We start from the raw sequence: 54,948 nt of genomic DNA, 5'->3' as shown, positions 1-54,948 counted from the left end.
AGCTTGGCCTTGGCCGCGTGCAGCCCTTGCCAGCGCAGCTTTGCCGATCACCGTGGCCCGCTGAATTCCGCCGCAGGCGATGATCACCGCGTCGCGGCGCCGATGAACTGGCACTCAGGGCACTGCCCTCTGCCCCGTGACGGAGGATCAAGCACTTGCATCCACGCAGACGGCAATGTGAAGGTTTTTTGCCAAAATGCTTGCCGTAGGCGGCCGACCTCCGTAATATGCGCGTCCTTGGCAGCGACCTCGCTGCAATGAACTACGTGGCCGAGTAGCTCAGTTGGTAGAGCAGGGGATTGAAAATCCCCGTGTCGGCGGTTCGATTCCGTCCTCGGCCACCACGTTCGACAGCCTGCAGAAATGCGGGTCTTTTTTCGGGAATCGCAGTTGATCGTGATTGCCACACAGTTTGGCCGAGTAGCTCAGTTGGTAGAGCAGGGGATTGAAAATCCCCGTGTCGGCGGTTCGATTCCGTCTTCGGCCACCATCTTTCGAGACCTGCAGAAATGCGGGTCTTTTTTTTGTCCGTGCTTCGCGCACTGCACAAGTTGCGGATGCGGCGCCTGCGCACACGCCCGGTTGACGAAACATTTACACCGGCATGCGCGGCGGCACCTACGCTCCAGACTCCTGCCTGGAGCCTAACGATGCATCTGCGCCCTGCCCTGCTCGCCTGCCTGCTGCTGGCCGCCTTCCCGGTGATCGCCACTGAACCTGTGCGCGCGGTCGAGCGCCTGGACATCGATCGCTACGCCGGCCAGTGGCACGAGATTGCGCATCTTCCGGTTTCGTTCCAGAAGCAATGCGTGGGCGATATCACCGCCAACTACGGGCTGCGCCGCGATGGCCGCATCAGCGTCACCAATACCTGCCGCAACGGCGACGGAGAACGTGTGGTTGCTGAAGGCGTAGCACGCCCGGTCGCCGGCCATCCCGGCCAGTTGCAGGTGCGCTTCGTGCCGGACTGGCTGAGCTGGGTGCCGCTGGTCTGGGCCGACTACTGGGTCCTGGCCCTGGACCCGGACTATCAGTGGGCGTTGGTCGGTGAACCGGACCGCAAGTACCTGTGGATTCTCTCGCGCCTGCCGGAAATGGATCGCGCCCGGTTCGAACAGCTGAAAGAAAAAGCCGAAGCCATGGGCTACGACCTCGGCCCACTGCGCCTGATGGCCCCGATTCGCGATACACCCGCCGACTGAACCTCCCCGCATCCGGCGCACCACGCGCGCGCCATCCGGCGCCGCGCACGCCCGGCCGCCATCTTCACGCGCTACCCTCTGCGACGGGTCGCCACAGGCGATCCAAACGACCATACGCCGTAGTATGCTTATCCAACGCACCCCTTCAGAGGAACTGCGCCCATGCTCCACCGTTTCCGTATCGCCTTGATCGTCCTGTGCACCCTCGCCCTTGTTGCCTGCAACAACGGCATCGTCAAGCGTGTTTCGGAACCGGCGGCCAGCCTCCAGCAGCTGACCGTGCGCGCCGACGGCAACTGGACCGTGGCCCTGCGCCTGCAGAACTACAGCTCCATGCCCATGACCTTCGATGACGTCGCGCTGGCACTGACCGTCGGCGACAGCGACGCCGGCACCCTGCAGGCCAAGCCGGGCATCTCCATTGGCGGCACCTCAGCCGATGTCATCAATGTTGACCTCGTGCCCAGCTCGGCCGCACGCCTGGTGGTGGCCGACGCGCTGGCCAGCAACCGCACCCTGGCTTACGGCCTGAAGGGAACGGTGGCGGCCACGCCGCAGGAAAAGAAGCAGCGCAGCTTCGATATCAGCAGCCGCAGCACCCTCAACCAGGCGCCCGGCCTGCCGGGCGTGCTGCGCTGATTTCCACCTTCCGTCGCGGCGCCTGGCGCCACTCTCCCTGCCCTGATCAAACCGAGACGTACCGATGAGCAGCTACACCGCCCCGCTTTCCGACCTCCGTTTCGCCCTGCACGATGTGCTCAAGGTCGAACCCCTGTTCGCCCGCCTGGGCTTCACCGACGCCACCGCCGACGTGGTCGATGCCGTGCTGGAGGAAGCCGGCCGCTTCAGCGCCACCGTGCTGGCCCCGCTCAACAGCGTCGGCGACGAGATCGGCTGCGTGCTCGACCAGGCCACCGGTGAAGTGACCACCCCGCCCGGCTTCAAGCAGGCCTACGACCAGTTCGTCGATGGCGGCTGGACCGGCCTGACCGCCTCGCCGGAACTGGGTGGGCAGGGCCTGCCGCACACCCTGGGCGTGCCGCTCAACGAAATGATCAACGCCGCCAACCTGGCGTGGGGCAACTTCCCGCTGCTCTCGCACGGCGCCATCGAAGCGCTGAAGCAGCACGGCGAAGCCTGGCAGCACGAGGCCTTCCTCAAGCCGCTGATCGAAGGCCGCTGGACCGGCACCATGTGCCTGACCGAACCGCACTGCGGCACCGACCTGGGCCTGCTGAAGACCAAGGCCGAGCCGAATGCCGATGGCAGCTACGCGATCACCGGCACCAAGATCTTCATCACCGCCGGCGAGCACGACCTGACCGGCAACATCGTGCACCTGGTGCTGGCCAAGCTGCCCGACGCCCCTCCGGGCGCCAAGGGCATCTCGCTGTTCGTCACCCCCAAGTTCAAGGTCGACCGCGAAGGTAACGTCGGCGAGCGCAACGCACTGCGCTGCGGCTCGATCGAGCACAAGATGGGCATCAAGGGGTCGGTCACCTGCGTGATGAACTTCGATGGCGCACAGGGCTACCTGGTCGGCCAGCCGCACAAGGGCCTGCAGGCGATGTTCACCATGATGAACACCGCGCGCCTGGGCGTTGGCCTGCAGGGCATCGGCCTGTCCGAGCGCGCCTACCAGAACGCACTGAAGTACAGCCGTGAGCGCCTGCAGTCGCGCGCCCTGAGTGGCGCCAGGTTCCCGGACAAGCCGGCCGACCCGATCCTGGTCCACCCGGATGTGCGACGCATGCTGCTGACGGTGAAGTCGCTGGTCGAAGGCAGCCGCCTGCTGGCGCTGCACGCTGCCACCCTGATCGACATTGCCCACCATGCCGGCGATGCCGCCGAGCGCGAGCGCGCCGACACCCTGGTGAGCTTCCTCACGCCCATCTCGAAGGCCTGCCAGACCGAATGGGGCATCGAGAACACCTACAACGCCCTGCAGTGCTTCGGTGGCCACGGCTACATCCGCGAACACGGCATGGAACAGCTGGCCCGCGATGCGCGCATCACCACGCTGTATGAAGGCACCACCGGCATCCAGGCGCTGGACCTGATCGGCCGCAAGACCGCCTCCAGCCAGGGCGCCGGCCTGAAGCTGATGCTGGCCGAGATCGAAGCCTTCGCCAAGGAACACGAGGGCAACGAAGCGCTGGCCGAGTTCATTGGCCCGCTGCGCGCCAAGGCCGCCGAATGGGGCAAGCTGACCCTGGACGTGCTGCAGCGCGCGGCCGCCAACCCGGACGAACTGGGTGCGGCCAGCTACGACTACCTGTTCTATTCGGGATACGTGGTGCTGGCCTACTGGTGGGCCCGCAGCGTCGCCGCCGCCGATGCCAGCGCGCACGGCGCCGCCTTCGCCCAGGGCAAGCGCGAGACCGCGCGGTTCTACTTCGCCCGCGTGCTGCCGCGCACGCTCAGCCATGCCGCCGCCATCCAGGCCGGCGCCGCCCCGCTGATGGCGATGGACGACGAGCGCTTCGGCGCCTGAGCCGGGCTGCCGCCCGGCACCCGCGGTAGTGCCGGCCGCGGGCCGGCAACCGCAAAGCAACAGCTGGATCCCGGTGGATGGCGGGGCGGTGTGGGCTGGCAGGACACGCCGTAAACCCCGCTCCGCGGTCCGGCCCAGCCGCTGGCGGCTGGGCGTTCGGGCGCTTGCGAAGCAGTGCTTCGCAAGCAAAGCGCCCTCACCCCTGGGGGCTCGATGGCGCCTTGCTCGTGTGCGCTGTCCTGCGCACACGGCAAGACCGGGGTTGGGGCGTCCTGCCCAACCCGCCCGAGGCATGCCTCGGGCCCATGGCGCCAACGGTCCTGCCAACCCACACCGCCCCGCCTCTGACAGTTCCCCGCGATCTGCGTAAATCCACGCCCCGCGTGGATGAAAACCACCGAAATCCATCTGGAGAAAAGCCCCCCTTTGTTAAGGGGGGCGCGCCGATGGCGCAGGGGATAGGAGAAATGCGTGGGCATCCCAACCCGCCATCGGCGGGCTGGGATGCGGAATGCGCGGACCTGAATCTTGCGATTTGGGTTTCGCCCACAGGGCGATACCCAAATCGCAATGATTCAGGTATAAGCTGTTCTCCCGATGGAGACAGACACTACACGCTTGGGTCTGATCGAAGCCGGAGCTCCGCTTTCTGCTCCGGGCGCCGAAGCATCGCCCAACGCCACGACGCTGCATCGCCCCGGTTCGGTCCGGCTGCTCTCGCTTGATGCCCACGGACGCGTACTGGACTGGATCACCTGGCAGGACGCAGCCTGCCTCTACGCCCGCGAAGCGGTTGCCTGGACGCTGGGCGATCCCTGCCTGCACATCCACGGCGGTACCAACCGCTTCAGCGGCCTGCAGAGCGGCATGGACCTGCACCCGATCATTGCCGCCCGCGGCCACGCCCGCTCCCGCGCGATCGATCCGACACCGAACCTGACCAACCCGGCCCTGTTCGCCCGCGACGCCCATCTGTGCATGTACTGCGGCCAGCAGTTCAACCGCCCCACGCTCACCCGCGACCACGTCGTGCCGCTGTCCAAGGGCGGCCTGGATTGCTGGGAAAACGTGGTCACCGCCTGCTTCCACTGCAATTCGCGCAAGAGCGACCGCACCCCGCAGCAGGCCGGCATGCCCCTGCTGGCAGTCCCCTACCGGCCCAGCTGGATCGAGCACCTGATCCTGTCCAACCGCAACATCCTGGCCGACCAGATGGCCTTCCTGAAGGCGCAATTGCCCAAGCGGTCGAAACTGAGCACCTGAACGCCCGAAAATGCAACCCTCACCGTCCTGTCACGGGCGGCGGCGTTTGCTTGCCCCACCCCCGTTTGAGGGCGAAAATGGGCGTTCAGAAAAAGTGCGAACATGATGATCGACTCTGCCCGCTATCCCCGCCTCGCGCGCATCCAGACTCCGGATGACCTTCGCACGTTCGACGAATCCGAATTGAGGGCGGTCGCCGACGAACTGCGCGCCTACCTCATCGAATCGGTGGGCAAGAGCGGCGGCCACTTCGCCGCCGGCCTGGGCGTGATCGAGCTCACCGTGGCCCTGCACTACCTCTACCAGACTCCGGTCGATCAGCTGGTCTGGGACGTGGGTCACCAGACCTACCCGCACAAGATCCTGACTGGCCGCCGCGACGAGATCCATACCGTCAAGCAGAAGGACGGCGTCGCGCCGTTCCCGAAGCGCGAGGAAAGCGAGTACGACACCTTCGGCGTCGGCCACTCCTCGACCTCGATCTCGGCGGCACTGGGCATGGCCATCGCCCGCCAGTCCGAAGGCGACGACCGCAAGATCGTGGCCGTGATCGGTGACGGCGCGATGACCGCCGGCATGGCGTTCGAAGCGCTGATGCATGCCGGCGGCATGGAGCCGGAACCGAACCTGCTGGTGATCCTCAACGACAACAACATGTCGATCTCCGAGGCGGTCGGCGGCCTGACCAAGATGCTCGGCCGTGCTACCGGCAGCCGCACGCTCAATGCGCTGCGCGAAGGCGGCAAGAAGATCCTCGGTGACAAGAAGAACAACCCGGCGCGCTTCGTGAAGCGCTGGGAAGAACACTGGAAGGGCATGTTCGTGCCGTCCACGATGTTCGAGGAAATGGGTTTCCACTACACCGGCCCGATCGACGGCCACGACATGCCCGCCCTGCTGTCCACGCTGAAGACGCTGCGCGCCTCCAAGGGCCCGAAGCTGCTGCACGTGATGACGACAAAGGGCAAGGGCTACGAGCCGGCTGAAGGCGATCAGATCGGCTACCACGCGGTGGGTCCGTTCGATCCGGACAAGGGCCTGGTGGCCAAGGCCGGTGCCAAGAAGCCGACCTACACCGATGTGTTCAGCGACTGGCTGTGCGATGCCGCCGCCGCCGAACCGCGCCTGTACGGCATCACCCCCGCGATGCGCGAAGGCTCCGGCCTGGTGCGTTTCAGCAAGGAATACCCGCAGCGCTACTTCGACGTGGCCATTGCCGAACAGCACGCGGTCACCCTCGCCGCCGGCATGGCGACCCAGGGGGGCAAGCCGGTGGTGGCGATCTACTCGACCTTCCTGCAGCGCGCGTACGACCAGTTGGTGCATGACGTGGCCATCCAGGACCTGGATGTGCTGTTCGCGATCGACCGCGCCGGCGTGGTCGGCCCGGACGGCGCGACCCATGCCGGCAACCTCGACCTGAGCTTCCTGCGTTGCGTGCCGAACATGGTGGTGATGGCCCCCTCCAACGAAGCAGAATGCCGGCAGATGCTCAGCACCGGCCTGCAGCACCCCGGCCCGGCAGCCGTGCGTTATCCGCGTGGCACCGGCACCGGCGTGGCTGCCGGCACCGACCTGTCCACCCTGCCGATCGGCAAGGGCGAGCTGCGCCTGCAGGGCAGCCGCATCGCCCTGCTGGCCTTCGGCAGCACGGTGGCCGCCGCCGAGCAGGTCGGCCGCGAACTGGGCCTGAGCGTGGTCAACATGCGTTTCATCAAGCCGCTGGACCGCGAGCTGTTGCTGGCTGTGGCCGCCCAGCACGAGGGCCTGGTGACGATCGAAGACAACGTGGTGGCCGGTGGCGCCGGCTCCGGCGTCGGTGAGCTGCTCAACGCCGAAGGCGTGCTGCGCCCCATCCTGCACCTGGGCCTGCCCGACAGCTACCAGCACCACGCCAGCCGTGAAGACCTGCTGGCCGAAGCCGGTATCGATGCTGCGGGCATCCGCGCGGCGGTACTCAAGCGCTGGCCGCAGCTGGCCGCCGGCACACCGCCGCTCAGCGCGGCCGGCTGAGGCCGATTGCCAATCCGTGGATCCACGCATGGCGTGGATCTACTGCGGAACAGAGGCGCAGACCCACGCCAGATGCAAAGTAGATCGACGCCATGCGTGGATAGCGGGGTCCCAGAACCGGATCTGGCCGGAAGCCCCAACCCTCAGCCGTAGCTGACCGCTTCCACGAAGGCGCCGCTGGCTTCCACCCGCACCGCAGCGCGCTGCCCGGTGTCGACGAAGTGGAGACGTGCAAGGGTCTCGGCGAAATCATAGGCTCTGGCACCGTCGCGGAACTCGATCGGTTCGGGCCGGTCCGGGTGCAGCACGCGCCATTGGCGTTGCTCGCATTGCAGGCGGATCAACATGCAGCTCACTCCTTGAGGCAGCGTATCGACGGTGGCGGGATGGGCGTGCCGGTTACGGCAGACTTCATCGCGACGGATCAGGGGCACACAGGGGTGCCCTGATTCGCAGAAGATACGACGTTCAAAATGTGAGCTGTATCAGATTATTCTGATTTTCGAGGGGTGCGCTCAATTCACCTGGAACTGCGCCCGGCAGCCGTCGCTGACCCAGATGCCACGGCGGTCCCAGCCCCAGGTCTGGCCTTCGATGCAGGCACTGCGTGAATCCTGGCGGACCAGGCGCACGCCACGGCGGATGCGGGCATCGCAGTATTCCTGGCGGTGACCGTTGGAATGGCAGGTGATCACCTCGCCCCCGCCCCAGCCATTGCCACCATTGCCCCAGCCGTTGCCATGGCCACCACCCCAGCCACCGCCGCGGCGGTACTCGCCGACGAACTCGGCACGGCAGCCCTGGGTGACCCAGACGCCGTAGCGCGATTGCCCCCAGGTCTCGCCTTCCACGCACGGCGAGCCAGACAACTGGCGGATCATCCGGGCACGGCCTTCCAGGCGGCATTCATTGCTGCGGTTCTTGATCGATTCGCAGCGTACGATGCCGCCGCCGTCGCGACCGCCATAGCGATCGTCGTCATAACCGTAGCCATAGCTCTGCGCCTGCGCGCCGCCTGCGGCGGCCAACATCGGCAGCAGCGTGCAGGCCAACGTGCGCCAGGTGAGTGCCTTGCCCATCGGAATCTCCACATGAATACGATGGCGCAAGCATCCGGGATTCGCGGCCCGGCGGACAGGGGGCGCCCCCAAGGCGGTTCTTTCCCCATTCAAACAGCTCAACCGTGGCTGACTGCACCTCGGCCAGGTGGTGTCAACGTCCGAAGTGGAGTGCGTCCACGGAATTGCCAAGCGCCTCGACCCGTACCGTGCTGCACTGGCCGGTGCGGCGGTGGTGCTCCTGGGCCCGCGCTGCGGCGACATCGAAGGCCTCGGCGCCCCGTGCATAACGGGTTGCGTCATGCGCCTGCGGGTCCAGTACGGACCAGTGCCGGGCATTGCATTGAACGGTAATGACCATTGGAGACTCCTGCGGAATGGGTCAAGCCGGCGACGGAAGGCCCTGAGCACCGGTACCCCAGCAGGCTAGCGATCGCCTCCGGGATGGCCCATCAGATTTGTACGAAAATGCCGCGCCGCGCTGTCAGGCTCCCCGCCATCACATCCCTGAGGCCGTTTAGTGAGTCCCCTTTCGTGACCCTTGTCACGGAGTTGGCGGAGCTTCACACTACCGTCACCAACAGGGGCCCCTTCCACATGCGCACCTTCTTCTCGCAGCAGCGTTGGACGCTGCTGAAGTTCTACTTCGTGGCCAGCTACCTCGTGCTGATCGAGGAACTGATCCGCGCCGCCATGCACTGAGCGCTTGCTGCAGGGCTATTTGCGGCAGACACTGTCGCTTTAGGCACGGAGCCCGCCCGATGAAAGCGCTTCTTCTGATTCCAGCCCTGCTGGTGCTGTCCGCCTGTGCCAACCAGCATCAGGCCGCTGCGCGTGCCGATACGGCGGCCACTTCGCCTGCCACGCCGAAGGTCGGTGGCGACCGCGATGCCCACGGTTGCATCGGTTCGGCCGGCTACCAGTGGTGCGAGCACAGCCAGCGTTGCGAACGTCCGTGGGAACTGGCGCAGGCACAGGGTCTGGCCAACACCGCCGAAGCCATCGATGCCTACTGCGCGAAGCCGGCCAGCCCGGCGCGCAAGTGAGTCGCGCCGCCCATGGCTGAGCTGAGTCCGCTACCCACCCTGGCCCCGGGCCGCTACCGCCACTTCAAGGGCGGCGAGTACGAAGTGCTCGACATCGTCCGCAGCAGTGAGACCCTGCAGCCGATGGTGCTGTACCGCGCGCTGTATGGCGAAGGTGGCCTGTGGGTACGCCCGTACGCCATGTTCGTCGAGCAGGTGCCGGGCGAGCACGGACCGCAACCGCGTTTCGCCCGCATCGACGCATGATGGCTCCGCTGCCGGCCTTGGCCGGCAGCGCGCGGCAACGCGGTGGGCCTGCGCTACAGTCGTACCGTCCAGTCGGTTTCTTCCCGCCACGCCGGTATCCGCTCCTGTTCGCGCTGCAAGGCAGCCGACCGCGTGCGCCAATCACTGCTGCGGGCCACCATCGAAGTAGCCTGCCGTAATGGCTTGGCTGCTGGTGGATGAAGCCACCGGCGCGCTGATCGGCGATTTCGAAGCGCGGGCAACCCGATGGAACCAGCGCTGCCTGCGCTTGACGTCCTGGAAGCGTGCGATGCTGGCCGAATCCTGGCGACGCCAACGGTACGCGGCGCGCTGCACGCTGCCAATGGCTTCTGGGCCACGGCCTACCCGCTGGACGCGCAGGAACGTGCCAGCGCATTGACCATGGCCGAACAGGCGCTGAAACTGAGCGCAATGAGCTGGAGCGGTCAATGAATTCCTATCTCTACCTTGCCGCTGCCATCGTGCTGGAAGTGATTGCCACATCACTGCTGAAGGCGTCCGACGGCATGAGCCGGCTGGCGCCGACACTGGGCGCACTGGTCGGCTATGGACTGTGCTTCTACCTGTTGTCGATGACCATGAAGTCGATCCCGACCGGCATCGCCTACGCGATCTGGTCCGGCGTCGGCATCGTGCTGATCTCGCTGATCGGGCTGGTGGTGTTCAAGCAGCGCCTGGATGCACCCGCGCTGATCGGCATCGGCCTGATCTGCGCCGGTGTACTCGTGATCAACCTGTTTTCGCGCAGCAGCGCGCACTGAGCACGCTGCTGCGCGATCAACGCTAGCTGACCTTCTTGGCCACGGTCATGCCGAGCAGGAACAGCACCACGGCGATGATGATGCCGGCCCAGAACAGGAACTTGGCGATGCCGACCGAGGCACCGGCGATGCCACCGAAGCCGAGCACGCCTGCGATCACACCGATGATGGCGAAGATGATGGCCCACTTGATCATGTCAAACCTTTCCCTGCGGGGACTGCGTACTGGATGATCAGGCTAGGCCGTCACCGATGCGGCAGTCGTGAACAGGCCGCGTGCGCGGCGTGAATCAGCGCGGACGAAAGCGCAGCAGCGCGACGGCAAACGCCAGGAACACGCTACCGACCAACCGCTCGAACCAGCGTCGCGCAAAGGGTTCGGCCAGCCAGCGGCGCAGGCCATGGCCACCGGCTGCATACATCACGTACCAGAACAGTTCGCAAGCGGCGAAGGTGGCCACCAGCACGCTGTACTGAAACGCCTGGCCACGTGACGGGTCAACGAACTGCGGCAGGAACGCCGCCGCGAACAGCAGCAGCTTGGGATTGCTCAGGCCCACCAGAAGGCCACCACGGAACACGGTCCAGGCACCAAGCGTCGGCATCATCGGCAGTGCGGCATCCACCGTCACCGTAGGCGCGGGACGGCAGCTGTCGCGCCATGCCTTCAGGCCCAGCCAGGCCAGGTAGGCCACGCCCAGATAGCGCAGCACTTCGAACAGCATCGGCGAGGAATGAAGCAATGCGCTCAGGCCAGCAGCGGACGCGGCCAGCACCAGCAGCATCGCCAGCAGGCAGCCGGCCATCGCCGGTACACTGCCGCGGAAGCCGAGTCCGACGCTGCGGCCGAGGATATGCAGCATGTTCGGCCCCGGCGTGCCACACAGAACGAACACCGTGGCGAGGAACCACCACCAGGTATGCAGGGCCATGGCGCACATCCACTTCAGAAGACCGTACCAGCATAGAGTGCGTCTGCAACGCGCGGCACATACAGCACAGCGTGGATGTGGTGGTTACAGAGGCAGGCTCAGGCCGCGTGCGCGTCGCGCCGTACCAGTACCTGGTCGATCAGGCCCCATTCGCATGCCTGCTCGGCACTCATGAAACGATCGCGGTCCAGGGTCTGCTCGACCTCCTCGACACTGCGTCCGCAATGCTGCGCATACAGCCGGGTGATGCGCTGCTTGGTGCGCTGCATTTCCTCGGCGTGGATGAAGATGTCCGAAGCCTGGCCCTGTACCCCGCCCAGCGGCTGGTGCACGTGCAGGCTGGCATTGGCCAACGCCGCGCGGTGACCCGGCTCGCCGGCCATCAGCAGGAACGACCCCATCGACCGCGCGGTGCCCATGCACAGCGTATGCACCGGAGCAGAGATGTATTGCATCGTGTCGTACATCGCCAAGCCGCTGGAAATGACTCCGCCTGGCGAGTTGATGTACAGATGGATCGGCTTCTCCGGGTTTTCCGATTCCAGGAACAGCAGTTGCGCGCAGACCAGCGCCGATACGGTGTCATCGACTTCGCCGTTGAGAAAGATGATGCGCTCGCGCAGCAGCCGCGAGTAGATGTCATAGGAACGCTCGCCGCGCTCGCTGCGTTCCACCACCATCGGTACCAGCTGCATCCTGTCCCGCATGTGCCTGCTCCTTGTCCGGTGGGATTGAGGCGTCGCCTCACGCCGCGCGCATCATGGTGCGATGATCGTCGTTGGCGGCCAACGGCCGCAGCGCGCGCAGGTCGGTGAGCCGATGCACGATGGTCAGCACCGTTCCCCCGCCGTCATCCGCGCGCAGCCGGAAACACACCTGGCTGTGCAGATGCGGGGGATGCGCATCGCGCAGGTGGAACCCCAGCTCCCGCCCCTCCTCGCGCAGGCAAGGCTGCGGATCGGCAAGATCGGCCGCAGGCAACCAGCGCTCACGCAGCGCCGGGTCCAACAGTGCGCGCCAGACCCGTTCCGGTGGCGCTGGCAGCCACTGCTCCATCACCAACGCAGGAGCCGCTTCGTTCAGAACGTCGTCCATCAATCCATCTCCTTCAGCAGATCCTGCAAGGCATCCATACGCGCGGGCCAGTAGGCCCGGTAGCGCTGCAACCAGCGTCCGATGTGAGCCAGCCCGCGCGGATCGACCTCGTAGTAGACGAAGCGGCCTTGGCGCTGTTCGCTCACCAGCCCGGCATCGCGCAGCACCGCCAGGTGCTGGGACATCGCAGACTGGCTGATCGCCATGCCCTCGCGCAGCGCGCTGGCATGCTGCCCGCCCTCGGCCAGCTTTTCGAAGATGTGGCGGCGGGTGGGATCGGCCAGCGCTTTGAAGAGGGCGTTCTCGATCATGGTCAATACATTAGCAATCACTAATGTGTAGTGCAACTCCCGCATCGGCTGTGCTGCAATGACGGCTCCCCGGCATGGAGCTGTGCATGAAGACCCTTGGCCTGATCGGCGGCATGAGCTGGGAAAGCTCGGCGCAGTATTACCGGCTCATCAACGAGGACGTGCGGCAGCGCCTCGGTGGCGCACATTCGGCGCAGCTGCTGCTGTGGTCGGTGGACTTCGCCCCGATCAAGCAGCTGCAGAACGACGGCGACTGGGATGCACTGGGCGACCACATGGTTGAGGCCGCACGGCGCCTGCAGGCCGGTGGTGCCGAACTGCTGCTGGTCTGCACCAACACCATGCACCAACTGGCCGACCGCATCGAGGCGGCCTGCCCACTGCCACTGCTGCATATCGCCGACCCCACCGCCCAGGCCATCGTGCAGGCAGGCGCGCGAAAGGTGGGCCTGCTCGGCACCGCCTTCACCATGGAGCAGGACTTCTACCGCGGCCGGCTGCAGGATCGCTTCGGATTGGAGGTCCTGGTTCCCGAAGCCGATGATCGTCGCAGCGTGCACGACATCATCTACCAGGAACTGATCGCCGGCGTGGTCAGCGAACACTCACGACAGGTCTACGCCGGCGTGATCGAGAGACTGGTCGCGCGCGGCGCCGAGGCCATCATCCTCGGCTGTACCGAGATCATGCTGCTGGTACGGCCGGAGGACAGCACAGTGCCGCTGTTCGATACCACTGCACTGCATGCGCGGGCCGCCGTGGACGCGGCGCTGGCGTGAATCAATGCGCGCCGGAACGCGGAATCAGTCCGCGCCCTGCACTTCCAGCGCGGTGATCAGCCATTCGACCACCGCCTGGGAATCGCACAGGAAGAAGATGGCATCGCCGGAGCGCGCTTCGGTAAGCAGGCGATAGACCGTGATCGCCACCGCCGACTGGTTGGCGATGAACACTTCCGGGCTGCGCGGCCCTTCGCTGTGGCCGGCAACCGCGTGCAGCGCCTTGCGTGCGGCCACGGTCGCAACCGGGTCCGCGCTGCGGGTCAGTTCCGGCCCGCGCAGGCCCCAGGCAGTGAACACGTGCTTGCCCTTGAACGTGGTGTCCAGGACCCGCACCTCGGCGCTGCCTGCGTCGGCCGAGCGATGAATGACGGTACTGCTGATCAACGCAACCCCCTGTGGTCGTCGTGGTCCGCGCATCCTCCCGCACAGGCCGCCCGCACACCAGTGACGGCAGCCACAGGCTGCGCCGACAGGCGTGGAAGACATGTAAGAAGGTGTAAACCGATGCGATCGGATGTGCAGCGATGATACGGGATGTAAGCCTCTGCATGGGCCCGTGCGCACTACTAAATCCTTACTGAGCCACTTCCGGAACGATGCGTTCCGACGGCCCCGTGCTGGGTCATTCTTGCCGCCCGAATCCCCCGCTCGAGGCTCCCCATGACCCTTCGCCCGCTGCTGCCGATCACCGGTGCCGTCCTTGCCCTGCTGCTGGCCGCCACCGCCATGGCCGCCCAGGACCACGACACTGATCACATTCCAGCGCTGCGCTGCGAATCCCAGTTCAACAAGACCGAGCAATGCCCCATTGAGGGCCCGATGCGCCTGGCCAGGCAACTGTCGGTCACCCGCTGCGTGGAGAACCAGAACTGGGGCCAGAGCCGCCGCACGTTATGGGTGACCGACGGCTGCCGCGCCGAGTTCGTCGCCGACGGATACGGGCGCTGGCCGGGACGTGGCCGTGGCCGTGATCGCGACAACGAGGGTGAACGCCTGGTCTGCGAGTCCTACGAGAACAAGGACAAGGAGTGCCGCATCCGCGTCCGCCACGAGGTGCGGCTGGTCAAGCAGAAATCGGTGACGACCTGCATCGAGGACCGCAACTGGGGCTGGGACCGTCGCGGCGTGTGGGTCAGCGACGGCTGCCGTGCCGAGTTCCGGGTGTATTGACTGCCTGCCACGCGCTGGCTGCAACGCGTAGGCGTGCGTGCAAGGCGGAGTCGATAGACTATGGCCTGCATGGCAGGGAGCACGACATGGAACGATGGTATCTGGCGACGCTGCTGGCGTTGATCCTGCATCAGATCGACGCTGCGTTCTGGCAGGAATGGACCATGTTCCATGTGCCCGGCGGCATCCAGGGCTTCCTGCTGTTCAACCTGTTCGCAGTCGGCGCCGTGCTTTGGGGATATCGCCATACCCTGCTGGGCACCTCCACGGCGCGCGGCTATGCACTGGTTTGTGGTGCGCTCGGCATTGGCACGGCGCTGATCCACCTGGTGTTTGCCCTGCTCGGTCGCAATGAATTCCACCTGCCGCTGTCGATCATCGTCCTGCTCGCCTGTTTTGTATCGGGTGGCGGCCTGTTGCTGCAGCTCCGCCCGCGATAAGCCGGACGTCCCGTTCTCCGTGTCTGCGTAACGGCAGCCCCCAGGACGCGGATGCCTTGATCGCGCTCGACAGCGTGGCAGCCATTGATCCAGAGCGGATCATGCAGATTGGCAACTGCCTGGCACACGGCGGCCTGCAGGTCGCCGAGCAGGACGGCAGGGTCGTTGGCTACCTGGTCATGCATCACCACTTCTTCGGCGAGGCCTTCGTCGAGATGCTGATGGTATCGCGCGAACGGCGCGGCCAAGGCATCGGCACCGCACTGCTGCGGCACGCGATTGCACGGCGCGGTCGCGGCAAGCTGTTCACCTCGACCCATGCCTCCAACATCGGCATGCAGCGACTGCTCGTTGCGTCGGGCTTCATAGACAGCGGCATCGTGCACGGATTGGATGACGGCGACCCGGAGCTGATCTACCGCTTCGCTGAAGACTGATCATCGGCATCAGCAGCGCGTACAAAAAAGCCCACGCATTGCTGCGCAGGCTTCTTGATTCATCACAGTGGTCGGGACGGCCGGATTCGAACCGACGACCCTCTGCCCCCCAGGCAGATGCGCTACCAGGCTGCGCTACGCCCCGACTGATGCTGCGATGTGCCCGCCAGTGCGGCGGGCCGTGAAGTATAGCGGATTACGATGGAAATGGGATCAGCGGCGCAACAACTGCAGCACTTCTTCCAGCTCCATGCGCACCTGCTTGATGATCTGGTTGCTCAGCGCCGATTCCTCGCGGGCATCGGGGCCGTCCAGACGCAGGCGTGCACCACCGATGGTGTAGCCCTGTTCGTACAGCAGGCTGCGGATCTGCCGGACCATCAGCACGTCGTGGCGCTGGTAGTAGCGGCGGTTGCCTCGGCGCTTGGCCGGCTCAAGGCTGGGAAACTCGGTTTCCCAGTAGCGCAGGACGTGCGGCTTGACGTCGCACAGCTCGCTGACTTCACCGATGGTGAAGTAGCGCTTGGCCGGAATCGGCGGTAGTTCGCGGTTACTGCCCGGATCCAGCATAAGCTTCCACCCTCTCCTTGAGCTTCTGGCCCGGACGGAAGGTGACCACCGTACGGGCGGAAATCGGAATTTCCTCGCCGGTCTTGGGGTTGCGACCCGGGCGCTGGTTCTTGCGCCGCAGATCGAAATTACCGAAGCCCGACAGCTTCACCTGACGTCCCTGTTCCAATGCTTCACGCAGCACATCGAAAAACGCGTCGACGAATTCCTTGGCTTCCCGCTTGTTCAGACCGACTTCGTCGAACAGCTTTTCCGCCATCTCCGCCTTGGTCAATGCCATTGCCTGCTACCCCCGAGTGCTGCCCGCTCAGCCGCGGATCCGGGCGTGGTGTTCACGCTCGATGGCAGTGACCGCCTCGGCCACCACCGCTTCCACGTCGCGGTCCGTCAGAGTGCGCGACTTGTCCTGCAAAATCAAGCCCATAGCGAGACTCTTGAATCCCGGCTCGACGCCCTGGCCGACATAGCGGTCGAACAGGTTGAGGTCGCGCAGCAACGGGCCGGCGGCCTGGCGGACGGTCGCCGCCAGATCGGCCCAGGCCACCTGTTCAGGCACCAGGAATGCCAAGTCGCGGCGCACCGCCGGGAAGCGCGACAGTTCGCCGGCACGCGGCAGGCGGCGGGCGGTCAGCGGTTCCAGGTCCAGTTCGAAGGCGTAGACGTCGGCTTCGATGTCCATCGCCCTGGCCAGGCGCGGGTGAACCTGGCCGATCCAGCCGATCGCCACGCCATCGCGCAACACCTCGGCCGAACGCGCCGGGTGGCCGTAGTAGGCGCGGGTGGACGCACGGAACTCCAGCTGCGCGCCACTGGCGGCCGCCAGCGATTCCAGGTCACCCTTCAGGTCATGGAAATCGACCTTGCGGGTCGGCAGGCCCCACTGCACCGCCTGCGCATCACCGCAGACCGCAGCGGCCACGCGCGGGGTTTCCAGCGGTGCCGGCTGGCTTTCGCCAAGCGACGCATCTCCGGCCTGCCGGGCGAACACCCGACCCAGCTCGAACAGGCGCACGCGGCCGAGCTGGCGAGCGGCATTGCGGCCTAGGGTGGCAACCAGGCCCGGCAGCAGCGACGGGCGCATCACCGCCAGTTCGGCCGACAGCGGGTTGGCCAGCGGCACCAGAGCGTCGCGCAGGTGCCACTGGGCCAGCAGTGCGTCGTCGACGAAGGCGAAATTGACGGTTTCCTGCAGGTCGCGAGCGATCAGCTGGCGGCGCACGCTCAGCGCGTCCAGCTGGGTCTCGCTCGGCATCGCCACGCGCGAGGCACCGCCCGGCAGCGTGGTCGGGATCTGCTCGTAACCGTGGATGCGGGCCAGTTCTTCGATCAGGTCCTCTTCGATGGCGATATCGAAGCGGCGGCTCGGCGCGGTGACCTGCCAGCCGTCGGCGGTGGCGGCCACGTCCATGCCCAGCGCACGCAGGATGCGCTCGACTTCGGCATCGTCAATGGTGATGCCAAGCACGCGGGTGATGCGCGTGCGGCGCAGCACGATCGTGGCCGGCTGCGGCAGATCGGCCTCGCGCACAGCTTCGGTGACCGGCGCCGGGGTACCGCCGGCCAGGTCCAGCACCAGGCGGGTGGCGTACTCGATCGCGGTACGCGGCAGTGCCGGATCGACACCGCGCTCGAAGCGGTGGCCGGCATCGGTGTGCAGGCCCAGCTTGCGGCCACGGCCCATGATCGCGGCCGGCGCGAAGTGCGCGGCCTCCAGGAACACGGCGGTGGTCGCGTCGGTGACACGGGTGTCGAAGCCGCCCATCAGGCCGGCCAGGCCGACCGCACGATCGGCGTCGGTGACCACCAGGAAGCTGTCGTCCAGCGCGGCATCGCGGCCGTCCAGCAGCTTCAGCGTCTCGCCCGCGCGCGAACGGCGCACGGCAATGCTGCCCTGCAGGGTGGCCAGGTCGTAGGCATGCATCGGCTGGCCCAGTTCCAGCATCACGTACTGGGTGATGTCGACCAGCAGCGAGACCGGACGCACGCCACTGCGGCGCAGGCGCTCGGCCATCCACAGTGGGGTCTTGGCGGCAGCGTTGACGCCCTCGATCACACGGCCCAGATAACGCGGCGCTTCGGCGCCAGCGTCGAGCTGGATGGCCAGCTCACGGCTGCCGGCAGCCGGAATGGCGTCGGCGGCGAAATCCAGCACTTCACTGCGGGTAGCGGCGGCGACGTCGTAGGCGATGCCGCGCAGGCTGAAGCAGTCGGCGCGGTTCGGGGTCAGCTTGATTTCGATACTGGCGTCCGGCAGGCCCAGGTACTCGACCAGGGTCTGGCCGACCGGGGCGTCATCGGGCAGTTCCAGCAGGCCGGAGGCATCGTTGTCCAGGCCCAGCTCCTTGGCCGAGCACAGCATGCCGTTGGACTCGACGCCACGCAGCTTGGCCGGCTTGATCTTCAGCTCGCCGATCTGCGCACCGACCATCGCCAGTGGCGCGACCAGGCCCGCGCGGGCGTTCGGCGCACCGCAGACGATCTGCAGCAGCTCGCCCTGCCCGGCATCGACCTTGCACACCTGCAGGCGATCGGCTTCCGGGTGGCGCGCGGCCTCGACGATGCGTGCCACGACCACGTGATCGAGGCCTTCGCCCAGCGCGGATACTTCTTCCACTTCCAGGCCGATGGCGGTCAGCACCGCGCTCAGCTCATCGCGCGAGGCGGAGGTCGGGACGTGGCTGCGCAGCCAGTTTTCGGAGAATTTCATGGTGTCACCCTGGTGGGAGGCGTGCCTCCCGTTGCGGTTTTTGTGGTCGCCCAGCGCATGCGCAAGGAGGCGTCCATCCAGAAAGGCAGCCGAGCATGGCCCGGCTCTACACGGTTGCGGCTTACGCGAACTGCTTCAGGAACCGCACATCGTTCTCGAAGAACGCGCGCAGGTCGTTGACGCCGTAGCGCAGCATCGCGAAACGCTCCACGCCCATGCCGAAGGCAAAGCCGGTGTAACGCTCCGGATCGATGCCGACATTGCGCAGCACGTTCGGATGCACCATGCCGCAGCCGAGCACTTCCAGCCAGCGGGTGCTGCCATCGGGCTGCTGCCAGGCGATGTCCACTTCCGCACCCGGTTCGACGAACGGGAAGTAGCTGGGACGGAAGCGCATCTCGAAATCGCGCTCGAAGAACGCGCGCACGAATTCTGCCAGCGTGCCCTTCAGGTCGGCGAAGGTCGAGTGCTCGTCCACCAGCAGGCCTTCGACCTGATGGAACATCGGCGAATGGGTCTGGTCGCTGTCGCTGCGGTACACCTTGCCGGCAGCGATCATGCGCAGCGGCGGCGCGTGGTCGCCCATGTAGCGCACCTGCACACCGGAGGTATGCGTGCGCAGCAGGCGGCCGTCGCCGAAGTAGAAGGTGTCGTGCATGGCGCGCGCCGGGTGGTGCGGCGGGAAATTCAGCGCCTCGAAATTGTGCCAGTCATCCTCGATCTCCGGCCCTTCCGACAGCTCGTAGCCCAGCCGGCCGAAAATACCGGTGATGCGTTCCAGGGTACGGGTGATCGGATGCAGGCCAGCGCGGTCGCCATTGCGGCCCGGCAGGGTGATGTCGATGGCTTCGGCAGCCAGCCGCGCGTCCAGTGCGGCGTCTTCCAGCAGCGCCTTGCGCTCGGCCAGCGCACGGGTCAGTGTGTCGCGGGCCTGGTTGATCGCTTCACCGGCGGCCTTGCGCTCCTCGGCCGGCAGGGTACCGAGCTGCTTGAGCTGCGAGGTGATGCTGCCGCTCTTGCCAAGCAGGGCCACGCGCAGCTGTTCCAGCACGTCAGGGCTCTGTGCGGCGGCCACATCGGCCAGCGCCTGGGTGGTGAGGGATTGGATGTCGCTCATGGGGGGCCGGAACTCCAGTCGATCTGCCATCGCGATGCGCGAAGGGCCGACCCCTGTCGCCACCGCCGTCCCCGCGCTGCCGCTGTGGCCGCACCGGGACCCAAAAAAGAATGGGGAAGGACTTGCGCCCTTCCCCATGCATTGCCTTGACCTGACACCGTTCCGAGTGAACGGTTACGGCATCGGGAAGGACTTATGCCGCCAGCGCGCCCTTGGCCTTTTCGGCCAGCGCAGCAAAACCGGCTGCGTCGTGCACGGCGATGTCAGCCAGGACCTTGCGATCCAGGGTGATGCCGGCCTTCAGCAGGCCGTTCATGAAGCGGCTGTAGCTCAGGCCGTTGATGCGGGCAGCCGCATTGATGCGGGTGATCCACAGCGAACGGAAGTTGCGCTTCTTCTGCTTACGGCCGATGTAGGCGTACTGCTGTGCCTTGATGACCGCCTGCTTGGCAACGCGGAAGACCTTGCGACGGGCGTTGTAGTAGCCCTTGGCGAGATCCAGAATCTTCTTGTGGCGGCGACGCGCCTGTACGCCACGCTTAACTCGTGCCATTTTTCAGTTCCTCAGAGGTAAGGGAGCATGCGGTCCAGACGGCCTGCGTCTTCTGCACGGACATGGCCCGTCTGACGCAGATTACGCTTACGCTTGGTCGCTTTCTTCGTGAGGATGTGGCTACGGTTGGCGTGGCCGCACTTGTACTTGCCCGAGGCGGTCTTGCGGAAACGCTTGGCCGCTGCCCGGTTGGTCTTGATCTTGGGCATTGCAATGTCCTTGATGGGATTTGACCCTGGTTTCTGACTGATCTGGCGGCGGCCTGGGCCGCTCTTTCCGTCCTGCCATGATCGGCGTACGACCCGTCCTGGGTGGGTCGAGCCGGGCATGATACAGGCAAAACGGCCCTGCCACCAGCCCCTGCCCGCCTTTCATCCGCAACCCGCCGGCCCGCCACAAAAGCAAAGGGACGCCAGCGGCGCCCCCTTACCCTGAACCATTCAGCCAGGCGCCCCGAAAGGCAGCCCGTCAGGCCTCAGGTCTTCTTCTTCGGCGCGATCATCATGACCATCTGACGCCCTTCCAGGCGCGGACGGGATTCAATGACGATGTCCTCGCCCAGATCGGCCTCGATCCGGTTGGCCATTTCGCGGCCCAGCTCCTGGTGGCTCATTTCACGGCCACGGAAGCGGATGTTGACCTTGATCTTGTCACCATCTTCGAGGAACCCGCGCATCTTGCGCAGCTTGATCTGGTAGTCGCCCTCGTCCGTGACCGGACGGAACTTCACTTCCTTGATCTCGACCTGCTTGGTCTTCTTCTTGGCCTCGCTGGCCTTCTTCTGCGCTTCGAACTTGAACTTGCCGAAGTCCATGATCTTGCAGACCGGCGGATCGGCCTGCGGCTGGATTTCGACCAGGTCCAGGCCTTCATCTTCGGCCATGGACAGCGCTTCGTCGCGCGACAACACGCCGATCATTTCTCCGTCACTGCCGATCACGCGGACGCGCGGCACACGGATTTCCTGATTCTTGCGGTTCTGTTTGTTGTCAGGGGTGCTGATATTACGTTCTCCCAAGGGTATCGAACCGGCCCGGGTGCCTGTGCCCCCGGACCGGACCTTTGCTTACGCGCCCTCGGCGTGGAGCCGCTCGATGAAGGCCTGCAGGCTCATGCTGCCCAGGTCTTCGCCAGAACGCGTACGCACCGCCACAGCCCCATTTTCCTTCTCGCGGTCACCGATGACCAGCAGGTAGGGCACGCGCTGCAACGTATGCTCGCGGATTTTATAGCCGATCTTCTCGTTACGCAAATCCGAGCTGACGCGGAAGCCTTGCTCCGCAAGGGTTTTGGTCACGCCCGAGACATAGTCGGCCTGGGCGTCGGTGATGTTGGCCACCACCACCTGGGTCGGCGCCAGCCAGGCCGGGAACTGGCCGGCATGGTGTTCGATCAGGATGCCCAGGAAACGCTCCATCGAGCCGACGATGGCCCGGTGCAGCATGACCGGGTGCTTCTTCTGGCTGTTCTCGTCCACGTACTCGGCGCCCAGGCGGCCCGGCATCATGAAGTCGACCTGCATCGTGCCCAGCTGCCAGGTACGGCCGATGGCATCCTTCAGGTGGTACTCGATCTTCGGGCCGTAGAAGGCGCCCTCGCCCGGCAGCTCCTGCCATTCCACGCCACAGGCGGTCAGCGCCGAGCGCAGCGCGCCTTCGGCCTTGTCCCAGGTGGCGTCGTCACCCAGGCGCGATTCCGGGCGCAGCGCGATCTTGATCTGGATCTCGTCGAAGCCGAAGTGCTGGTAGACCGCCAGCGCCTGCTGGTGGAAGGCGGTCACTTCCGACTCGATCTGGTTTTCCGTGCAGAACACGTGGCCGTCGTCCTGGGTGAAGCCACGCACGCGCAGGATGCCGTGCAGCGCGCCGGACGGCTCGTTGCGGTGGCACGACCCGAACTCGCCGTAGCGGATCGGCAGGTCGCGGTAGCTGTGCAGGCCCTGGTTGAACACCTGGATGTGGCCCGGGCAGTTCATCGGCTTGACCGCGTAAGTGCGTTTCTCCGATTCGGTGAAGAACATGTTGTCCTGGTAGTTGTCCCAGTGGCCGGACTTCTTCCACAGGCTCACGTCCAGAATCTGCGGGCAACGCACTTCGCCATAGCCGCTGTTGCGGTAGACCTTGCGCATGTACTGCTCCACCACCTGCCACAGCGCCCAGCCCTTCGGGTGCCAGAACACCAGGCCCGGGGCTTCTTCCTGCAGGTGGAACAGGTCCTGCTGCTTGCCAATGCGGCGGTGGTCGCGCATTTCGGCTTCTTCGATGCGCTTGATGTACGCCTCCAGCTGCTTCTTGTCGGCCCAGGCGGTGCCGTAGATGCGCTGCAGCTGCTCGTTCTGCGCGTCACCGCGCCAGTAGGCGCCGGAGATGCGGGTCAGCTTGAAGGCCTTCAGGAAGCGCGTGTTCGGCACGTGCGGGCCGCGGCACATGTCCACGTATTCCTGGTGGTAGTACATGCCCATCGCCTGGATGTCGTCGGCCATGTCCTCGATCAGGCGCAGCTTGTAGTCCTCGCCACGGGCCTTGAAGATCTCGACCACTTCGGCGCGCGGCGTCATCTTCTTGATGACGTCGTAGTCCTGGGCGATCAGTTCACCCATGCGCTTCTCGATCGCGGCCATGTCGTCCGGGGTGAACGGGCGCTCGGAATAGATGTCGTAGTAGAAGCCTTCGGCGATCACCGGACCGATCACCATCTTCACATCCGGGTACAGCTGCTTGACGGCGTGGCCGACCAGGTGGGCGCAGGAGTGGCGGATGATCTCCACGCCCTCCTCGTCCTTGGCGGTGATGATGCGCAGGCTGGCGTCGCGGTCGATGACGTCGCTGGCATCGACCAGCACGCCATCCACGGCACCGGCGATGGTGGCCTTGGCCAGGCCGGCGCCGATCGACTGGGCAACCTCCATGACGCTCACAGGGTTTTCGAATTCGCGGCGGCTGCCGTCGGGAAGGGTAATGTTGATCATCGCAGTGGCTTCGTGCGGGGCCCGCCGGGCGGGCTGGAAAGCGTTCCCGGGCCGTTGCCTGGGCAATAAAAAAGCGCCGCGAGGGCGCCTGGAACGCAGGGCCTTCGGGGGCAGGTCAACAGTGGGCGGTGGTAGTGCTCATGTCGCACGCTCGGCCGGCGCTGGGCGCGGGCCACCTTGTTCCAGTCAGGGGTTCTGCGATGATCTTAAACCAGCGCACCGGAAAGCCCAAGGGCCACCGTACGGCCCGCTGAATGAGCCGCGCTGGCGGCGTGAAAACGCAATGATTACCATGTGCGCGCAGCCCGCCCCGTGCCAGCCTGCCCGCTTTCCCCCAGGACCTCGTGATGCGCCACCCGCTTCGACCGGCTGCCGCCGGCCCCGCCCGTGCCCCGCGTTCGCCGACCCGCCGCCGCGCAGGCTGCCCGCGATGATCACCGTCGGCCTCTCCACGCTGGGTTTCTGCAGCCTGGGCATGCTGGCGGCAATGTTCTCGGCACTGGCCTTCTATGCGGCCTCGCCCCACTGCCGCTGGCCGCGCCTGCGCCGCGCCGGCCGCCTGGGCCGCCAGATCGGCCTGGTCGCCGCTGCCGCCGCGCTGTGGCTGTGGATGGCCGAGCTCGGCTTTGCCGCCGGCCTGGTGGCGATGTTGTGCACCTGGATGCTCGCGGCGATGCTGCTGCCGGCGCTGGCCGCCTGGCACCGACCGGGCACGGAGTTGCCCTGATGTGGGCGCGCGCCTTCGCCGGCATCATCGTCGGCTTCCTGCTTGCAGCCGCCGTTACCGGCCTGCTGGCCTGGCTTCCGCCGGGCCCTTGGCAGCGAGCGCTGGTACCTACCCTGATCGCCTTCATCCCGCTGTGGATGCTGGCCGCCCTGTGGGCGTTCAGCTTCCGCAGCGCGCTGCGCGCCTGGCTGGTGCTGGGCGGCAGCGCCGCCACCGGCTTCGTCGTGCTCGGGCTGCTGCGCCTGACCGGCGCGGTGCAATGAGATCCACGCCATGAAGTTCAGTTCGCAGACCCTGCGCACGTTCACCACCCTGCACACCTGGGTCGGCCTGGTGGCCGGCTTCGGCCTGTTCGTGGCTTTCTACGCAGGCTCGCTGACCCTGTTCCACCATGACCTGCCGCGGTGGCAGACACCGGGCGCCGCCACGGCACTCCCGGCCAGCCTGGATGACGCCCAGTACCTGCTGGAGGACGTGCTGGCGGCGCATCCGGAAGCGCGCCGCCACGTCGGCATGACCTTCCCCGGCACCGAACACCCGCAGCCTCTGGCGTACTGGCAGGCCGATGACGGCAGCTGGCGCTATGCGTGGCCGGGGCAGATCGCCGGCAGCCCCGCGCCGCCGCAGTCCGGACTGGCCGAACTGGTCAACGAACTGCACTACAGTCTCGGCCTGCCGGTGGCCGGCATCTACGTGATGGGCATCGTCAGCCTGCTGTATGGCATGGCGTTGCTGAGCGGCCTGGTGATCCACCTGCCCAGGCTGCTCGGCGACCTGTTTGCACTGCGGCCGGGTCGCAACCTGAAGCAGCTGTGGCAGGACGCGCACAACGTGGTCGGTGTGCTCAGCCTGCCCTTCCACCTGATGTTCGCGGTCACCGGCGCCCTGCTCTGCCTGGTGTTCGTGCAGATGGCCCTGCTCAACCCGCTGATCTACGACGGCAACGCGCTGCAGGCAGTACCGACTGCGATGGACACCGCGCCGGTGCGAAATGCCACTGGCATCCCGGCACCGCCGGGCAGCCTGCGCGTGCTGCATGCGCGCGCACTTGAAGTGGCCCGCGCACAGGGCGTGGCCAACTTCGAACCGGCCTATCTGAAGCTGGCCAATGGCGGCGATGCCAACGCGACGATCGAGATCACCGGCGAGGCCAGCGGCACCCTCGGCCCGCTTGGTGCCGTGGCATTGGACGTCGCCACCGGCAATCTGCTCGCGTCGCAGCTGCCGGGCCAGCGCGACGCCAACCACGCCACGCTCAGCGCCGCCTACGCGTTGCACTTCGGCGAATTCGGCAATGGCGTGGTGGTCTGGCTGTACTTCCTGCTCGGACTCGGCGGTGCGTTCCTGTTCTACTCCGGCAACCTGCTGTGGATCGAGTCGCGGCGCAAGCGTCGCCAGCCGCAACAGCCACGTGCCGGTGTGAACATGGCGCGGGCCACGGTCGGCGTGTGCATCGGCCTGTGCGTGGCGATCTCGATCGCGTTCGGCACCGCACTGGTGCTGGAGCGGCTGGCACCGTCGGCGGTCGACCACGGCATCCGCTGGGCCTGCTTCGGCAGTTGGGCGGCCTGCGCGCTATGGGCCACGCTGCGCCGCCCGGCGCAGGCCGCGCGCGAACTGCTGTGGGCGGCGGCGGTCAGTACCGCGCTGGTGCCGGTACTGCACGGCGCACTCAATGGTGACTGGCTGTGGCGCGCCGCCGCAGGGGGGCACTGGCCGCTGTTCTGGGTCGATGCCATCGCGCTGGCGATGGCCTTCGGCTTCGCGCGTCTGGCCGTGGCCAGCCAGCGTCGTGCCCGCAACGGCGATCCGAACAGCGTCTGGGCGAACTGAAGCGTGGCCGGGCATGGCCCGGCGCTACCGGAGCAGGTGCGCTTCGTCTAGGTAATGGCTGACTTCGATCAGGTTGCCATCCGGGTCGCGGAAGTACACCGATTCGATCGGACCCTGTGCGCCGGTGCGGGCCACCGGCCCCTCCTCCACCGCGACCGCCTGCGCCTGCAGGTGCACCAGCACATCGGCCGTGGCGGTACGCGTGACCAGGCACAGGTCGGCACTGCCCGGCGTGGGTCGTAACGCATGCGGCTGCAACGGGGCGCTGGCCGGATGCAGGTTGATCTTCTGCTGGCCGAACTGCAGCGCGGTGCGGCCCGCGCCGAAGCGCACGACCTGCATGCCGAGCACGCGCTGGTAGAAATCACAGCTGCGGTCGATGTCGGCGACGGTAAGGACCAGATGGTCCAGGCGTTCGAGATGGATCATGCCCGCAGCGTAACGCTGTGGGCATGGACATGCTGTGCGGGGTTGGGCCGATGGCGTTGCGGCATTGCGCCGGGCATCGCCTGATGCAGCTCAATCGCCGATGCGCGCTTTCTGCCAGGGGCCCAGCATGGCGTTGAGCAGGCTGGCCTGCTCGTCGTCGCCGGTCAGCTCCCACATGAACACGCCGGCCAGGCCCTGTTCGCGGGCGAACTGCGCACGCAGCCCGATCGAGCGCGGGTCTTCATAGCTGATGAAGACCTTCTGTTCGGCGTTGTACAGCCACGGGCTCTGCGCCTGCGGCTGCCAGTGCCTGGTCCAGCCCGGCTGGTCGAGATAGCGCGCCTTGATCACCCGCCAGTCGCCCGCATCGGCCGGTGCGCTGTAGGGCTGGTACAACCCATCCGGGGCATCGCCGGTGACCTTGAAGCCGCGCCCGTAGAACGGCACGCCCAGCACCAGCTTGTCGGCCGGTACGCCGTGGTCGCGGTAGAACTGCACGGCACCGGCCACGTTGTTCCAGCGCCGCAGTTCCGGCGCCAGCGGGTCGGCCGCCACCTCATGCAGCGGCGCGTTGAAGGTCGACACCGCCGAGAAGCCGGTGCCCATGTCGTAGCTCATCAGGTTGATGAAATCGAACACCTTGGCCAGCGCCGGCAGGTCGTAGCTCGCCGCCGGATCGTAGGGGCCATCGGTCTGCAGGCGACCGGCGGCCAGCGCGGCGGTCAGCAGCATCGACTGCCCCGTCCTGCGGCCGCGCGCATCGAGTGCCACGCGGAACGCCTGCGCGAGCCGGGTCAGATTGACGCGATCCTGCGGGCGATGCGCCAGCTCCTTCGGTCCGCCACTGACCGGGAACTCCCAATCGATGTCCACCCCGTCGAAACTGCCGGCATGGCGATCGAAGAACAGCGCCATGCACGAATCGACCAAGCGCTTGCGGCTGGCCTCGGTCAGCGCTGCATCGGAGAACCCACCGGCACCCCAGCCACCGATCGAAATCAGCGTGCGCAGGTGCGGATGCGCCTTCTTGAGTTCGGCCAGTGCGGCGAAATTCTTCGGCGCTTCCGCACCGATCGTGCAGCGCCCGTCCTCGATGGTGGAGAACGCATAGAACAGATGCGTCAGGCGCTCGGCTGGAATGCTCGAGACCGGATAGCGTTCGGCCGAGCCGCCCGGGTAGTAGGCGCCGAAGATCGGCGGCTGCGCGGGCGCCGCGTGCGCGGCGATGGGCAAGACACCGGCAATCAGCACGGCAAGGACGGCCACGGTCTGGCGGAACATGGAGATCTCCCGGTTCGAAGGCGCCGCCACGTTAGCAAACCGATGGGGCTGCGGTACGGGTATCGCGGCATGTCGTCCCATGGACAGGCGCGATCCGTGCAACCGAGACAGAACGATGGCCGCGTGGCGGCGATCATGCACTGCAGCAGGACATGCAGCGACCTGGATGAGCTTCTCTTCGCAACAACGAGGCAAAGAAAAAGCGGGCCGAAGCCCGCTTTTTCATTTGCGAAAGCGTGAGGACCAACGGTCCTCACCCACCGCACGATCAGCAGTACCGATTATTCGGCGCTGGCGCCTTCGCCTTCTTCGACTGCCTTCATCGACAGGCGGATACGGCCCTGCTTGTCGACTTCCAGCACCTTGACCTTGACCACATCGCCTTCCTTCAGCTTGTCGCCGACCTTCTCGACGCGCTCGCTGGAGATCTGCGAGACGTGGACCAGGCCATCCTTGCCCGGCAGGATGGTGACGAACGCACCGAAGTCCATGATCTTGGCGACCTTGCCTTCGTAGATGCGGCCCGGCTCGACGTCCGAGGTGATCTGCTCGATGCGGGCCTTGGCAGCCTGGGCAGCGATGGCGTTGACCGACGCGATGACGATGGTGCCGTCGTCCTGGATGTCGATCTGGGTGCCGGTTTCCTTGGTGATGGCCTGGATGGTCGAGCCGCCCTTGCCGATCACTTCGCGGATCTTGTCCGGGTGGATCTTGATGGTCAGCAGGCGCGGCGCGTAGTCCGACAGCTCTTCACGCGGAGCGGTCAGGCCGTGGGCCATCTCGCCCAGGATGTGCAGGCGGCCAGCCTTGGCCTGCTGCAGGGCCTGCTTCATGATTTCTTCGGTGATGCCTTCGATCTTGATGTCCATCTGCAGGGCGGAGATGCCCTCAGCGGTACCGGCCACCTTGAAGTCCATGTCGCCCAGGTGATCTTCGTCACCCAGGATGTCGGACAGGACCACGAAACGATCGCCTTCCTTGACCAGACCCATGGCGATACCGGCCACCGGGGCCTTCACCGGCACGCCGGCGTCCATCAGGGCCAGCGACGAGCCGCAGACCGAGGCCATCGACGAGGAACCGTTCGACTCGGTGATTTCCGAAACGACGCGGATGGTGTACGGGAAGGCTTCCAGCGACGGCATGACAGCCAGCACGCCGCGCTTGGCCAGACGACCGTGGCCGATTTCGCGGCGCTTCGGGCCCATCATGCGGCCGCACTCGCCCACCGAGAACGGAGGGAAGTTGTAGTGGAACAGGAAGTTTTCCTTGTACTCACCGGCAACGGCGTCGATGACCTGGCCATCACGGGCGGTGCCCAGGGTGATGGTCACGATGGCCTGGGTTTCGCCGCGGGTGAACAGCGAGGAACCGTGGGTACGCGGCAGCACGCCGGTCTTCACGGTGATCGGGCGGACGGTGTCCAGCGCACGGCCGTCGATGCGGACCTTGGTGTCCAGCACCGAGTCACGCATGGTGCGGTATTCCAGCTCGCCGAATTCCTTCGACAGCTCGGCCGGGTTCCAGCCTTCGGCGGCCACGCGACCCGCCAGGGCTTCGAATACGTCCTTCTTGATCGCCGAGATGGCGTCGCGGCGCTGCAGCTTGTCACGCACCTGGAAGGCTTCGCCCAGGCGCGGGCCGATGGCTTCCTTCAGGGCGGAGATCAGCGCGTCGTTCTTGGCCGGGGCTTCCCAGGTCGACGGCTTGGTGCCGGCTTCGACGGTCAGCTCGTTGATCGCGTTGATGACCTTCTGCATTTCGCGGTGACCGAAGGTCACGGCGCCCAGCATCACTTCTTCGGACAGCAGCGCGGCTTCGGATTCGACCATCAGCACGGCGTTGGAGGTACCGGCGACGACCAGTTCCAGCTGCGAGTCAGCCAGTTCGCTGACGGTCGGGTTCAGGATGTACTCGCCGTTCTTGTAACCGACCTTGGCAGCGCCGATCGGACCCATGAACGGGGTACCGGCCAGGGCCAGGGCAGCCGAGGCACCGATCAGGGCCGGGATGTCACCGTCCACGTCCGGGTTCAGCGACATCACCGTGGCGATGATCTGCACTTCGTTCTTGTAGTCCTCCGGGAACAGCGGGCGGATCGGACGGTCGATCAGGCGCGAGATCAGCGTTTCCTTCTCGGTCGCACGGCCTTCACGCTTGAAGAAACCACCCGGGATACGGCCGCCGGCGTAGAACTTTTCCTGATAATCGACGGTCAGCGGGAAGAAGTCCTGGCCTTCGCGCGCGCTCTTGGCGGCGACGGCGGTGACCAGCAGTACGGTGTCGTCCATCTTGACGATGACGGCACCGCTGGCCTGGCGGGCGACTTCGCCGGTCTCAAGCGTGACGGTGTGCTTGCCGTACTGGAAGGTTTTGGTGATTTTTGCCACGGAGGGTGTCCTTGGGGATGCTGTCTGCGAATTTGGACCGTCGGCGACCCTTGCCGCCAGCGGGTGACCGGATCGTTCCGGCCTGAATCGGGGATTGCGGTACTACAAAACAAAACCGCGGCGCATCGCTGCGCCGCGGGGAATTCGTTGCTTAGCGACGCAGGCCAAGCTTCTCGATCAGGGCCTTGTAACGCTCGACGTCCTTCTTCTTCAGGTAGTCGAGCAGGCTGCGACGGCGGTTGACCATCTGCAGCAGGCCGCGGCGGCTGTGGTGGTCCTTCTTGTGGGTCTTGAAGTGGCCGGTCAGCAGTTCGATGCGGGCGGTCAGCAGGGCCACCTGGACTTCCGGGGAGCCGGTGTCAGCGGCGCTGCGCTTGTTGTCTTCAATGACCTTCTGGGTGTCGATCGACATTTCTTTTTTCTCTGTGATGCGTGGCCGGCAGGAACGCGCTTCGCGCACCGCCAGGCTCGCCGTGGACTACGAGGATGAAACCTGCACGAGGCAGGCTGCCGGAAAACGGCCGCGAAATTGTAACGGCCAGGGGCTTCCGGGACAAGGACCGGGGCTGAACCGCCCTGGCCCCGGTCAGAGGTTGAAACGACGCTGCGGAGCCAGCAGGCCACTGCCATCGACCTGGCCCAGCCCCTGGACAGCATCGCCCGGACCGAACACCGCCACCAGGCCGTGGGGCCAGGACGGGTCGCGCTGGCGCTGGCCGACGCAGAAGCGATGGGTCTGGTCGGCATCGAGATCGACCCGCGGGTATTCAGCCAGGCCGGCCGCCAGCGGCAGCAGCAGCGCATCCATGGCCGCCTCGTCGCCGGCCTCGGCCATCGCCCGCAGCTGGTCCAGGGTGACCATCGCCGGTTCGCGGAACGGCTCCACCCAGAGCCGGCGCAGCGCACTGATGTGTGCGCCACATCCCAGCGCCTCGCCCAGATCGCGGGCCAGGCTGCGGATGTAGGTGCCCGAACCGCAGGTCACGCGCAGCCGCAAGCGCTCAGGCTGCTGCCCCAACACGTCGATGGCGCGCACCTGCACCTCGCGTTCCGGCGCCTCGATGACGTCACCGCGGCGGGCCTTCATATACAGCGGCTCACCACCCTGCTTCAGTGCCGAATAGACCGGGGCACGCTGGCGGATGTTGCCGGTCAGCGGCGCCAACGCGGCCTGCAGGGCCTCGGCACCGATCGCCGGTACCGGGCGCTGCAGCAGCACCTGGCCCTCGGAATCGTCGGTATCGGTCGTCTGGCCGAGCACGATCTCGGCATCGTAGGCCTTGGCCGACCCCAGCAGCAGCCCAGCGATCTTGGTCGCCTCGCCGAAGCACAGCGGCAGCAGACCGGTGGCCAGCGGGTCGAGGCTGCCGGTGTGGCCGCCCTTCTCGGCACGGAACAGGCGACGGGCCACCTGCAGGGCGGCGTTGGAGCTCATGCCGGTCGACTTGTCGAGCAGCAGGATGCCATCCAGGCGGCGGAACTGAATTCGGGTCGTGACAGATACGGGTAGCGCCGGGCCATGCCCGGCGAGCGCGAAGCGCGGCCAGCGTCCGGCCTCGCACGGTCAGAATGAAAAGACGCCGGGCATGGGCCCGGCGCTGGCTTATTCTTCGTCGCTCTCGCGACGCTTCTCCGCGGCCAGCGTATCGGGCAGGTCGCGCAGGAGGTTGTCGATATGCTCGCCACGATCGACCGAGTCGTCGTAGTGGAAATGCAGCTCCGGCACATGGCGCAGCTTCATCGCCCGGGCCAGGTCCATGCGCAGGCGGTAGCCCAGTTCCTTCAGGCCGGCCACCGCTTCCGCCGAACGCTCCGGCATCAGCGCGGTGACGAAGACCTTGGCCTGAGCCATGTCGCGGGTGATTTCCACGTCGGACACGCTCACCGAGGGCAACCCGTGCTCGCGCACGGCGTTGTGCACCAGGGTGCCGAGTTCGCGGCGCAGCTGGGCAGAGACACGGTCGGTTCGATGGAAAGTCTTGGGCACGAGGAGCTCTTGGTTCAGTTGTCGCCCGACCAACGGTCGGGCGCTACCTTTGATTCGATTGTCGCCCGGCCAACGGTCGGGCGCTATCTTTGATTCGATTGTCGCCCGGCCAACGGTCGGGCGCTACATCTACCATGGTACCCGACCGTTGGTCGGGTTCTACATCACGGTAGGGCCCGACCGTTGGTCGGGCCGCCTTGCAGCATTACAGGGTGCGCGGCACTTCGATACGCTCGAAGCACTCGATCTGGTCACCCGGCTTGACGTCGTTGTAGGCCTTCACCGCGATACCGCATTCGGTACCGTTGCGGACTTCCTCGACGTTCTCCTTGAAGCGACGCAGCGATTCCAGCTCGCCCTCGAAGATCACCACGCTGTCGCGCAGCACGCGGATCGGCTTGTTGCGCTTGACCACGCCCTCGATGACCATCGAGCCGGCAACAGCGCCCAGCTTGGAGCTGCGGAAGACGTCGCGGACCTCGGCGATACCGATGATCTCTTCGCGGATCTCCACGCCCAGCAGGCCGGAGGCCACCTGCTTCACCTGATCGATCACGTCATAGATGATCGAGAAGTAACGCAGGTCCACGCCGTTGGATTCGATGATGCGACGGGCCGAAGCATCCGCACGCACGTTGAAGCCGATGACGGTGGCCTTCGAAGCGGCCGCCGAGTTGGCGTCCGACTCGGTGATGCCGCCCACGCCGGAGTGGATCACGTTGATGCGGATGTCGTCGTTGGACAGCGCGACCAGTGCCTGGCTCAGGGCCTGCACCGAACCCTGCACGTCGGCCTTGATGACCAGGTTGAGGACCTGCTGGCCCTCGCCCTTGCCCAGGGTCGCCATGATGTCTTCCATGCGGCTGCCCGCGGTGGCGACCAGGCGCGATTCACGGCGCTTGGTCTCACGCTGCTGGGCAACGTCCTTGGCCAAGCGCTCGTCCTCGACGACCACGAAGTCGTCACCGGCTTCCGGCACGCCGGACAGGCCCAGGACCTGCACCGGGATGGACGGGCCGGCGAACTCCGGCTGCTTGCCGGTTTCGTCGAACAGCGCACGCACGCGGCCGTACTGGATGCCGCACACCAGGTAGTCGCCCTTCTTCAGGCGACCCTGCTGCACCAGCACGGTGGCGACCGGGCCACGGCCCTTGTCCAGCGACGATTCGATCACCACGCCCGAGGCCCGGCCTTCGTCGACCGCCTTCAGTTCCAGCAGTTCGGCCTGGATCGAGATGGCGTCCAGCAGGTCGTCGATGCCCAGGCCGGTCTTGGCCGAGATCTCCACCATCTGGGTGTCACCACCGAAGTCCTCGGCCACGACCTGCTCGGACAGCAGTTCGTTCTTGACCCGCATCGGGTCGGCGTCGGACTTGTCGATCTTGTTGATCGCCACGATCAGCGGCACACCCGCCGAACGGGCGTGCTGGATCGCTTCCTTGGTCTGCGGCATGACGCCGTCATCGGCAGCAACGACCAGCACCACGATGTCGGTCAGCTTGGCGCCGCGCGCACGCATCGAGGTGAACGCCGCGTGGCCCGGGGTATCCAGGAAGCTGATCACGCCCTTGGGCGTATCCACGTGGTAGGCACCGATGTGCTGGGTGATGCCGCCGGCTTCGCCGGTGGCAACCTTGGTGCGGCGGATGTAATCCAGCAGCGAGGTCTTGCCGTGGTCGACGTGGCCCATGATGGTGACCACCGGCGGACGCTGGGTGGCTTCGCCCTGGTTTTCACCGGCCGAGGCCAGCAGCGCGTCTTCGGCGTCGTTGTCGTTGGCACGGATCGCCTTGTGGCCGAGTTCTTCGGTCACCAGCGCGGCGGTGTCATGGTCGATGGACTGGGTGATGGTGGCCATCACGCCCATCTTGAACAGCGCCTTCACCACCTCGCCACCCTTCAGCGCAAGCTTCTGCGCCAGGTCGGCCACGGTAATGGTGTCGCCGATCGCCACTTCACGCACCACCGGTGCGGTCGGACGTTCGAACGCGTGCGGGCCGGCGTTGTTGCCACTACGCGACATGTCGCGACGGCCACCGGCCTGGTTGCGGCCGCCCGGACGACCACGGGTGTTGCTGTTGTTGCTGTTGCCACGACGCGCACGATCGGCCGCAGACAGGTGCATCTGGCCGGCGAAACGATCACCCGGGCCACGCTCGTTGCGCGGCGCGCTGCGGTTGTTGCGGTCGTCGTTGCGCGGCGGCGGCGCACTGCGCGGCGCAGCCGGGGCTGTCGCCGGGGCGCGCGGCGGGCGCGGCGCGGTTTCGTCGATCGGAGCACGCTTGGGCTTGCTGGCAGCCAGCGTCTCGGCCGCCTTGGCGGCAGCCGCAGCCTCCTCGGCGGCCTTCTTCTCGGCCTCGGCGCGTTCCTTGGCGGCGGCCTCTTCCTCGCGGGCACGGACGATGGCTTCGTCGCGCAGACGATCCTTTTCGGCCAGCGCCTGCTGTTCGGCGAGGTTGCGCGCACGCGACTCTTCCAGCTTGCGCAGGATGTCGGCGCGCTCTTCGTCCGGCGTCATGGCGCGAGCACCATCCTTGACGTAGGTACGCTTCTGGCGCACCTCGACATTCACGGTCGTCTTGCTGCGACCGGAACTGACCGTCACTTCCTGCTGTTTCCGGCGGTTGAGCGTGATCTTCTTTGCAGACTGATCCGTCTCTTCCGGGGCCTGCTCGGGCTTGCCGTGCGAACGACGAAGGAAGCCCAGGAGCTTCACCTTCTCGGTACTGGTCACGACCTGGTCGGGACCGCTGAACTTCATGCCGGCACCGGCCAGCTGTTCCAGCAGTTTTTCGACCGGCGTGTTGACCAGTTCGGCAAGCTTGCGGATGGTGGTTTGCTGCGACATTCGGATCCTATGATCTTGTGGGCGCCCCCCCGCATCTGGAGGTGGCGCGGATTCTACGCCCTGAGCGGCTCAGGGCCCTGTTCATTGCCGGCTCATTCGCCGCGTTCCAGTCGGGCGATCTCCTCGGCACGCGCGGCCAGGATCAGCGCCGCAGCGCGCTCCTGGTCCAGCCCTTCAATGCCGAAGTCCATGACCTCGTCGGCGGCCAGGTCGGACAGGTCCTCGCTGGTACGCACGCCGTGGCCGGCCAGCGCATACGCGGTGGCTTCGTCCATGCCCTTCAGGGACAGCAGGTCCTGCGCCGGCTGGCCGTCTTCAAGGCCTTCCTCGACTGCCAGGGCCTCATTGAGCAGCGCATCGCGGGCACGAGCGCGCAGCTCTTCGACGATGTCTTCGTCGAAACCTTCCACGGCCAGCAGTTCGCCGACCGGGACATATGCGATTTCCTCGACGGTGCCGAAGCCTTCGCTGACCAGGATGCCGGCGATCTCTTCGTCCACTTCCAGCTTGTCCATGAACAGCTGGCGTGCGGCGGCCTGCTCGGCCTCCGACTTGGCGGTGACCTGGTCCTGGGTCATCACGTTGAGCTGCCAGCCGGTCAGGCGGCTGGCCAGGCGCACGTTCTGGCCGCCCTTGCCGATCGCCTGGGCGAGACGGTCTTCGGCAACGGCCAGGTCCATCGAGTGCTTGTCTTCATCGACGATGATCGACTGGACTTCGGCCGGCGCCATCGCATTGATGACGAAGTTGGCCGGATTGTCGTTCCACAGCACGATGTCCACGCGCTCGCCGTTGAGCTCGTTGGACACGGCCTGCACGCGCGAACCGCGCATGCCGATGCAGGCACCGATCGGATCGGTGCGCTGGTCGTGGGCCAGCACGGCGATCTTGGCGCGATCGCCCGGATCGCGCGCACAGGCCTTGATTTCCACCAGGCCCTGGCCGACTTCCGGCACTTCCAGCTTGAACAGCTCGATCATGAATTCCGGGGCGGCGCGGCTGATGAACAGCTGCGGACCACGCGGTTCCGAACGGACCTCGGCCAGGTAGCCGCGCACGCGGTCACCGGCGCGCAGCACGTCGCGCGGGATGCCCTTGTCCTTCGGAATGAAGCCTTCGGCGTTGCCACCGAGGTCGACATAGATGTTGCCACGCTCGGCGCGCTTGACCACGCCGGTGATCAACTCACCGACACGATCCTTCCACGCGTCCACGACCTGCTGGCGCTCGGCTTCGCGCACGCGCTGGACGATGACCTGCTTGGCGGCCTGGGCAGCAATGCGGCCGAAGTCCGGGTTCTCGATCTGTTCTTCGATGTAGTCGCCGACCTCGACGCCTTCGGCTTCGTCGACGGCATCCATCAGGCGGATCTGGCGGTCGGGCGACTCCATGACCACATCATCGGCCACCACTTCCCAGCGGCGGAAGGTTTCGTAGCTGCCATCCTTGTGGTCGATGACCACGCGGGTCAGCACTTCCTCGTCGGGATAGCGCTTCTTCGCTGCCGAGGCCAGAGCGGCCTCGATGGCATCGAAGATCACTTCACGCGGCACGCCCTTCTCGTTGGCGACTGCGTCGACTACCAGCAACAGTTCCTTGCTCATTGGCTCACTCCGCGCGCGGCTTCTTTGCCGCCGGCTCGTTGGAAGAAGAATTCGTGTTCGGCTTCGGACGCTTCGGTGCCGGACCGGTCGGCTTGCTCGGGGCCAGCCCCAGCGCCACCCAGTCGGGCATGATCCGTGCCTTGTCGATGTTGTCGGCCGACACCACCACTTCGGCCTTGTCGACGATGAAGGTGATGGTGCCCGCAGCCTCGTCGGTCGCCTCGATACGCCCCTGCAGGCGACGACGGTTGTCCTGCGGAAGCTTCAGCGTGACCTTGGCCGATTCACCCTGGTGGCGAGCGAACTGCTCCAGGTTGAACAACGGGCGATCCACGCCCGGCGAGGACACTTCCAGCGTGTAATTGCCGCTGATCGGGTCTTCGACGTCCAGCTGCGCCGACACTTCGCGGCTGACCCGCTCACAGTCGTCGACATTGATGATGCGCTCGGGCTGTTCAGCCAGTGGCACGTCGATGTAAAGGCGCAGGGTCGCACCGCCGGGGGCCGGCAGATACTCAACGCCCAGCAGCTCCAGGCCCAGCGACACAACGGTCGGGGCGAGCAGATTCGCGATGTCGGTTGCCTTGTCGCTCACAGCCTGCCTTGATCTCTTGGTTGGGTGCCGGCCTTGGCCAGCGTGAAAACATGACGCCCCGGAAACGACAAAGGGCCCGCTGGGCCCCTTTTCCGGAAAGACTCCGGTGACTGGATTCCGGTTGCAACCTGCATTGCCTGCCGGTCGCGGCCCTCCTTCCGGATCCGGACTCCCGCTGGGAGGCCGCCTTCAGGGGTACTGCTAGGCCGCTGATGATAGCGGCTGCACCGCGCTGGTGCAAGGTGCGGGGCTACCCCGAAGCGTCCGCTGCGCTCGCCGGGCTGGCCCGGCGCTACCACCGTGCGGCGTACGGGTAGCGCCGGGCCAGCCCAAAGAAAAACGCCTTCGAAGGAGGACTTCGAAGGCGATCTCTTTACTTGGTAGCGGGGGCAGGATTTGAACCTGCGACCTTCGGGTTATGAGCCCGACGAGCTGCCAGACTGCTCCACCCCGCATCAGGAGCGGAATTATGAGAGATTGCTTCGAAACATGCAAGCTTTCCCTCATTCATCAAATCGGTTGGCGCCGATCCGACGTTGGTAGCGGGGGCAGGATTTGAACCTGCGACCTTCGGGTTATGAGCCCGACGAGCTGCCAGACTGCTCCACCCCGCACCGGAAGTGTTTGAACTGCTGCCGTGCTCTTTCGAGGACGGCTACCGCAACGATGTTCTGGCTGAACCGCTGCAGTGACAACTCAGGCTGCGCATATTACACGAATCGCGCAGCTTTGTGTCAATTTTTATGCAAGATGCGCAAATGCCTGCTGGCACCAGACCATGATCGGGTTCCAGGCAAGGCCCAGCGCCAGCAGTGCCAGCGCGTTCACGCCCAGCACCAGGCCCAGCACGCGGTCGTTGCTGCGCGGCATGGCCTCGCCCACCGGCTCATCGAAGTACATGACCTTGATGACGCGCAGGTAGTAGAAGCAGCCCACCACGGCGCACAGCACGCCAAGGATGGCCAGCCACAGCAGGCCGCCGTTGACGGCCGCGCCCAGCACCGCCAGCTTGGTCCAGAACCCCAGGAACGGCGGGATGCCGGCCAGCGACGCCATGATGCACAGCACCAGGCCGGCCATCCACGGATTGCGGGCGTTGAGCCCCTTGAAGTCCTCGATGTTCTCGGCTTCGAAACCGGCGCGCGACAGGGCGATGATCGCACCGAAGGCAGCGGTCGACATGATGGCGTAGGCCAGTGCGTAGAACAGCGCGGCGGCATAGCCCTGCGCGCCGCCACCGGCGATGCCCATCAGCAGGAAGCCGATGTGCGAGACGGTGGAGAACGCCAGCATTCGCTTGAGGTTGCTCTGCGCGATGGCCATCAGGTTGCCGATGACCAGCGAGACTGCGGCCAGGCCGGCAATGAGCAGCTGCAGCTCGGTCGACAGCGACCCCACGCCCATTTCCAGCAGGCGGTAGGCCATGCCGAAGGCCGCCAGCTTCGGCGCCGAGCTGATGAACAGCGCGATCGGCGCCGGGGCACCCTGGTAGACGTCCGGCAGCCACATGTGGAACGGCGCGGCGCCCAGCTTGAAGGCGACGCCGGCGATCATGAACACCGCACCGGTGATCAGCAGCACGCGCTCTTCCGAGTGCGGGATGGCATCGCGGATGACGTCCAGGTGCAGGCTGCCGGTGGCGCCGTAGATCAGCGACATGCCGTACAGCAGCAGGCCCGAGGCCAGCGAGCCCAGCACGATGTACTTCATCGCCGCTTCCGAGGCCAGGCCGTTTTCACGGTTGCTGGCGACCAGGGCGTAGGAGCACAGCGCCAGCAGCTCCAGGCCCAGGTAGACCATCAGCAGGCTGCCGGCCGAGACCAGGATCATCATGCCGGCGGTACCGAACAGGATCAGCACCGGGATCTCGCCCTGGAACAGGTTGCGGTCACGCAGGTAGCGCCAGCCGTAGATCAGGGTCAGGCCGCTGAGCAGCACGATCCCGGTCTTCATCACGTCCGCGGCGGTATCGCGCACGAACATGCCATGGAAGACCTCCCCCTGCCCGCCCACGCCGGTGGCCAGCATGAACAGCACCACGGCCAGCGCAGCGAGCGCGAACAGGTGGGTGACGATCTTGTTCCGGTTGCTGACGAACAGGTCGAGGATCATCAGGGCGAAGGCGCTGCCGATCAGCACCAGCTCGGGAGCGAGCGGTGGCAGGTCAGCGGCGGTCAATGGCAGCAGCGGCGAGGTGGTCATCATCAAATCCTGGAATTACAGCAGCTTGCTGGATGCGATCTGCATCGCCAGCTTCGCGATCGAGGGCTCCATCAGGTCGGTCAGCGGCTTGGGGTAGATGCCCAGGGCCAGCACGCCGATGGCGAACACGCCCAGCACCAGCCATTCGCGGCCGTTGATGTCCTTCAGTTCGGCCACATGGCTGTTGGCCACTTCGCCGAAGAAGATGCGCTTGTACAGCCACAGGGTGTAGGCGGCGCCGATGATCAGGGTGGTGGCCGCGCCCAGGGCGATCCACGGATTACGCTGGAAGGCCGAGAGGATGACCATGAACTCGCCGACGAAACCGCTGGTACCCGGCAGGCCAGCATTGGCCATGAAGAACAGCATGGCGAAGGTGGCGAACCACGGCATCACGTTGACCACGCCGCCGTAATCGGCGATGCGGCGGCTGTGCATGCGGTCGTACAGCACGCCGACGCAGGAGAACATGGCGCCGGACACGAAGCCGTGCGAGATCATCTGCACCATGGCGCCCTGCAGGCCCAGGCGGGCGGCATCGGCGTTGCCGGCTTCACGCACCAGCCACAGGGCGATGAAGGTGCCGAGGGTGACAAAGCCCATGTGCGCGATCGACGAGTAGGCGATCAGCTTCTTCATGTCGTCCTGCACCAGGGCGACCAGGCCGACATAGATCACTGCGATCAGCGACAACGCGATCACCAGCCAGGCCCATTCCTGCGACGCGTCCGGAACGATCGGCAGGTTGAAGCGCAGGAAGCCGTAGCCACCGATCTTCAGGGCGATCGCGGCCAGGATCACCGAACCGGCGGTCGGCGCTTCCACGTGGGCATCCGGCAGCCAGGTGTGGACCGGGAACATCGGCACCTTGACCGCGAAGGCGATCAGGAAGGCGAAGAAGATCCAGGTCTGTTCCTTGGCCGACAGCGGCAGTGCGTACAGGTCGGCCAGCTGGAAGCTGCCGCCCTTCATGTACAGGTAGATCAGCGCCACCAGCATCAGCACCGAGCCGAGGAAGGTGTACAGGAAGAACTTCAGCGCGGCGTAGATGCGGCGCGGGCCGCCCCAGACACCGATGATCAGGAACATCGGAATCAGCATCGCTTCGAAGAACACGTAGAACAGCATCGCGTCCGTCGCAGCAAAGATGCCCACGGTGACGCCTTCCAGGATAAGGAAGGCCGCCACGTACTGGTTCACGCGCTTGTCGATGGCGCTCCAGGCGCCGATCAGGGCAAGCACGCTGACCAGGGTGGTCAGCAGGATCAGCGCCACGGCAATGCCGTCCACGCCCAGGTTGTAGCCGATCTTGTACGCCGGGATCCAGGCGTGGGTCTCGACGAACTGCAGACCGTCGACGCCCGCGTTGTAGCCGCTCAGCAGCGAGAGGCTCGCCACGAACGTCAGCACCGCTACGCCCAGCGACGCCCAGCGGGCGGTCTGCGCATCACGGATCGCAAGAATCAGGGCACCACCGATGATCGGCAGCCAGATGAGGACACTGAGTAGAGGCCAGTTCGACACGTCTTCTTATTCCGTACAGGTCATCAACGCAGGTAATGCATCAGCACGCCCAGCAGGGCAATCAGGCCGATGATCATCGCGAAGGCGTAGTGATAGAGGAAACCGGATTGGGTACGACGCAGCACGCCGGCTGCGACGTCCACAACACGTGCCGAGAGATTGACCACGCCGTCGACGATGTTGCTGTCGATCCAGCGCGAGACCTTGCCCAGCTTGACGCTGCCACCGGCAAAGCCATCGATCCACAGCTTGTCGAAGCCGTACTTGTTTTCCAGCACCGAAACCAGCGGAGCGAAGGTCTTGCGGGCCTTGCCCGACAGGTCCGGCTTCCACAGGTAGAACAGTGCGGCCAGCAGGAAGCCCGCAACGGTCAGCACGAACGCCGGCGCCATCATGCCGTGCAGCGCGAACGCGACCGGGCCATGGAACTCCTCGCCCAGGAAGCCGATGGTGTTCTTGGCCGGATCGTAGAAGTCCACGATGCCGGTGAAGAACGTATGCGCCTGTCCCTTGATGGCGTCGTGCGCGTGGTGGCCGGCCCAGTCGGTGCCATACAGCATCGGACCGATGCTGAAGAAGCCGATGGCGATCGAAGGGATGGCCAGCAGGATCAGCGGCAGGGTCACCACCCACGGGGTTTCGTGCGGCTCATGAGGACCGTGGCCATGGCCGTGGTCGTCGTGATGCGCATCGCCGTGGTGGGCGTCGGCGGCATGGGGCTCGTCATGGCCATGGCCATGCGCGTGGTCATCATGCGTGTCGCGGAATCGTTCCTTGCCATGGAAGGTCAGGAACAGCAGGCGGAAGCTGTAGAAGCTGGTGACGATCACGCCGCCCAGTACGGCCCAGTAGCCATAGGTGGCCACCCAGTTGTTGGACAGGTGCGCGTGCAGCTCGGCCGCCTCGATGATGGTGTCCTTCGAGTAGAAGCCGGAGAAGAACGGCGTACCCACCAGCGCCAGGGTACCGATCCACATGGTGATGAAGGTGATCGGCATGTACTTGCGCAGGCCGCCCATCTTGCGCATGTCCTGCTCGTGGTGCATCGCGATGATGACCGAGCCGGCGCCCAGGAACAGCAGGGCCTTGAAGAAGGCGTGGGTCATCAGGTGGAACACGGCGGCCGAATAGGCCGACACGCCCAGTGCAACCGTCATGTAGCCCAGCTGGGACAGCGTGGAATACGCGACGACGCGCTTGATGTCGTTCTGCACGATGCCGATCAGGCCGGTGAAGAACGCGGTGGTGGCACCGATGAACAGCACGAAGTTCAGCGCGGTCTGCGACAGCTCGAACAGCGGTGACATGCGGGTGACCATGAAGATACCGGCTGTCACCATCGTCGCGGCGTGGATCAGTGCCGAGATCGGGGTCGGGCCTTCCATCGAGTCCGGCAGCCACACATGCAGCGGGACCTGGGCCGACTTGCCCATGGCACCAATGAACAGGCAGATGCAGATGACGGTGGCGATCGACCAGATCACCGGCTCGTTCAGCAGCTGCATGCCCAGGATGGTGCCGTCCCAGATCTGCAGCTGGGCGCGCGGGTCAGCCAGCATGCCGGCCTGCGAGAACACCTGCGAGTAGTCCAGGGTGCCGAACACCCACAGCACGCCGGCGATGCCCAGCAGGAAGCCGAAGTCACCGACGCGGTTGACCAGGAACGCCTTCATGTTGGCGAAGATCGCGGTCGGGCGCTTGAACCAGAAGCCGATCAGCAGGTACGACACCAGGCCCACCGCTTCCCAGCCGAAGAACAGCTGCAGGAAATTGTTGCTCATCACCAGGGTGAGCATCGAGAAGGTGAACAGCGAGATGTAGCTGAAGAACCGCTGGTAGCCCGGGTCGTCCTGCATGTAGCCGATCGTGTAGATGTGGACCAGCAGCGACACGAAGGTCACCACCACCATCATCATCGCGGTCAGCTTGTCGACCATGAAGCCGACGTGCGCCGAATACTGGCCGACTTCAAAGAACGTGTAGATGTTCTGGTTGAACGGCTGCGCGCCGCCCCACATCAACTGGTAGAACGTGTACATCGACAGGCCGCAGGCCACCGCGACGCCGAGGATGGTGATGGTCTGCGCGCCGAAGCGCTTGACCTGGCGACCGAACAGGCCGGCGATGATGCTGCCGAACAGCGGTGCGAGCACCACTGCGATCAACAGACTCTTGGAGAGAGTGATTTCCATCTGTGGATCAGCCCTTCAACGAATCGACTTCGCCGACATTGATCGTGCGGCGGGTACGGAACAGGGTCACCAGGATCGCCAGGCCGATGGCGGCTTCCGCGGCGGCGACGGTCAGGATGAAGAACACGAACAGCTGGCCGGACGGATCGCCCAGCTGGCGCGAGAAGCCGACGAAGTTGATGTTCACCGACAGCAGCATCAGTTCGATCGACATCAGCAGGACGATGACGTTCTTCCGGTTGAGGAAGATGCCGGCCAGGCTGATGGCGAACAGCACCGCGCCAAGCGCAAGGATGTGGCCAAGGGTAATCACGGCTGGGTCTCCTCGCCGGTGGCCGGCTTGCTGTTGCTGTGCACGACCGGGGCCTCGGCACCCATCTTGACCATGCGCAGACGCTGGCCGGCCTTGACCATGGTCTGCTCACCCGGGTTCTGGCTCTTGACGCCGGTGCGGCGACGCAGGGTCAGCATCACGGCAGCAACCACGGCCACGGTCAGGATGACGGCGGCGAACTCGAACGGAAGCAGGTACTCGGTGAACAACGTGCGCGCCAGCCAGGTGATGTTGGACGTGTCGGCGGCGACCGCAGCGGCGTTGTCGGCCGGGAACGGCGTGGCCGAACGCGCCTTGACGCCGATCAGGATCAGCATCTGCACCAGCATCGCGACGGCGACGATGAGGCCGACCGGCAGGTAGCGCACCCAGCCCTCACGCAGCTTGGTGGGGTCGATGTCCAGCATCATCACCACGAACAGGAACAGCACCATCACCGCGCCGACGTAGACCAGCACCAGCGCCACACCGAGGAACTCGGCGCCCACCAGCAGCCACACGCAGGCAATGGAGAAGAAGGTCAGCACCAGGCAGAGCACGGCGTGAACCGGGTTGCGCACGCTGATCACCGCACCGGCCGAAACCGTTGCCGCGATGGCGAACACCCAGAAAGCGATATTTACCCAATCCATCTCTCGACCTCAGCGGTAAGCGGCATCGGCGGCACGACGCTCGGCGATCTCGTTTTCGAGACGGTCGCCCAGGGCCAGCAGCTGCGGCTTGGTAACGATGTTTTCGCCACGATTCTCGAAGTGGTACTCGAGGATGTGGGTTTCGACGATCGAGTCCACCGGGCAGCTTTCCTCGCAGAAGCCGCAGAAGATGCACTTGAACAGGTCGATGTCGTAGCGCGTGGTGCGGCGGGTTCCGTCCTCGCGCTTGGCCGAGTCGATGGTGATGGCCAGCGCCGGGCACACCGCTTCGCACAGCTTGCAGGCAATGCAGCGCTCTTCGCCGTTGGGGTAACGGCGCAGCGCGTGCAGGCCACGGAAGCGCGGCGACTGCGGGAACTTCTCCATCGGGTACATCATCGTGTACTTCGGCTTGAAGCTGTACTTCAGCGTCAGCCAGAGGCCCGCCAGCAGTTCGAGCAGCAGCAGGCTCTTGAAGTAATGGGTAATCCTGTTCATCACTTTAGACGCCCTTTTGAATCACGCCGAAGAACACCATGACGGCGGTAACCGCGATCCACAGAATGGCCAGCGGGATGAAGACCTTCCAGCCCAGGCGCATGATCTGGTCGTAGCGGAAGCGCGGGAAGCTGGCACGGAACCAGATGTAGGCACTGGCGAAGAAGAACACCTTGACGAACAACCACGGTGCACCGCCCTTCCAGATCCAGTCGACCAGCGGCGAGACATTGCCGAAATCGACCCAGCCCTGGACCGGGCTCAGCCAGCCGCCGAGGAAGAAGATCGAGATCAGGAAGCTGATCAGGATCATGTTCGCGTATTCGGCCAGGAAGAACAGGGCGAACGCGCCGCCGGAGTACTCGACCATGTGGCCGGCGACGATTTCCGATTCGCCTTCCACCACGTCGAACGGCGCGCGGTTGGTTTCAGCCACGCCCGACACCCAGTAGATGACGAACAGCGGGAACAAAGGCAGCAGGAACCAGTCGAAGAAGCCGGAACTGCCGGCCTGCGCCATCACGATGTTGCTCAGGTTCAGGCTGCCCGAGGCGATCATCACGCCGACCAGGGCAAAGCCCATGGCGATTTCGTAGCTGATCATCTGTGCCGAGGCGCGCATCGCACCCAGGAACGCGTACTTCGAGTTGGACGCCCAGCCGGCCAGGATGATGCCGTAGATGCCCAGCGAGGTCATCGCCAGCAGGTACAGCAGGCCGGCGTTGGCGTTGGACAGCACGATCTGCGAATCGAAGGGGACCACCGACCAGGCCGCGAAGGCCGGGGCCAGGGTGATCAGCGGGGCCAGCAGGTAGATCGCCTTGTTGGCGCTGCTCGGCTGGACCACTTCCTTGAACAGCAGCTTGAAGACGTCGGCGAAGGCCTGGAAGATGCCCATGCCCACATACATCGGGCCGTGGCGGACGTGCATCCAGCCGATCAGCTTGCGTTCCCAGACCACGTAGAAGGCCACCGAGATGATCACCGGAACGGCGATCACCAGGATCTTCAGGATGATCCAGATCAGCGCGCCGATGTCACCGAGGCCCAGCAGCCACTGGTGCAGCGGGTCGACCGCGTTCAACAGCAATTCGTTCATGCAGCCACCACCGATACGCGAGCGGCACCCAGCGGCGCGGTCGCGCCGTGGCCCGATTCAATCCAGACCGAACCCGCTGCGACGCGGGCGTCGACCACCACCGGCAGGGTGGCCTTGCCGGCATCGGTGCCGACCTTGGCCATCTGCCCTTCCTGCAGCTGCAGGCGAGCGGCATCTTCAGCGTTCAGCACGATGCGCGGGGCGTTGCTGAGCGGATGCGACTGCAGCGCCGGCGCGCGACGGACCACCGCATCGGTGCGGTAGATCGCGGCGGTCGAAGCCACTTCCAGGCCTTCACCGGCAACCGCCGGCTGTGCCGAAGCGGCAATACTGACCGACACAGGGGCCAGGCTGGCACGCAGTCCGGCCAGGTCGGTGAAGTCGAAACCGGCCAGCGCCATGTCGCCGCCCAGGGCGCGCAGCACGCGCCAGCCTTCACGGGCCTCGCCCGGCAGCTTGCCGCCGGCACGGGCCGACTGCTCGCGACCATCGAGGTTGGTAAGGGTGGCATCGATTTCCGGCAGCGCACCGATCGGCAGGATCACGTCTGCAACGTCGCGGGTCGAGGCGCAGGCGAAGTGGCTGAACGCCACCACCTGGGCACCCACCAGCGCCTTGCGCGCGGCCGGTGCATCGGCGAAGTCCAGGCCCGGCTCCAGCCCGTACACCACGTAGGCCTGGCGCGGCTGCGCCAGCATCGCGGCGACGTCCTTGCCGGCCGGCAGCACGCCGGCGCGGGTCAGGCCCACGGCGTTGGCGCCCTGCGGGATGCGGCACAGCTTGGCACCGGTCGCTGCGGCGAAGTCACGCGCCGCGGCGCGGATCGCGGCAGCCTGCGGGTGATTCTCGGCGATGCCACCGACGATCAGCACGGTGTTGTTGCCGCCCTGCACTGCCGAACGCAGCTCGCTGCTGGCCAGCGCATCGACGAACTTCGACGGTGCGACGATCTGCTTGCCGGCAATGCTGAAGGCAAAGTCGAAGTCCACCGGATTGATGACGTGGATCTTCGCGCCCTTGGTGGTCTGCGCCTTGCGCAGGCGGGCGTGCAGCAGCGGCAGTTCGTGGCGGATGTTGCTGCCCAGGACGACGATGCGGTCGGCGCCTTCGATCTCGGCCAGCGGCAGGCCGAACACTTCGGCGGTTGCGGCGTCGGAGAAATCGCGGTTGTCGATGCGGTGGTCGATGTTGCCCGAGCCCAGGCCCTTGGCCAGGCGGGCCAGCAGCGCACCCTCCTCGTTCGAGGTCGACGGATGCACCAGCACGCCCAGGTTGTCGCCCTGGTTCGCCTTGAGGATCCCGGCGGCTGCGGCCAGGCCTTCGGCCCAGCTCACTTCCTTCCACTCGCCATTGACCTTGCGCAGCGGCTTGACCGCGCGGTCTTCGCTGTACAGGCCCTGGTGCGAGTAGCGGTCGCGGTCGGACAGCCAGCACTCGTTCACCGCTTCGTTGTCGCGCGGCACGGTGCGCAGCACTTCGCCGCGACGCACGTGCAGGAACAGGTTCGAACCCATCGCGTCGTGGTAGCCCAGCGACTCGCGCGCGGTCAGCTCCCACGGGCGGGCGCGGAACTGGAACACCTTGTTGGTCAGCGCGCCGACCGGGCAGACGTCGACGACGTTGCCCGACAGCTCGGTGGTCAGCGGCTTGCCGTCGAAGGTGCCGATCTGCAGGTTCTCACCGCGGTACATGCCACCCAGTTCGTAGGTACCGGCAACGTCAGCGGTGAAGCGGACGCAGCGGGTGCACTGGATGCAACGGGTCATCTCGGTGGCCACCAGCGGCCCCATGTCCTCGTCCGGCACCACGCGCTTGCGCTCGTTGAAACGGCTGACTGAACGGCCATAGCCCAGCGATACGTCCTGCAGCTCGCACTCGCCGCCCTGATCGCAGATCGGGCAGTCCAGCGGATGGTTGATGAGCAGGAACTCCATCACCGAGCGCTGGAACTTCAGTGCCTTCTCACTGCGGGTGGCGACCTTCATGCCGTCCATCACCGGGGTAGCGCAGGCCGGCGCCGGCTTCGGCGACTTCTCCACGTCCACCAGGCACATGCGGCAGTTGGCGGCGATCGGCAGCTTCTCGTGGTAGCAGAAGCGCGGAATCGGAATGCCGGCCTTGTCGGCCGCCTGGATGATCATCGAACCCTTGGGCACGACCAGCGACTTGCCATCGATCTCGATGGTCACGTGGTCTGGTGGCACGTTCGGGTTTACGGGTTGCGCGCTCATGCGGCGGCTGCCTCCACCTTCTTGCCGTCAACCATCGAATGACCGTTGACGATGTAGTACTCGAATTCGTCCCAGAACTGGCGCAGGAAGCCCTGGATGGGCCATGCAGCCGCTTCACCGAACGCACAGATGGTGTGGCCTTCGATCTGGCCGGCCACCGCCTTCAGCTGGTGCAGGTCTTCCATCGTGGCCTTGCCGGCGACGATGCGCTCCAGCACGCGGTGCATCCAGCCGGTACCTTCACGGCACGGCGTGCACTGGCCGCACGATTCCTTGTGGAAGAACTGGCTGATGCGGCAGGCGAACTTGACGCAGCAGACGCTGTCGTCGAGCACCACGATGGCCCCCGAACCCAGGCCGGAGCCCAGCGCACGGATGGTGTCGTAGTCCATCGGCAGGCCCTTCAGCTCGGCCGCGGTCAGCACCGGCATCGACACGCCGCCCGGAATCGCGCCCTTGAGCTTGCGGCCCGGACGCAGGCCACCGGCCATTTCCAGCAGGTCGTCGAAGGTGGTGCCCAGCGGCACTTCAAAGTTGCCGCCGCTCTGCACGCAGCCGGACACCGAGAAGCACTTCGGGCCGCCGTTGGCGGTCAGGCTCAGGCCCTTGAACCACTCCGGGCCGTTGCGGATGATCGCCGGCACCGAACCGTAGGTTTCGGTGTTGTTGATCGTCGACGGCTTGCCGTAGAGGCCGAAGTTTGCCGGGAACGGCGGCTTGTAGCGCGGCTGGCCCTTCTTGCCTTCCAGCGATTCCATCAGCGCGGTTTCTTCACCGCAGATGTAGGCGCCGGCGCCCAACGCACCGTAGATGTCGATGTCCACGCCGCTGCCGAGGATGTTCTTGCCCAGCCAGCCGTTCGCATAGGCGTCGGCCAGGGCCTGCTCGAAGTGCTCGAACGGCTCGTGGTGGAATTCACCGCGCAGGTAGTTGTAGCCCACGGTCGAACCAGTGGCGTAGCAGGCGATCGCCATGCCCTCCACCACCGAGTGCGGGTTGTAGCGCAGGATGTCGCGGTCCTTGCAGGTGCCCGGCTCGGATTCGTCCGAGTTGCAGAGGATGTACTTCTGCATGTTGCCCTTGGGCATGAAGGACCACTTCAGGCCGGTCGGGAAGCCTGCGCCACCGCGGCCGCGCAGGCCCGAGGCCTTGACCATCTCGATGACCTGCTCCGGCGGGATCTTCTCTTCGAGGATCTTGCGCAGGGCGGCGTAACCACCGGTCTTCAGGTAGCTTTCGTACGACCACGGGGTGTCGTAATGCAGGGTGGTGTAGACCACCTGGTGCGGCAGCGGCGCGGGGCCGACCGGACCCTTGGATTCGTGGTGATGTGCCATGCCCTTACTCCAGCCCGTCCAGCAGCTCGTCGACCTTTTCCAGGGTCAGACGCTCATGGTAGTGACCGTTGATGACCATCATCGGTGCGCCGCCGCAGCCGGCCAGGCACTCTTCCTCGCGCTTGAGGTAGACGCGGCCATCCGGGGTCGATTCACCGTGCTTGATGCCCAGCTTCTTCTCGCAGTGGCGCACGATGTCTTCGGCGCCATTGAGCCAGCAGCTGATGTTGGTGCAGATGGCCACGTTGTTGCGGCCCACCTTCTCGGTCTCGAACATCGAGTAGAAGCTGGCGACCTCGTAGGCCCAGACCGGCGGCAGGTCCAGGTACTTGGCCACGGCGGCGATCAGCTCGTCGGTCAGCCAGCCCTGGTTCTGCTCCTGGGCCGCATGCAGGCCCTGCAGCACGGCAGAGCGCTTGCGATCCGGCGGGAACTTGGACAGCCAGTGATCGATGTGAGCGCGGGTCTTGTCGCTCAGCACCACCATCGGGTCGACGTCGCGCGCCGCCTCGAAATTACCTGTCGCCTTCATCGGCCGACCTCAGCGAAATGCATAACGTGAAATTCCAGAAACTGCGGCGCCGGCTTGCGCCGGCTGCCTGCAGCGGGCGTTGGCGTAGCGGACGGCATTACCGGTCAACCTCGCCGAACACCAGGTCGTAGGTACCGATCATCGCCACCACGTCGGCCAGCATGTGGCCGCGCACGACCGAATCGATCGAGGACAGGTGGGCGAAGCCCGGCGCGCGCAGGTGCACGCGGAACGGCTTGTTGGCGCCATCGGAGACCAAGTAGCAGCCGAACTCGCCCTTCGGGGCCTCCACCGCCGAGTAGGTCTCGCCGGCCGGTACGCAGTAGCCTTCGCTGAACAGCTTGAAGTGGTGGATCAGCGCTTCCATGTCGTCCTTCATGTCCTCGCGCCTGGGCGGAGCGACCTTGAAGTTCTTCACCATCACCGGGCCCGGGTTGGCCTTCAGCCACGCCACGCACTGCTTGATGATGCGGTTGGATTCGCGCATTTCGGCAACGCGGACCAGGTAGCGGTCGTAGCAGTCACCTTCCTTGCCCAGCGGGATGTCGAAATCGACGGCATCGTACTTGGCGTACGGACGCTTCTTGCGCAGGTCCCAGGCAATGCCCGAGCCGCGCAGCATCACGCCGGTCATGCCCCACTGATGGGCCAGCTCGGGAGTGACCACGCCGATGCCGACGGTACGCTGCTTCCAGATACGGTTGTCGGTCAGCAGGGTTTCGTATTCGTCGATGCGCTTGGGGAACTCGACGGTGAAGTTCTCCAGGAAGTCCAGCAGCGAGCCTTCGCGCGAAGCATTGAGCTGCTTCAGCGCCTTGCCCTTGTGCCAGCGCGATTCCTTGTACTTCGGCATGTGGTCCGGCAGGTCGCGGTAGACACCGCCCGGACGGTAGTACGCCGCGTGCATGCGCGCGCCGGAAACCGCTTCGTAGCAGTCCATCAGCTCTTCGCGTTCGCGGAAGGCGTACAGCATCACCGCCATCGCGCCCAGGTCGAGCGCGTTGGAGCCCAGCCACATCAGGTGGTTGAGGATGCGGGTGATTTCATCGTACATGGTGCGGATGTACTGGGCACGCTCCGGCGCCTCGATGCCCATCAGGGTCTCGATCGCGCGCACGTAGGCGTGCTCGTTGCACATCATCGACACGTAATCCAGGCGATCCATGTAGCCGATCGACTGGTTGAACGGCTTGGACTCGGCCAGCTTTTCGGTACCACGGTGCAGCAGACCCACGTGCGGGTCGGCGCGCATGATGGTTTCACCGTCCATTTCCAGGATCAGGCGCAGCACACCGTGAGCGGCCGGATGCTGCGGGCCGAAGTTCATGGTGTAGTTGCGGATTTCCTGCCGGCTTTCGGCGGCGTTGCTGGCGAACGCTTCGCCAGCCTGGTGTACGTGGCTCACTTCACTGCCTCCTGCGCGCGCTCACCTTCTGCGGTCTGCAGACGGGCGTCGTCGCGGATCACGCGCGGCACGCCGACACGCGGCTCCACCGAGGTGACCGGTTCGTAGATCACGCGCTTCTTTTCTTCGTCGTAGCGGACTTCAACATTGCCGATCAGCGGGAAATCCTTGCGGAACGGATGGCCGACGAAACCGTAGTCGGTCAGGATCCGGCGCAGGTCCGGGTGGCCTTCGAAGATCACGCCGTACAGATCGAACGCTTCGCGCTCGAACCAGTTCAGGCCCGGCCAGATGCCGGTCAGCGAGGACACCACCGGCAGCGCTTCGTCAGGGGCGAAGCAGCGCAGGTGCATCATCAGGTTGTGCTGGTACGAACGCAGCTGGGCGACCACGGCGAAGCGCTGGGTCGGCATGTGCTGCGGGCGGGCACCGTCGGCACCGTTTTCCTCGGTGGGGAACTCGCCCCACGCGAAGCGGCCCTGGGCCTTGCCTTCGACGCCACGGCTGAAGCCCTGCGAGGACACATCGGCGGTGTCCCACTCGTCGGAGCCGTAGCCGAGGTAGTCGACGCCGCACAGATCCACGGCCTGCTCGAAACCAAACTCGTCACGCAGCGCCAGGGCGGTGGCGTGCCACTCGGCGGCAGGCACTTCCAGCGTCACTTCGCCGCGGGGTTCGACCACGATGACCTTCGCACCAGCGAAACGTGCGGACAGTCGGTCGATGAAGGATGCTTGCTCTGCCATGGGGGCTTGGCGCGCTCTTGTCAGGTGAAGGGGTCAGCGGGCGATGGTCTGTGTACGCCAGATCTTCTTCTGCAGCTGCAGGATCCCGTACACCAGCGCCTCGGCGGTCGGCGGGCAGCCCGGGACGTAGACGTCCACCGGCACCACGCGATCACAGCCGCGCACCACAGAATAGGAGTAGTGGTAGTAGCCGCCACCGTTGGCGCAGCTACCCATCGAGATGACCCACTTCGGGTCCGGCATCTGGTCGTAGACCTTGCGCAGCGCCGGGGCCATCTTGTTGACCAGGGTGCCGGCCACGATCATCACGTCGGACTGACGCGGCGACGGGCGGAACACCACGCCGTAGCGGTCGAGGTCCAGGCGCGCGGCACCGGCGTGCATCATCTCGACGGCGCAGCAGGCCAGGCCAAAGGTCATCGGCCACATCGAGCCGGTGCGCGCCCAGTTCAGCAGTGCATCGACGCTGGTAGTGACGAAGCCCTTCTCCAGCAGCGGGTTGTCGCCTTCCGGCCGCAGGATGTCATCAACCCGGCCTTCCGGCGTGGGGTTGTTCATGAGGCCATCGAGAGTCTGAATCACTCCCATTCCAGCGCTCCCTTCTTCCAGACGTAAATGAAACCGAGGAACAGCATGCCGACGAACAGGCCCATGGTGATGAGCGAGCGGGCGCCCAGTTCCATGAAGACCTGGGTCCACGGCACGATGAAGATGATTTCCAGGTCGAAGACGATGAACTGGATCGCGATCAGGTAGTAGCGCACATCGAACTTCATGCGCGCGTCTTCGAAGGCCTCGAAGCCGCACTCGTACGGCGAGAGCTTTTCCAGATCGGGGCGGCGGGGACCGAGGAATCGACCAACCAGCATCAGCGTAACGCCGATACCGGTGGCAACGATCAGAAACAGCAGAGACGGCAAATATTCGGCCAGCACAGCGATTCTCTCTTGCCTCTGCCGCCGCGCCTGCAGGCGCTTTGGCATGGGGGAGTGGACGGGAATCTGCCTGGCGCCTTGCGCGCCAGACGAACCCGCTTTACTTACAAATGGTGCCCAAGAGGGGACTCGAACCCCTACGACTTGCGTCGCTACCACCTCAAGGTAGTGCGTCTACCAATTCCGCCACCTGGGCAAACGATCACATCAGACTATCTTCCCGATGCGCCGCGTATTGTAACCGGCTTCAGTGTTTCTGGGAGCCTTCCGAAGGCTTTTCTTCACCAGAAACCGAAGATTCCGCCTGAGCCGGCACATTCGCCGCCGGAACCGGGGCGGCCGGGACCGCATCGGCCTTCGGAACGGCCGGCAGTTCGCCCGCCGGAGCCGCCGGCGCGCTGGCCGCCGGGGCGGACATCAGGCCCAGATCCTGGTCGGCCGCCGGGCGGCTGCCGTGACCGGCATACCAGGCCATGAAGAGACTGATGCCGAAGAACACCACGGCCAGCCACTTGGTCGACTTGGACAGGAAGTTCGAGGCGCCGCGCGCACCGAACACCGTGCCCGAGGCACCAGCACCAAAGCCCGAACCTGCCGCCGCACCCGAGCCACGCTGCATCAGGATCAGCGCGATCATGGCCACAGCGACCAGCACGTAGACGACATTGAGGATCAACATCAGCATTGGAAACCGCCCTCGGACAATACTTCTAGGATTAGTTCGCGGCCGCCGCCCGTGCGATGGCCAGGAAGTCCGCGGCCACCAGGGAGGCGCCGCCGACCAGCCCACCATCGACATCCGGCTGCGCGAACAGTTCCCCGGCATTGTCGGGCTTCACGCTACCGCCGTAAACAATGGGCAGTGAATCAGCGATTCTAGCATCGATGCGCGCGACTTCGCCACGGATGAACGCGTGCACCTGCTGTGCCTGTTCCTTGCTGGCGGTACGGCCGGTACCGATGGCCCAGACCGGCTCGTAGGCGACCACAGCATTGGCGAAACCTGCCGCGCCCACCAGCTCCAGCACCGGCGCCAGCTGGCTGGCGATGACCGCTTCGGTCTGCCCGGCCTCGCGCTGTTCCAGGGTCTCGCCCACGCACAGCACCGGCACCAGGCCGGCGTGCTGGGCGGCGGCGAACTTGCGCGCGACCAGCTCGCTCCTCTCATGGTGGTACTGGCGGCGCTCGGAATGGCCGACCAGGCCATAGCGGGCCCCAACCTCGACCAGCATGGCCGCGCAGACCTCGCCGGTGTAGGCGCCCTTCTCGTTGCTGCTCACGTCCTGCGCGCCAAAGGCCAGGCCAGTCGCGCCGAAGTCCTCGACCAGCTCACCCAGGTACGGCAGCGGCGGCAGGATCACCACGTCCACGCCCTCCAGCGGAAGCCCGGCAGCCACCTGCCCCAGCAGTTCATTGGCGAATTGACGGCTGCCATGCAGCTTCCAGTTTCCGGCGACGATCTTGCGGCGCATGAGCGGGTGGCTCCTGTGTGAAGTCAGCCGAGCATGATACCCGCTGCGGCAAAAATCCGTTTCCTTGTAAGCGGTTACATGGATTTTCAGCCAACGGCGCAGCCCCTCGTGGCGGAGGGGGGGGGGCGGGGTTTGGTTGGTCGCGGAGAGCCCGGCTAGATCTGGGGCTTAGCCGGGCGGGTGGGACTGCGCAGGGGGCGCTGCAAGTACGTCCATGTAAGCTCGATCGCCGCATCCATGCGGCTCACGCCCCTGCGCAGCCCCACCCGCCCGGCCTTTGACACATTCCGGCGGTTCCGCCCGCCACGGAAAGAAAAAAAGAAGAGCAAGAGCAAAGGCAAAAGCTGCATCCCGGGTTGATGCTGGCTGGACCAACCCCCTACCCCACTTCGAACAGAGATATCTCATCCACGCAGGGCGTGGATCTACCGCGTCGACCAAGGTCGACACCCACCGGGAATCGCGATTTACCCACCGTCACCGGGAAGCTGTCGGGAACGGGGCGGTGTGGGTTGGCAGGACCGTTGGCGCCATGGGCCCGAGGCATGCCTCGGGCGGGTTGGGCAGGACGCCCAACCCCGGTCTTGCCGTGTGCGCAGGACAGCGCACACGAGCAAGGCGCCATCGAGCCCCCAGGGGTGAGGTCGCTTTGCTTGCGAAGCACTGCTTCGCAAGCGCCCGAACGCACAGCCGCCAGCGGCTGGGCCGGTCTTGGGGTTCACGGCGTGTCCTGCCAACCCACGCCGCCCCGCCCAACACGCAGAAACCCAGAGCCGCTTTGGCTTTGGGTTTGCCGGCCAGCGGCCGGCACTACCGCGGGTGCACGGTTCAACCATGCAAAGAAAAACGCCGCCCTACGGCCGCCTCCCGTGAAATTAATTCAGCTTGATAAACCGCCGGCCCAACGAGCGGTCACCGTGGGCGGTGAT

Annotated in this window: 58 protein-coding genes and 6 tRNA genes; 18 read left to right on the top strand and 46 right to left on the bottom strand. The window is 65.6% G+C overall.

The genetic code is table 11. The features are described 5' to 3' along the window. Positions 1-268 precede the first annotated feature (268 nt). The 7 genes from R5H29_RS02835 to dxs all read left to right on the top strand — a co-directional run bounded on the left by R5H29_RS02835 (position 269) and on the right by dxs (position 6,972). Positions 269-344: transfer RNA gene (locus R5H29_RS02835), tRNA-Phe, on the top strand. A 70-nt stretch (positions 345-414) separates the two neighbouring features. Then, a tRNA-Phe gene (locus R5H29_RS02830) sits at positions 415-490 on the top strand. Between the two features lie 160 nt (positions 491-650). Then, positions 651-1,202, top strand: coding sequence for a lipocalin family protein (locus R5H29_RS02825; RefSeq protein WP_332328702.1), 552 nt, complete (start codon positions 651-653; stop codon positions 1,200-1,202). Positions 1,203-1,364: 162 nt separating this feature from the next. Then, a complete protein-coding gene (locus R5H29_RS02820) occupies positions 1,365-1,841 on the top strand; it encodes an LEA type 2 family protein (RefSeq protein ID WP_010486516.1) in 477 nt (158 codons plus the stop codon). A gap of 64 nt (positions 1,842-1,905) precedes the next feature. Then, positions 1,906-3,696 carry an acyl-CoA dehydrogenase C-terminal domain-containing protein gene (locus R5H29_RS02815; RefSeq protein WP_308305604.1) on the top strand — a complete coding sequence of 597 codons (1,791 nt, stop codon included), beginning with the start codon at positions 1,906-1,908 and terminating at the stop codon, positions 3,694-3,696. A 597-nt stretch (positions 3,697-4,293) separates the two neighbouring features. Next, positions 4,294-4,959 carry an HNH endonuclease gene (locus R5H29_RS02810; RefSeq protein ID WP_019660544.1) on the top strand — a complete coding sequence of 222 codons (666 nt, stop codon included), beginning with the start codon at positions 4,294-4,296 and terminating at the stop codon, positions 4,957-4,959. Positions 4,960-5,064: 105 nt separating this feature from the next. Then, positions 5,065-6,972, top strand: coding sequence for a 1-deoxy-D-xylulose-5-phosphate synthase (dxs, locus tag R5H29_RS02805; RefSeq protein ID WP_032953273.1), 1,908 nt, complete (start codon positions 5,065-5,067; stop codon positions 6,970-6,972). Between the two features lie 143 nt (positions 6,973-7,115). Here the strand turns inward: dxs and R5H29_RS02800 are convergent, their stop codons facing one another. The 3 genes from R5H29_RS02800 to R5H29_RS02790 form a co-directional block, all read right to left on the bottom strand. Next, on the bottom strand, positions 7,116-7,319 hold the full coding sequence (locus R5H29_RS02800; RefSeq protein ID WP_005417823.1) for a hypothetical protein: 204 nt from the start codon (positions 7,317-7,319) through the stop codon (positions 7,116-7,118). A 168-nt stretch (positions 7,320-7,487) separates the two neighbouring features. Next, on the bottom strand, positions 7,488-8,051 hold the full coding sequence (locus R5H29_RS02795; protein ID WP_010486507.1) for a DUF3011 domain-containing protein: 564 nt from the start codon (positions 8,049-8,051) through the stop codon (positions 7,488-7,490). A gap of 133 nt (positions 8,052-8,184) precedes the next feature. Next, positions 8,185-8,391 (bottom strand): hypothetical protein, encoded by a 207-nt coding sequence (locus tag R5H29_RS02790; protein ID WP_021202175.1) that lies wholly within the window; start codon positions 8,389-8,391, stop codon positions 8,185-8,187. Positions 8,392-8,791: 400 nt separating this feature from the next. Between R5H29_RS02790 and R5H29_RS02785 the strand changes: the two genes are divergently transcribed. The 4 genes from R5H29_RS02785 (at position 8,792) to R5H29_RS02770 (ending at position 10,104) form a co-directional block, all read left to right on the top strand. Further along, complete coding sequence (locus R5H29_RS02785) at positions 8,792-9,076, top strand: hypothetical protein (RefSeq protein WP_005410420.1); 285 nt, start codon at positions 8,792-8,794, stop codon at positions 9,074-9,076. A 12-nt stretch (positions 9,077-9,088) separates the two neighbouring features. Continuing rightward, on the top strand, positions 9,089-9,322 hold the full coding sequence (locus R5H29_RS02780) for a DUF1653 domain-containing protein (RefSeq protein WP_019660549.1): 234 nt from the start codon (positions 9,089-9,091) through the stop codon (positions 9,320-9,322). A gap of 246 nt (positions 9,323-9,568) precedes the next feature. Beyond that, positions 9,569-9,775, top strand: a complete 207-nt coding sequence (locus R5H29_RS02775; protein WP_227853529.1) for a hypothetical protein — start codon at positions 9,569-9,571, stop codon at positions 9,773-9,775. Continuing rightward, a complete protein-coding gene (locus tag R5H29_RS02770) occupies positions 9,772-10,104 on the top strand; it encodes an SMR family transporter (protein WP_019660551.1) in 333 nt (110 codons plus the stop codon). The genes R5H29_RS02775 and R5H29_RS02770 overlap by 4 nt, the downstream gene beginning before the upstream one ends. A gap of 22 nt (positions 10,105-10,126) precedes the next feature. Here R5H29_RS02770 and R5H29_RS02765 read toward each other — a convergent pair whose 3' ends face one another. The 5 genes from R5H29_RS02765 to R5H29_RS02745 all read right to left on the bottom strand — a co-directional run bounded on the left by R5H29_RS02765 (position 10,127) and on the right by R5H29_RS02745 (position 12,442). Then, complete coding sequence (locus R5H29_RS02765) at positions 10,127-10,300, bottom strand: DUF1328 domain-containing protein (RefSeq protein WP_021202178.1); 174 nt, start codon at positions 10,298-10,300, stop codon at positions 10,127-10,129. 94 nt (positions 10,301-10,394) lie between these two features. After that, entirely contained in the window at positions 10,395-11,036 is a 642-nt protein-coding gene (locus tag R5H29_RS02760; RefSeq protein ID WP_019660553.1) for a LysE family translocator, read from the bottom strand. A 98-nt stretch (positions 11,037-11,134) separates the two neighbouring features. Then, the gene (locus R5H29_RS02755) at positions 11,135-11,743 is read right to left on the bottom strand and encodes an ATP-dependent Clp protease proteolytic subunit (RefSeq protein WP_111102443.1); all 609 of its coding nucleotides are present in this window, start codon (positions 11,741-11,743) and stop codon (positions 11,135-11,137) included. 37 nt (positions 11,744-11,780) lie between these two features. Then, positions 11,781-12,131, bottom strand: a complete 351-nt coding sequence (locus tag R5H29_RS02750) for a polyketide cyclase (protein WP_019660555.1) — start codon at positions 12,129-12,131, stop codon at positions 11,781-11,783. Continuing rightward, on the bottom strand, positions 12,131-12,442 hold the full coding sequence (locus R5H29_RS02745; protein ID WP_206621284.1) for a helix-turn-helix transcriptional regulator: 312 nt from the start codon (positions 12,440-12,442) through the stop codon (positions 12,131-12,133). Before R5H29_RS02745 ends, R5H29_RS02750 begins: the two co-directional genes overlap by 1 nt. A gap of 86 nt (positions 12,443-12,528) precedes the next feature. On the opposite strand from R5H29_RS02745, the gene R5H29_RS02740 reads away from it, so the two are divergent. Beyond that, positions 12,529-13,221: an aspartate/glutamate racemase family protein gene (locus R5H29_RS02740; RefSeq protein ID WP_332328701.1), complete on the top strand. Its 693-nt coding sequence runs from the start codon at positions 12,529-12,531 to the stop codon at positions 13,219-13,221. Between the two features lie 24 nt (positions 13,222-13,245). Here the strand turns inward: R5H29_RS02740 and R5H29_RS02735 are convergent, their stop codons facing one another. After that, positions 13,246-13,641, bottom strand: a complete 396-nt coding sequence (locus tag R5H29_RS02735; RefSeq protein WP_134735698.1) for a hypothetical protein — start codon at positions 13,639-13,641, stop codon at positions 13,246-13,248. A gap of 243 nt (positions 13,642-13,884) precedes the next feature. On the opposite strand from R5H29_RS02735, the gene R5H29_RS02730 reads away from it, so the two are divergent. The 3 genes from R5H29_RS02730 to R5H29_RS02720 all read left to right on the top strand — a co-directional run bounded on the left by R5H29_RS02730 (position 13,885) and on the right by R5H29_RS02720 (position 15,271). Then, positions 13,885-14,394, top strand: a complete 510-nt coding sequence (locus tag R5H29_RS02730; protein WP_332328700.1) for a DUF3011 domain-containing protein — start codon at positions 13,885-13,887, stop codon at positions 14,392-14,394. Positions 14,395-14,480: 86 nt separating this feature from the next. Then, positions 14,481-14,834 (top strand): DUF6713 family protein, encoded by a 354-nt coding sequence (locus R5H29_RS02725; RefSeq protein ID WP_134735697.1) that lies wholly within the window; start codon positions 14,481-14,483, stop codon positions 14,832-14,834. Further along, entirely contained in the window at positions 14,831-15,271 is a 441-nt protein-coding gene (locus R5H29_RS02720; RefSeq protein WP_332328712.1) for a GNAT family N-acetyltransferase, read from the top strand. The genes R5H29_RS02725 and R5H29_RS02720 overlap by 4 nt, the downstream gene beginning before the upstream one ends. Before the next feature lie 68 nt (positions 15,272-15,339). On the opposite strand, the gene R5H29_RS02715 is transcribed toward R5H29_RS02720, so the two are convergent. The 9 genes from R5H29_RS02715 to thrS all read right to left on the bottom strand — a co-directional run bounded on the left by R5H29_RS02715 (position 15,340) and on the right by thrS (position 23,186). Then, positions 15,340-15,416, bottom strand: a tRNA-Pro gene (locus R5H29_RS02715). Between the two features lie 68 nt (positions 15,417-15,484). Next, on the bottom strand, positions 15,485-15,841 hold the full coding sequence (locus R5H29_RS02710) for a MerR family transcriptional regulator (protein ID WP_005410431.1): 357 nt from the start codon (positions 15,839-15,841) through the stop codon (positions 15,485-15,487). Further along, positions 15,822-16,121: an integration host factor subunit alpha gene (locus R5H29_RS02705; protein ID WP_005410432.1), complete on the bottom strand. Its 300-nt coding sequence runs from the start codon at positions 16,119-16,121 to the stop codon at positions 15,822-15,824. Before R5H29_RS02705 ends, R5H29_RS02710 begins: the two co-directional genes overlap by 20 nt. Before the next feature lie 27 nt (positions 16,122-16,148). Beyond that, complete coding sequence (gene pheT, locus R5H29_RS02700) at positions 16,149-18,548, bottom strand: phenylalanine--tRNA ligase subunit beta (protein ID WP_332328699.1); 2,400 nt, start codon at positions 18,546-18,548, stop codon at positions 16,149-16,151. Between the two features lie 121 nt (positions 18,549-18,669). Further along, positions 18,670-19,665 (bottom strand): phenylalanine--tRNA ligase subunit alpha, encoded by a 996-nt coding sequence (gene pheS / locus R5H29_RS02695; RefSeq protein ID WP_021202188.1) that lies wholly within the window; start codon positions 19,663-19,665, stop codon positions 18,670-18,672. A 193-nt stretch (positions 19,666-19,858) separates the two neighbouring features. After that, positions 19,859-20,218 (bottom strand): 50S ribosomal protein L20, encoded by a 360-nt coding sequence (gene rplT, locus R5H29_RS02690; protein ID WP_005410435.1) that lies wholly within the window; start codon positions 20,216-20,218, stop codon positions 19,859-19,861. An 11-nt stretch (positions 20,219-20,229) separates the two neighbouring features. Beyond that, positions 20,230-20,427 (bottom strand): 50S ribosomal protein L35, encoded by a 198-nt coding sequence (gene rpmI / locus R5H29_RS02685; RefSeq protein WP_005410436.1) that lies wholly within the window; start codon positions 20,425-20,427, stop codon positions 20,230-20,232. Positions 20,428-20,693: 266 nt separating this feature from the next. Then, complete coding sequence (gene infC / locus R5H29_RS02680; RefSeq protein ID WP_019660568.1) at positions 20,694-21,236, bottom strand: translation initiation factor IF-3; 543 nt, start codon at positions 21,234-21,236, stop codon at positions 20,694-20,696. A 48-nt stretch (positions 21,237-21,284) separates the two neighbouring features. Next, complete coding sequence (gene thrS / locus R5H29_RS02675; protein ID WP_332328698.1) at positions 21,285-23,186, bottom strand: threonine--tRNA ligase; 1,902 nt, start codon at positions 23,184-23,186, stop codon at positions 21,285-21,287. A gap of 430 nt (positions 23,187-23,616) precedes the next feature. On the opposite strand from thrS, the gene R5H29_RS02670 reads away from it, so the two are divergent. Genes R5H29_RS02670 through R5H29_RS02660 form a run of 3 tightly spaced genes read left to right on the top strand, consistent with a single transcriptional unit; the run spans position 23,617 to position 25,746 of the window. Continuing rightward, positions 23,617-23,913, top strand: coding sequence for a hypothetical protein (locus tag R5H29_RS02670; RefSeq protein WP_021202190.1), 297 nt, complete (start codon positions 23,617-23,619; stop codon positions 23,911-23,913). Beyond that, a complete protein-coding gene (locus R5H29_RS02665; protein WP_111097927.1) occupies positions 23,913-24,176 on the top strand; it encodes a hypothetical protein in 264 nt (87 codons plus the stop codon). The genes R5H29_RS02670 and R5H29_RS02665 overlap by 1 nt, the downstream gene beginning before the upstream one ends. A gap of 10 nt (positions 24,177-24,186) precedes the next feature. After that, positions 24,187-25,746, top strand: a complete 1,560-nt coding sequence (locus tag R5H29_RS02660; RefSeq protein ID WP_332328697.1) for a PepSY-associated TM helix domain-containing protein — start codon at positions 24,187-24,189, stop codon at positions 25,744-25,746. Positions 25,747-25,770: 24 nt separating this feature from the next. Here the strand turns inward: R5H29_RS02660 and R5H29_RS02655 are convergent, their stop codons facing one another. The 28 genes from R5H29_RS02655 to tpiA all read right to left on the bottom strand — a co-directional run bounded on the left by R5H29_RS02655 (position 25,771) and on the right by tpiA (position 54,019). Continuing rightward, a complete protein-coding gene (locus tag R5H29_RS02655) occupies positions 25,771-26,172 on the bottom strand; it encodes a VOC family protein (protein WP_407073517.1) in 402 nt (133 codons plus the stop codon). A 93-nt stretch (positions 26,173-26,265) separates the two neighbouring features. Next, on the bottom strand, positions 26,266-27,456 hold the full coding sequence (locus R5H29_RS02650; RefSeq protein ID WP_332328696.1) for a glycoside hydrolase family 18 protein: 1,191 nt from the start codon (positions 27,454-27,456) through the stop codon (positions 26,266-26,268). 281 nt (positions 27,457-27,737) lie between these two features. Further along, complete coding sequence (gene pnp, locus R5H29_RS02645; protein ID WP_005417884.1) at positions 27,738-29,846, bottom strand: polyribonucleotide nucleotidyltransferase; 2,109 nt, start codon at positions 29,844-29,846, stop codon at positions 27,738-27,740. Positions 29,847-29,997: 151 nt separating this feature from the next. Continuing rightward, complete coding sequence (gene rpsO / locus R5H29_RS02640) at positions 29,998-30,258, bottom strand: 30S ribosomal protein S15 (protein WP_005417886.1); 261 nt, start codon at positions 30,256-30,258, stop codon at positions 29,998-30,000. 174 nt (positions 30,259-30,432) lie between these two features. After that, the gene (gene truB / locus R5H29_RS02635; protein WP_332328711.1) at positions 30,433-31,332 is read right to left on the bottom strand and encodes a tRNA pseudouridine(55) synthase TruB; all 900 of its coding nucleotides are present in this window, start codon (positions 31,330-31,332) and stop codon (positions 30,433-30,435) included. A gap of 117 nt (positions 31,333-31,449) precedes the next feature. Then, entirely contained in the window at positions 31,450-31,833 is a 384-nt protein-coding gene (rbfA, locus tag R5H29_RS02630; protein ID WP_332328695.1) for a 30S ribosome-binding factor RbfA, read from the bottom strand. A gap of 205 nt (positions 31,834-32,038) precedes the next feature. Beyond that, positions 32,039-34,681, bottom strand: a complete 2,643-nt coding sequence (gene infB / locus R5H29_RS02625; protein ID WP_171952896.1) for a translation initiation factor IF-2 — start codon at positions 34,679-34,681, stop codon at positions 32,039-32,041. Positions 34,682-34,773: 92 nt separating this feature from the next. Beyond that, positions 34,774-36,285, bottom strand: coding sequence for a transcription termination factor NusA (gene nusA / locus R5H29_RS02620; protein WP_019660577.1), 1,512 nt, complete (start codon positions 36,283-36,285; stop codon positions 34,774-34,776). A gap of 4 nt (positions 36,286-36,289) precedes the next feature. Then, positions 36,290-36,880 (bottom strand): ribosome maturation factor RimP, encoded by a 591-nt coding sequence (rimP, locus tag R5H29_RS02615; protein ID WP_019660578.1) that lies wholly within the window; start codon positions 36,878-36,880, stop codon positions 36,290-36,292. A gap of 378 nt (positions 36,881-37,258) precedes the next feature. After that, positions 37,259-37,335: transfer RNA gene (locus R5H29_RS02610), tRNA-Met, on the bottom strand. A gap of 82 nt (positions 37,336-37,417) precedes the next feature. Beyond that, positions 37,418-37,494: transfer RNA gene (locus tag R5H29_RS02605), tRNA-Met, on the bottom strand. A gap of 127 nt (positions 37,495-37,621) precedes the next feature. Then, a complete protein-coding gene (gene nuoN / locus R5H29_RS02600; protein WP_332328694.1) occupies positions 37,622-39,082 on the bottom strand; it encodes an NADH-quinone oxidoreductase subunit NuoN in 1,461 nt (486 codons plus the stop codon). Between the two features lie 15 nt (positions 39,083-39,097). After that, entirely contained in the window at positions 39,098-40,606 is a 1,509-nt protein-coding gene (locus R5H29_RS02595; RefSeq protein ID WP_019660580.1) for an NADH-quinone oxidoreductase subunit M, read from the bottom strand. A gap of 23 nt (positions 40,607-40,629) precedes the next feature. Further along, positions 40,630-42,798, bottom strand: coding sequence for an NADH-quinone oxidoreductase subunit L (nuoL, locus tag R5H29_RS02590; RefSeq protein ID WP_332328693.1), 2,169 nt, complete (start codon positions 42,796-42,798; stop codon positions 40,630-40,632). Between the two features lie 7 nt (positions 42,799-42,805). Next, positions 42,806-43,111: an NADH-quinone oxidoreductase subunit NuoK gene (nuoK, locus tag R5H29_RS02585; RefSeq protein WP_005417921.1), complete on the bottom strand. Its 306-nt coding sequence runs from the start codon at positions 43,109-43,111 to the stop codon at positions 42,806-42,808. Beyond that, positions 43,108-43,764: an NADH-quinone oxidoreductase subunit J gene (locus R5H29_RS02580; protein WP_019660582.1), complete on the bottom strand. Its 657-nt coding sequence runs from the start codon at positions 43,762-43,764 to the stop codon at positions 43,108-43,110. Before R5H29_RS02580 ends, nuoK begins: the two co-directional genes overlap by 4 nt. A gap of 9 nt (positions 43,765-43,773) precedes the next feature. Then, positions 43,774-44,262 (bottom strand): NADH-quinone oxidoreductase subunit NuoI, encoded by a 489-nt coding sequence (nuoI, locus tag R5H29_RS02575; protein WP_005410456.1) that lies wholly within the window; start codon positions 44,260-44,262, stop codon positions 43,774-43,776. Between the two features lie 4 nt (positions 44,263-44,266). Then, the gene (nuoH, locus tag R5H29_RS02570; protein ID WP_021202065.1) at positions 44,267-45,361 is read right to left on the bottom strand and encodes an NADH-quinone oxidoreductase subunit NuoH; all 1,095 of its coding nucleotides are present in this window, start codon (positions 45,359-45,361) and stop codon (positions 44,267-44,269) included. Further along, positions 45,358-47,592, bottom strand: coding sequence for an NADH-quinone oxidoreductase subunit NuoG (nuoG, locus tag R5H29_RS02565; RefSeq protein WP_332328692.1), 2,235 nt, complete (start codon positions 47,590-47,592; stop codon positions 45,358-45,360). Before nuoG ends, nuoH begins: the two co-directional genes overlap by 4 nt. Next, a complete protein-coding gene (nuoF, locus tag R5H29_RS02560; protein WP_332328691.1) occupies positions 47,589-48,929 on the bottom strand; it encodes an NADH-quinone oxidoreductase subunit NuoF in 1,341 nt (446 codons plus the stop codon). Before nuoF ends, nuoG begins: the two co-directional genes overlap by 4 nt. Before the next feature lie 4 nt (positions 48,930-48,933). Beyond that, a complete protein-coding gene (nuoE, locus tag R5H29_RS02555; RefSeq protein WP_014647867.1) occupies positions 48,934-49,461 on the bottom strand; it encodes an NADH-quinone oxidoreductase subunit NuoE in 528 nt (175 codons plus the stop codon). A gap of 97 nt (positions 49,462-49,558) precedes the next feature. Next, positions 49,559-50,866 (bottom strand): NADH-quinone oxidoreductase subunit D, encoded by a 1,308-nt coding sequence (locus R5H29_RS02550; protein WP_005417935.1) that lies wholly within the window; start codon positions 50,864-50,866, stop codon positions 49,559-49,561. After that, positions 50,863-51,612: an NADH-quinone oxidoreductase subunit C gene (locus R5H29_RS02545; RefSeq protein ID WP_005410462.1), complete on the bottom strand. Its 750-nt coding sequence runs from the start codon at positions 51,610-51,612 to the stop codon at positions 50,863-50,865. The genes R5H29_RS02550 and R5H29_RS02545 overlap by 4 nt, the downstream gene beginning before the upstream one ends. 33 nt (positions 51,613-51,645) lie before the next feature. Next, positions 51,646-52,200, bottom strand: coding sequence for an NADH-quinone oxidoreductase subunit B family protein (locus R5H29_RS02540; protein ID WP_005410463.1), 555 nt, complete (start codon positions 52,198-52,200; stop codon positions 51,646-51,648). Beyond that, positions 52,191-52,547 carry an NADH-quinone oxidoreductase subunit A gene (locus tag R5H29_RS02535; protein WP_010486426.1) on the bottom strand — a complete coding sequence of 119 codons (357 nt, stop codon included), beginning with the start codon at positions 52,545-52,547 and terminating at the stop codon, positions 52,191-52,193. The genes R5H29_RS02540 and R5H29_RS02535 overlap by 10 nt, the downstream gene beginning before the upstream one ends. A 111-nt stretch (positions 52,548-52,658) precedes the next feature. Then, positions 52,659-52,743: transfer RNA gene (locus R5H29_RS02530), tRNA-Leu, on the bottom strand. 51 nt (positions 52,744-52,794) lie between these two features. Further along, positions 52,795-53,232, bottom strand: coding sequence for a preprotein translocase subunit SecG (secG, locus tag R5H29_RS02525; RefSeq protein ID WP_019660586.1), 438 nt, complete (start codon positions 53,230-53,232; stop codon positions 52,795-52,797). 31 nt (positions 53,233-53,263) lie between these two features. Next, complete coding sequence (tpiA, locus tag R5H29_RS02520; RefSeq protein WP_332328690.1) at positions 53,264-54,019, bottom strand: triose-phosphate isomerase; 756 nt, start codon at positions 54,017-54,019, stop codon at positions 53,264-53,266. Positions 54,020-54,948: the final 929 nt, after the last annotated feature.

Origin of the sequence: Stenotrophomonas sp. A3_2 (genome assembly GCF_036624925.1) — a bacterium.
GTDB classification, from domain to species: Bacteria; Pseudomonadota; Gammaproteobacteria; order Xanthomonadales; family Xanthomonadaceae; genus Stenotrophomonas; species Stenotrophomonas hibiscicola.
Note: the sequence above shows the minus strand (reverse complement) of the source record. Positions and strands in the feature narration are given on the sequence as shown.

Bases quoted from the DNA above. Each gene is read 5' to 3' on its own strand.
- R5H29_RS02800 (WP_005417823.1), bottom strand. From the start codon at position 7,319: ATGTTGATCCGCCTGCAATGCGAGCAACGCCAATGGCGCGTGCTGCAC.
- R5H29_RS02710 (WP_005410431.1), bottom strand. From the start codon at position 15,841: ATGCTGGATCCGGGCAGTAACCGCGAACTACCGCCGATTCCGGCCAAG.
- nuoI (WP_005410456.1), bottom strand. From the start codon at position 44,262: ATGAACAGGATTACCCATTACTTCAAGAGCCTGCTGCTGCTCGAACTG.
- secG (WP_019660586.1), bottom strand. From the start codon at position 53,232: ATGCTGATGTTGATCCTCAATGTCGTCTACGTGCTGGTCGCTGTGGCC.
- R5H29_RS02780 (WP_019660549.1), top strand. From the start codon at position 9,089: ATGGCTGAGCTGAGTCCGCTACCCACCCTGGCCCCGGGCCGCTACCGC.
- R5H29_RS02750 (WP_019660555.1), bottom strand. From the start codon at position 12,131: ATGGACGACGTTCTGAACGAAGCGGCTCCTGCGTTGGTGATGGAGCAG.
- nuoG (WP_332328692.1), bottom strand. From the start codon at position 47,592: ATGAGCGCGCAACCCGTAAACCCGAACGTGCCACCAGACCACGTGACC.
- pheS (WP_021202188.1), bottom strand. From the start codon at position 19,665: ATGAGCGACATCCAATCCCTCACCACCCAGGCGCTGGCCGATGTGGCC.
- R5H29_RS02775 (WP_227853529.1), top strand. From the start codon at position 9,569: ATGGAACCAGCGCTGCCTGCGCTTGACGTCCTGGAAGCGTGCGATGCT.
- R5H29_RS02580 (WP_019660582.1), bottom strand. From the start codon at position 43,764: ATGGATTGGGTAAATATCGCTTTCTGGGTGTTCGCCATCGCGGCAACG.
- rpsO (WP_005417886.1), bottom strand. From the start codon at position 30,258: ATGTCGATCGACACCCAGAAGGTCATTGAAGACAACAAGCGCAGCGCC.
- rplT (WP_005410435.1), bottom strand. From the start codon at position 20,218: ATGGCACGAGTTAAGCGTGGCGTACAGGCGCGTCGCCGCCACAAGAAG.
- pheT (WP_332328699.1), bottom strand. From the start codon at position 18,548: ATGAAATTCTCCGAAAACTGGCTGCGCAGCCACGTCCCGACCTCCGCC.
- R5H29_RS02650 (WP_332328696.1), bottom strand. From the start codon at position 27,456: ATGTTCCGCCAGACCGTGGCCGTCCTTGCCGTGCTGATTGCCGGTGTC.
- R5H29_RS02755 (WP_111102443.1), bottom strand. From the start codon at position 11,743: ATGCGGGACAGGATGCAGCTGGTACCGATGGTGGTGGAACGCAGCGAG.
- infB (WP_171952896.1), bottom strand. From the start codon at position 34,681: ATGTCGCAGCAAACCACCATCCGCAAGCTTGCCGAACTGGTCAACACG.
- R5H29_RS02795 (WP_010486507.1), bottom strand. From the start codon at position 8,051: ATGGGCAAGGCACTCACCTGGCGCACGTTGGCCTGCACGCTGCTGCCG.
- dxs (WP_032953273.1), top strand. From the start codon at position 5,065: ATGATCGACTCTGCCCGCTATCCCCGCCTCGCGCGCATCCAGACTCCG.
- R5H29_RS02820 (WP_010486516.1), top strand. From the start codon at position 1,365: ATGCTCCACCGTTTCCGTATCGCCTTGATCGTCCTGTGCACCCTCGCC.
- R5H29_RS02665 (WP_111097927.1), top strand. From the start codon at position 23,913: ATGTGGGCGCGCGCCTTCGCCGGCATCATCGTCGGCTTCCTGCTTGCA.
- nuoN (WP_332328694.1), bottom strand. From the start codon at position 39,082: ATGACCACCTCGCCGCTGCTGCCATTGACCGCCGCTGACCTGCCACCG.
- R5H29_RS02770 (WP_019660551.1), top strand. From the start codon at position 9,772: ATGAATTCCTATCTCTACCTTGCCGCTGCCATCGTGCTGGAAGTGATT.
- nuoF (WP_332328691.1), bottom strand. From the start codon at position 48,929: ATGGCACATCACCACGAATCCAAGGGTCCGGTCGGCCCCGCGCCGCTG.
- R5H29_RS02545 (WP_005410462.1), bottom strand. From the start codon at position 51,612: ATGGCAGAGCAAGCATCCTTCATCGACCGACTGTCCGCACGTTTCGCT.
- R5H29_RS02725 (WP_134735697.1), top strand. From the start codon at position 14,481: ATGGAACGATGGTATCTGGCGACGCTGCTGGCGTTGATCCTGCATCAG.
- tpiA (WP_332328690.1), bottom strand. From the start codon at position 54,019: ATGCGCCGCAAGATCGTCGCCGGAAACTGGAAGCTGCATGGCAGCCGT.
- R5H29_RS02540 (WP_005410463.1), bottom strand. From the start codon at position 52,200: ATGGGAGTGATTCAGACTCTCGATGGCCTCATGAACAACCCCACGCCG.
- nuoL (WP_332328693.1), bottom strand. From the start codon at position 42,798: ATGGAAATCACTCTCTCCAAGAGTCTGTTGATCGCAGTGGTGCTCGCA.
- R5H29_RS02760 (WP_019660553.1), bottom strand. From the start codon at position 11,036: ATGGCCCTGCATACCTGGTGGTGGTTCCTCGCCACGGTGTTCGTTCTG.
- R5H29_RS02745 (WP_206621284.1), bottom strand. From the start codon at position 12,442: ATGATCGAGAACGCCCTCTTCAAAGCGCTGGCCGATCCCACCCGCCGC.
- rpmI (WP_005410436.1), bottom strand. From the start codon at position 20,427: ATGCCCAAGATCAAGACCAACCGGGCAGCGGCCAAGCGTTTCCGCAAG.
- R5H29_RS02825 (WP_332328702.1), top strand. From the start codon at position 651: ATGCATCTGCGCCCTGCCCTGCTCGCCTGCCTGCTGCTGGCCGCCTTC.
- nuoE (WP_014647867.1), bottom strand. From the start codon at position 49,461: ATGAAGGCGACAGGTAATTTCGAGGCGGCGCGCGACGTCGACCCGATG.
- R5H29_RS02765 (WP_021202178.1), bottom strand. From the start codon at position 10,300: ATGATCAAGTGGGCCATCATCTTCGCCATCATCGGTGTGATCGCAGGC.
- R5H29_RS02660 (WP_332328697.1), top strand. From the start codon at position 24,187: ATGAAGTTCAGTTCGCAGACCCTGCGCACGTTCACCACCCTGCACACC.
- R5H29_RS02815 (WP_308305604.1), top strand. From the start codon at position 1,906: ATGAGCAGCTACACCGCCCCGCTTTCCGACCTCCGTTTCGCCCTGCAC.
- R5H29_RS02730 (WP_332328700.1), top strand. From the start codon at position 13,885: ATGACCCTTCGCCCGCTGCTGCCGATCACCGGTGCCGTCCTTGCCCTG.
- nusA (WP_019660577.1), bottom strand. From the start codon at position 36,285: ATGAGCAAGGAACTGTTGCTGGTAGTCGACGCAGTCGCCAACGAGAAG.
- thrS (WP_332328698.1), bottom strand. From the start codon at position 23,186: ATGATCAACATTACCCTTCCCGACGGCAGCCGCCGCGAATTCGAAAAC.
- R5H29_RS02705 (WP_005410432.1), bottom strand. From the start codon at position 16,121: ATGGCATTGACCAAGGCGGAGATGGCGGAAAAGCTGTTCGACGAAGTC.
- R5H29_RS02810 (WP_019660544.1), top strand. From the start codon at position 4,294: ATGGAGACAGACACTACACGCTTGGGTCTGATCGAAGCCGGAGCTCCG.
- R5H29_RS02740 (WP_332328701.1), top strand. From the start codon at position 12,529: ATGAAGACCCTTGGCCTGATCGGCGGCATGAGCTGGGAAAGCTCGGCG.
- R5H29_RS02785 (WP_005410420.1), top strand. From the start codon at position 8,792: ATGAAAGCGCTTCTTCTGATTCCAGCCCTGCTGGTGCTGTCCGCCTGT.
- R5H29_RS02735 (WP_134735698.1), bottom strand. From the start codon at position 13,641: ATGCGCGGACCACGACGACCACAGGGGGTTGCGTTGATCAGCAGTACC.
- R5H29_RS02790 (WP_021202175.1), bottom strand. From the start codon at position 8,391: ATGGTCATTACCGTTCAATGCAATGCCCGGCACTGGTCCGTACTGGAC.
- nuoH (WP_021202065.1), bottom strand. From the start codon at position 45,361: ATGAACGAATTGCTGTTGAACGCGGTCGACCCGCTGCACCAGTGGCTG.
- R5H29_RS02670 (WP_021202190.1), top strand. From the start codon at position 23,617: ATGATCACCGTCGGCCTCTCCACGCTGGGTTTCTGCAGCCTGGGCATG.